Source organism: Variovorax sp. Root318D1 (assembly GCF_001424835.1).
Lineage (GTDB): Bacteria > Pseudomonadota > Gammaproteobacteria > Burkholderiales > Burkholderiaceae_C > Variovorax.
In genome coordinates this window covers 113207-169292 of sequence record NZ_LMCQ01000021.1, presented here as the reverse complement: position 1 = coordinate 169292, position 56086 = coordinate 113207, and the positions used below count along the sequence as shown (strand labels likewise).

General features: G+C 61.4%; 55 protein-coding genes, 1 tRNA gene, 1 pseudogene and 1 riboswitch (2 of these 58 cut by a window edge). Of the genes and pseudogenes, 36 read left to right on the top strand and 21 right to left on the bottom strand.

From position 1 onward, the window contains the following. From arsC to ASC78_RS19200, 11 genes are all read right to left on the bottom strand, one after another. Positions 1 to 216, bottom strand: partial view of an arsenate reductase (glutaredoxin) gene (gene arsC, locus ASC78_RS19250; protein WP_055804749.1) — the 5' portion only. 171 nt of this gene lie to the left of the window's left edge; only the first 216 of its 387 coding nucleotides appear in the window; the start codon lies at positions 214 to 216; the stop codon falls past the left edge of the window. After that, positions 213 to 887: a glutathione S-transferase family protein gene (locus ASC78_RS19245; protein WP_055804747.1), complete on the bottom strand. Its 675-nt coding sequence runs from the start codon at positions 885 to 887 to the stop codon at positions 213 to 215. Before ASC78_RS19245 ends, arsC begins: the two co-directional genes overlap by 4 nt. A 32-nt stretch (positions 888 to 919) precedes the next feature. After that, positions 920 to 1435 carry a 6,7-dimethyl-8-ribityllumazine synthase gene (locus ASC78_RS19240; protein ID WP_055804744.1) on the bottom strand — a complete coding sequence of 172 codons (516 nt, stop codon included), beginning with the start codon at positions 1433 to 1435 and terminating at the stop codon, positions 920 to 922. A 101-nt stretch (positions 1436 to 1536) separates the two neighbouring features. Beyond that, a riboswitch (FMN riboswitch) is annotated at positions 1537 to 1706 on the bottom strand. Between the two features lie 106 nt (positions 1707 to 1812). Then, on the bottom strand, positions 1813 to 2907 hold the full coding sequence (locus ASC78_RS19235) for a DNA glycosylase AlkZ-like family protein (RefSeq protein ID WP_055804741.1): 1095 nt from the start codon (positions 2905 to 2907) through the stop codon (positions 1813 to 1815). Between the two features lie 277 nt (positions 2908 to 3184). Next, the gene (locus ASC78_RS19230; protein ID WP_055804739.1) at positions 3185 to 4063 is read right to left on the bottom strand and encodes a sugar phosphate isomerase/epimerase family protein; all 879 of its coding nucleotides are present in this window, start codon (positions 4061 to 4063) and stop codon (positions 3185 to 3187) included. Positions 4064 to 4073: 10 nt separating this feature from the next. Next, a complete protein-coding gene (locus tag ASC78_RS19225) occupies positions 4074 to 5261 on the bottom strand; it encodes a dihydrodipicolinate synthase family protein (protein ID WP_055804736.1) in 1188 nt (395 codons plus the stop codon). Between the two features lie 10 nt (positions 5262 to 5271). Beyond that, positions 5272 to 6435, bottom strand: a complete 1164-nt coding sequence (locus ASC78_RS19220; RefSeq protein WP_055804734.1) for a Gfo/Idh/MocA family protein — start codon at positions 6433 to 6435, stop codon at positions 5272 to 5274. A 54-nt stretch (positions 6436 to 6489) separates the two neighbouring features. Further along, complete coding sequence (locus ASC78_RS19215) at positions 6490 to 7473, bottom strand: tripartite tricarboxylate transporter substrate binding protein (RefSeq protein WP_055804731.1); 984 nt, start codon at positions 7471 to 7473, stop codon at positions 6490 to 6492. Between the two features lie 144 nt (positions 7474 to 7617). Further along, positions 7618 to 8274 (bottom strand): TetR/AcrR family transcriptional regulator, encoded by a 657-nt coding sequence (locus ASC78_RS19210; protein WP_055804727.1) that lies wholly within the window; start codon positions 8272 to 8274, stop codon positions 7618 to 7620. A 206-nt stretch (positions 8275 to 8480) separates the two neighbouring features. Beyond that, positions 8481 to 8933 carry an SWIB/MDM2 domain-containing protein gene (locus tag ASC78_RS19205; protein ID WP_055804724.1) on the bottom strand — a complete coding sequence of 151 codons (453 nt, stop codon included), beginning with the start codon at positions 8931 to 8933 and terminating at the stop codon, positions 8481 to 8483. 155 nt (positions 8934 to 9088) lie between these two features. Further along, complete coding sequence (locus ASC78_RS19200) at positions 9089 to 10015, bottom strand: DMT family transporter (protein ID WP_055804723.1); 927 nt, start codon at positions 10013 to 10015, stop codon at positions 9089 to 9091. Positions 10016 to 10053: 38 nt separating this feature from the next. On the opposite strand from ASC78_RS19200, the gene ASC78_RS19195 reads away from it, so the two are divergent. The 29 genes and pseudogenes from ASC78_RS19195 (at position 10054) to ASC78_RS19075 (ending at position 40886) form a co-directional block, all read left to right on the top strand. Continuing rightward, positions 10054 to 10479 carry a gamma-glutamylcyclotransferase family protein gene (locus tag ASC78_RS19195; RefSeq protein WP_055805068.1) on the top strand — a complete coding sequence of 142 codons (426 nt, stop codon included), beginning with the start codon at positions 10054 to 10056 and terminating at the stop codon, positions 10477 to 10479. Positions 10480 to 10724: 245 nt separating this feature from the next. Continuing rightward, a complete protein-coding gene (gene aceA, locus ASC78_RS19190) occupies positions 10725 to 12044 on the top strand; it encodes an isocitrate lyase (protein WP_055804720.1) in 1320 nt (439 codons plus the stop codon). Positions 12045 to 12366: 322 nt separating this feature from the next. Further along, complete coding sequence (gene thrS, locus ASC78_RS19185; RefSeq protein WP_055804717.1) at positions 12367 to 14274, top strand: threonine--tRNA ligase; 1908 nt, start codon at positions 12367 to 12369, stop codon at positions 14272 to 14274. Between the two features lie 105 nt (positions 14275 to 14379). Beyond that, positions 14380 to 15000 carry a translation initiation factor IF-3 gene (gene infC, locus ASC78_RS19180; protein WP_082517596.1) on the top strand — a complete coding sequence of 207 codons (621 nt, stop codon included), beginning with the start codon at positions 14380 to 14382 and terminating at the stop codon, positions 14998 to 15000. A 169-nt stretch (positions 15001 to 15169) separates the two neighbouring features. After that, on the top strand, positions 15170 to 15373 hold the full coding sequence (gene rpmI, locus ASC78_RS19175) for a 50S ribosomal protein L35 (RefSeq protein WP_007832497.1): 204 nt from the start codon (positions 15170 to 15172) through the stop codon (positions 15371 to 15373). Positions 15374 to 15397: 24 nt separating this feature from the next. Continuing rightward, positions 15398 to 15757, top strand: a complete 360-nt coding sequence (rplT, locus tag ASC78_RS19170; RefSeq protein ID WP_055804712.1) for a 50S ribosomal protein L20 — start codon at positions 15398 to 15400, stop codon at positions 15755 to 15757. A gap of 117 nt (positions 15758 to 15874) precedes the next feature. Then, on the top strand, positions 15875 to 16951 hold the full coding sequence (gene pheS / locus ASC78_RS19165; protein ID WP_055804708.1) for a phenylalanine--tRNA ligase subunit alpha: 1077 nt from the start codon (positions 15875 to 15877) through the stop codon (positions 16949 to 16951). Positions 16952 to 16992: 41 nt separating this feature from the next. After that, a complete protein-coding gene (pheT, locus tag ASC78_RS19160; protein ID WP_055804705.1) occupies positions 16993 to 19434 on the top strand; it encodes a phenylalanine--tRNA ligase subunit beta in 2442 nt (813 codons plus the stop codon). A gap of 5 nt (positions 19435 to 19439) precedes the next feature. Beyond that, complete coding sequence (locus tag ASC78_RS19155; protein WP_055804702.1) at positions 19440 to 19811, top strand: integration host factor subunit alpha; 372 nt, start codon at positions 19440 to 19442, stop codon at positions 19809 to 19811. Between the two features lie 65 nt (positions 19812 to 19876). Further along, entirely contained in the window at positions 19877 to 20353 is a 477-nt protein-coding gene (locus tag ASC78_RS19150; protein WP_055804699.1) for a MerR family transcriptional regulator, read from the top strand. 26 nt (positions 20354 to 20379) lie between these two features. Beyond that, a tRNA-Pro gene (locus ASC78_RS19145) sits at positions 20380 to 20456 on the top strand. Between the two features lie 737 nt (positions 20457 to 21193). Then, positions 21194 to 22267 carry a polysaccharide biosynthesis/export family protein gene (locus ASC78_RS19140; RefSeq protein WP_200934336.1) on the top strand — a complete coding sequence of 358 codons (1074 nt, stop codon included), beginning with the start codon at positions 21194 to 21196 and terminating at the stop codon, positions 22265 to 22267. 161 nt (positions 22268 to 22428) lie between these two features. Further along, entirely contained in the window at positions 22429 to 23727 is a 1299-nt protein-coding gene (locus tag ASC78_RS19135; protein WP_055804696.1) for a nucleotide sugar dehydrogenase, read from the top strand. Between the two features lie 17 nt (positions 23728 to 23744). Further along, on the top strand, positions 23745 to 24692 hold the full coding sequence (locus tag ASC78_RS19130) for a Gfo/Idh/MocA family oxidoreductase (RefSeq protein ID WP_055804694.1): 948 nt from the start codon (positions 23745 to 23747) through the stop codon (positions 24690 to 24692). A 21-nt stretch (positions 24693 to 24713) separates the two neighbouring features. After that, a complete protein-coding gene (locus ASC78_RS19125; protein WP_055804689.1) occupies positions 24714 to 25304 on the top strand; it encodes an N-acetyltransferase in 591 nt (196 codons plus the stop codon). Next, positions 25301 to 26389 carry a DegT/DnrJ/EryC1/StrS family aminotransferase gene (locus tag ASC78_RS19120; RefSeq protein ID WP_055804687.1) on the top strand — a complete coding sequence of 363 codons (1089 nt, stop codon included), beginning with the start codon at positions 25301 to 25303 and terminating at the stop codon, positions 26387 to 26389. Before ASC78_RS19125 ends, ASC78_RS19120 begins: the two co-directional genes overlap by 4 nt. Beyond that, entirely contained in the window at positions 26390 to 27745 is a 1356-nt protein-coding gene (locus ASC78_RS27185; protein ID WP_082517595.1) for a lipopolysaccharide biosynthesis protein, read from the top strand. It begins immediately after the preceding gene. 21 nt (positions 27746 to 27766) lie between these two features. Further along, the gene (locus ASC78_RS27180; RefSeq protein WP_082517594.1) at positions 27767 to 29137 is read left to right on the top strand and encodes a right-handed parallel beta-helix repeat-containing protein; all 1371 of its coding nucleotides are present in this window, start codon (positions 27767 to 27769) and stop codon (positions 29135 to 29137) included. A 44-nt stretch (positions 29138 to 29181) separates the two neighbouring features. After that, positions 29182 to 30096, top strand: coding sequence for a glycosyltransferase family 2 protein (locus ASC78_RS27175; protein ID WP_157634492.1), 915 nt, complete (start codon positions 29182 to 29184; stop codon positions 30094 to 30096). Beyond that, positions 30096 to 31397: an oligosaccharide repeat unit polymerase gene (locus ASC78_RS27170; protein ID WP_082517592.1), complete on the top strand. Its 1302-nt coding sequence runs from the start codon at positions 30096 to 30098 to the stop codon at positions 31395 to 31397. Before ASC78_RS27175 ends, ASC78_RS27170 begins: the two co-directional genes overlap by 1 nt. A gap of 32 nt (positions 31398 to 31429) precedes the next feature. Next, positions 31430 to 32473, top strand: a complete 1044-nt coding sequence (locus ASC78_RS19110) for a polysaccharide biosynthesis protein (protein WP_055804679.1) — start codon at positions 31430 to 31432, stop codon at positions 32471 to 32473. Between the two features lie 4 nt (positions 32474 to 32477). Further along, a complete protein-coding gene (gene wbjC / locus ASC78_RS19105; protein WP_055804676.1) occupies positions 32478 to 33605 on the top strand; it encodes a UDP-2-acetamido-2,6-beta-L-arabino-hexul-4-ose reductase in 1128 nt (375 codons plus the stop codon). A gap of 23 nt (positions 33606 to 33628) precedes the next feature. Next, complete coding sequence (wecB, locus tag ASC78_RS19100) at positions 33629 to 34765, top strand: non-hydrolyzing UDP-N-acetylglucosamine 2-epimerase (protein WP_055804673.1); 1137 nt, start codon at positions 33629 to 33631, stop codon at positions 34763 to 34765. Between the two features lie 4 nt (positions 34766 to 34769). Then, positions 34770 to 35858 (top strand): annotated as a pseudogene (locus ASC78_RS28075) (glycosyltransferase family 4 protein); the annotation flags it as partial. A 144-nt stretch (positions 35859 to 36002) separates the two neighbouring features. Next, entirely contained in the window at positions 36003 to 36617 is a 615-nt protein-coding gene (locus ASC78_RS28070; RefSeq protein ID WP_235505148.1) for a sugar transferase, read from the top strand. After that, positions 36614 to 37276: an acetyltransferase gene (locus ASC78_RS19090; RefSeq protein WP_082517591.1), complete on the top strand. Its 663-nt coding sequence runs from the start codon at positions 36614 to 36616 to the stop codon at positions 37274 to 37276. Before ASC78_RS28070 ends, ASC78_RS19090 begins: the two co-directional genes overlap by 4 nt. 2 nt (positions 37277 to 37278) lie before the next feature. Next, the gene (locus tag ASC78_RS19085) at positions 37279 to 38457 is read left to right on the top strand and encodes a DegT/DnrJ/EryC1/StrS family aminotransferase (RefSeq protein WP_055804667.1); all 1179 of its coding nucleotides are present in this window, start codon (positions 37279 to 37281) and stop codon (positions 38455 to 38457) included. Beyond that, positions 38454 to 38843: a VanZ family protein gene (locus ASC78_RS19080; protein ID WP_157634491.1), complete on the top strand. Its 390-nt coding sequence runs from the start codon at positions 38454 to 38456 to the stop codon at positions 38841 to 38843. The genes ASC78_RS19085 and ASC78_RS19080 overlap by 4 nt, the downstream gene beginning before the upstream one ends. Positions 38844 to 38891: 48 nt before the next feature. Beyond that, positions 38892 to 40886, top strand: a complete 1995-nt coding sequence (locus tag ASC78_RS19075; protein WP_055804663.1) for a polysaccharide biosynthesis protein — start codon at positions 38892 to 38894, stop codon at positions 40884 to 40886. A gap of 60 nt (positions 40887 to 40946) precedes the next feature. Here ASC78_RS19075 and ASC78_RS19070 read toward each other — a convergent pair whose 3' ends face one another. From ASC78_RS19070 to ASC78_RS19055, 4 genes are all read right to left on the bottom strand, one after another. Then, on the bottom strand, positions 40947 to 43211 hold the full coding sequence (locus tag ASC78_RS19070) for a polysaccharide biosynthesis tyrosine autokinase (protein ID WP_082517590.1): 2265 nt from the start codon (positions 43209 to 43211) through the stop codon (positions 40947 to 40949). Beyond that, complete coding sequence (locus ASC78_RS19065) at positions 43208 to 43642, bottom strand: low molecular weight protein-tyrosine-phosphatase (RefSeq protein WP_055804661.1); 435 nt, start codon at positions 43640 to 43642, stop codon at positions 43208 to 43210. The genes ASC78_RS19070 and ASC78_RS19065 overlap by 4 nt, the downstream gene beginning before the upstream one ends. Further along, positions 43639 to 46614, bottom strand: coding sequence for a YjbH domain-containing protein (locus ASC78_RS19060; RefSeq protein ID WP_055804658.1), 2976 nt, complete (start codon positions 46612 to 46614; stop codon positions 43639 to 43641). Before ASC78_RS19060 ends, ASC78_RS19065 begins: the two co-directional genes overlap by 4 nt. 391 nt (positions 46615 to 47005) lie before the next feature. After that, on the bottom strand, positions 47006 to 47293 hold the full coding sequence (locus ASC78_RS19055) for a hypothetical protein (RefSeq protein ID WP_055804654.1): 288 nt from the start codon (positions 47291 to 47293) through the stop codon (positions 47006 to 47008). Positions 47294 to 47838: 545 nt separating this feature from the next. Here ASC78_RS19055 and ASC78_RS19050 point away from each other — a divergent pair. The 4 genes from ASC78_RS19050 (at position 47839) to ASC78_RS19035 (ending at position 51125) form a co-directional block, all read left to right on the top strand. Beyond that, positions 47839 to 48780, top strand: coding sequence for an AraC family transcriptional regulator (locus ASC78_RS19050; RefSeq protein WP_235505137.1), 942 nt, complete (start codon positions 47839 to 47841; stop codon positions 48778 to 48780). A 158-nt stretch (positions 48781 to 48938) separates the two neighbouring features. Continuing rightward, complete coding sequence (locus tag ASC78_RS19045) at positions 48939 to 49643, top strand: Crp/Fnr family transcriptional regulator (protein ID WP_055804648.1); 705 nt, start codon at positions 48939 to 48941, stop codon at positions 49641 to 49643. A gap of 124 nt (positions 49644 to 49767) precedes the next feature. Continuing rightward, complete coding sequence (locus tag ASC78_RS19040; RefSeq protein ID WP_443082735.1) at positions 49768 to 50442, top strand: Crp/Fnr family transcriptional regulator; 675 nt, start codon at positions 49768 to 49770, stop codon at positions 50440 to 50442. A 179-nt stretch (positions 50443 to 50621) separates the two neighbouring features. After that, the gene (locus ASC78_RS19035; RefSeq protein ID WP_055804643.1) at positions 50622 to 51125 is read left to right on the top strand and encodes a helix-turn-helix transcriptional regulator; all 504 of its coding nucleotides are present in this window, start codon (positions 50622 to 50624) and stop codon (positions 51123 to 51125) included. 24 nt (positions 51126 to 51149) lie between these two features. On the opposite strand, the gene ASC78_RS28065 is transcribed toward ASC78_RS19035, so the two are convergent. From ASC78_RS28065 to ASC78_RS19020, 3 genes are all read right to left on the bottom strand, one after another. Next, positions 51150 to 51437, bottom strand: a complete 288-nt coding sequence (locus ASC78_RS28065) for a hypothetical protein (RefSeq protein ID WP_235505136.1) — start codon at positions 51435 to 51437, stop codon at positions 51150 to 51152. A 136-nt stretch (positions 51438 to 51573) separates the two neighbouring features. Beyond that, positions 51574 to 51834: a hypothetical protein gene (locus tag ASC78_RS19025; protein ID WP_055804640.1), complete on the bottom strand. Its 261-nt coding sequence runs from the start codon at positions 51832 to 51834 to the stop codon at positions 51574 to 51576. 17 nt (positions 51835 to 51851) lie between these two features. Next, positions 51852 to 52718 carry a ZIP family metal transporter gene (locus ASC78_RS19020; protein ID WP_157634495.1) on the bottom strand — a complete coding sequence of 289 codons (867 nt, stop codon included), beginning with the start codon at positions 52716 to 52718 and terminating at the stop codon, positions 51852 to 51854. A gap of 307 nt (positions 52719 to 53025) precedes the next feature. Here ASC78_RS19020 and ASC78_RS19015 point away from each other — a divergent pair, with 307 nt between their 5' ends. After that, the gene (locus tag ASC78_RS19015) at positions 53026 to 53310 is read left to right on the top strand and encodes a hypothetical protein (protein ID WP_055804637.1); all 285 of its coding nucleotides are present in this window, start codon (positions 53026 to 53028) and stop codon (positions 53308 to 53310) included. 34 nt (positions 53311 to 53344) lie between these two features. Here ASC78_RS19015 and ASC78_RS19010 read toward each other — a convergent pair whose 3' ends face one another. The 3 genes from ASC78_RS19010 to rpoN are packed head-to-tail and all read right to left on the bottom strand — an operon-like array spanning position 53345 to position 55361. Further along, the gene (locus ASC78_RS19010; RefSeq protein WP_157634490.1) at positions 53345 to 53650 is read right to left on the bottom strand and encodes a hypothetical protein; all 306 of its coding nucleotides are present in this window, start codon (positions 53648 to 53650) and stop codon (positions 53345 to 53347) included. Then, on the bottom strand, positions 53647 to 53910 hold the full coding sequence (locus ASC78_RS19005) for a hypothetical protein (protein WP_055804633.1): 264 nt from the start codon (positions 53908 to 53910) through the stop codon (positions 53647 to 53649). The genes ASC78_RS19010 and ASC78_RS19005 overlap by 4 nt, the downstream gene beginning before the upstream one ends. A 14-nt stretch (positions 53911 to 53924) precedes the next feature. Further along, positions 53925 to 55361, bottom strand: coding sequence for an RNA polymerase factor sigma-54 (gene rpoN, locus ASC78_RS19000; RefSeq protein WP_055804629.1), 1437 nt, complete (start codon positions 55359 to 55361; stop codon positions 53925 to 53927). 201 nt (positions 55362 to 55562) lie between these two features. Here rpoN and ASC78_RS18995 point away from each other — a divergent pair, with 201 nt between their 5' ends. Together ASC78_RS18995 and ASC78_RS18990 are read left to right on the top strand one after the other, a co-directional pair. Then, positions 55563 to 55928: a histidine kinase dimerization/phospho-acceptor domain-containing protein gene (locus ASC78_RS18995; RefSeq protein ID WP_157634489.1), complete on the top strand. Its 366-nt coding sequence runs from the start codon at positions 55563 to 55565 to the stop codon at positions 55926 to 55928. A 123-nt stretch (positions 55929 to 56051) separates the two neighbouring features. Continuing rightward, a protein-coding gene (locus ASC78_RS18990) for a sigma-54-dependent transcriptional regulator (RefSeq protein WP_055804624.1) crosses the window boundary here: on the top strand, positions 56052 to 56086 show its start. 1411 nt of this gene lie beyond the right edge of the window; the window shows 35 of its 1446 coding nt (coding positions 1-35); it begins with the start codon at positions 56052 to 56054; its stop codon lies off the right edge, out of view.

The following is a 56086-nucleotide window of genomic DNA, read 5'->3' as shown; positions in this document are numbered from 1 at the left end:
CTCCTTCGTTCGCAGCAGGTCGCGCGCGCCCATGCCCATGGCCTTTGCCAACTCGCGCAGCTTCTTCTTCGACGGCGGCGTCTCCAGGTAAAGAACGATCTCCGGCTCCACGCCGCTTTCGCGGATCAAGCCCAGCACATTGCGCGAGGTGCTGCAGTTGGGCTTGTGGAAGATGGTCATCGGGTAGGTGGTGGTCGGCGTGCGTGCGGTGGTCATGTCTCCGGGTCCATCGAGAAGGGATAGCGCGCCGCCCAGAACTCGGCCAGGCGTGGATCGGCATCGACGCGCCGCACCACACGGGCCATGCGGGGTGCTTCGCGATAGAAGCGTTTGCGATGCGGCGTCCAGCGCGACAGCACGGTGACGTACAGGTCGAGCATGCTCAGCTTTTCTCCGAGCAGATAGGGCGCGGGTTCGTCGATCTGCGTGTCCATCAGGTGCCAGCAGTGCGCAATGCGCTCGGCCGTGCGTTCCAGCATCACAGCTTGCGCCGCCGGATCGGGCGTGAGGCGCGTGGGTTCGTCGCGCACCCAGTACATCCAGTAGATCGCCGCCGGCAAGTAGACCATCCATCGCAGGTAGCGCGAGCGCAGCGGATCGTCCGGCGCGGGGCAAAGCCCCGCTTCCGGATAGCGATCGCCGAGCCAGATCAGGATGGCCGCGCTCTCGGTCATCACTTCGCCGGAAGGCAGCACGAGCGCGGGCACCTGACGCATCGGGTTGATGCTCGACACGCGCTCGCGCTCTGATTCCCCCTCCCACGGAGAGACGTCGACAACGTCGACCTGCGCGCCGATCAGCGTCAGCGCCGCATGAACGGGCGTGGCACCCGAACCGGGTGCGCCGTAGAGGGTGTAGCGGTCGTTCGAAGCGGATGAAGAAGCCATCCGCGCAGATTACTGCAGCCTCGTGCCGCTTGTCACGCGATGGCCAGGGCCGCGTCGACCTTCTTCAAGCCTTCGAGCGTCTTCACGCAGGCTTCGGCCACTTCGGTGCCCTTGACGGCAAAGTGCCGGTGGAAGTATTTGCGGTGCTCCACGTGCTCGTGGAAATGGTGCGGCGTGAGCACGGCCGAGAAAATCGGCACGTCGGTTTCGAGCTGCAGCGACATCAGCGTGCTGACCACGGTGCTGGCCACGAACTCGTGGCGGTAGATGCCGCCATCCACCACCAGCGCACAGCCCACGATGGCCGCGTACTTGCCCGAGTTGGCAAGCCGTTTGGCATGCAGCGGGATCTCGAAGGCACCGGGCACATCGAACACGTCGATGAGGTCGCGCGGCACGCCGAGCCGTTCCATTTCGGCAAGGAAGGCGTCGCGCGCCTGGTGGACGATGTCGGAATGCCACTGCGCCTCGACGAATGCGATGCGCTCGCCGCGCGGTTTGCCCGACGCGTCGATGGCGGAAAGGGGAAGGTCGTTGATCTGACTCATGGTGTGCCTCTTGCTTGAAAGCAGGTTTCCTGAATCAGGGCGCACGAAACCGCAAGCCAGACCGCGCGCTTCAATGGAAAGCGCGCGGACCGGCCCGCATTTCGCGCTCTCTTTCATCCGGACTGTGACCGTCGGCTTCGGAATTGCACCGAAATCTGCTGACCCCGCAGCCCATTGCAGGCCGCGGGCGCTCGCGGGCTCGTGCGGCCCCTCTCTCGAAGAAGCCGCCATTACCGCCGGTGGGGAATTTCGCCCCGCCCTGAGAACGCTTGCCATCCGGCATGCCGGACGACGGGCCGATTCTAGAAGCCAGCGGCGGCGCAGGTTGTCGCCCGTGCGCCAGACCTTCAGCGGCGCGGGGATTCTGCCGGGGTGGCTCAGCGGCCGGCGAGGAACTGCGTCATGCGGTGCAGCTCCTCGTCGAGCGCTTCGCGAAACGCCGCGTCGCGCGGCTTCTTGTCGACGTAGCCAAAGGCCGGCTGCAATCGGCCCTCCGGTGCGCTCACGTTGGCCCAGCCGATCACGCGGTCGTGCCAAAGCAGCGGCAGCGCGTAGTAGCCGAACTGCCGCTTCGGCGCCGGCGTGTAGGCCTCGAACTTGTATGTCCAGCCCCACAGCAGCTCGAAGCGGCGACGGTCCCACACCACGGGGTCGAAGGGGGCGAGCAGGCGCACAGCGTCGTCGGGCGCGTGGCGCTTCGAGGCCGGGTTCTCGCCGGCGGGCCAGTACCAGGTGGTGCCGTCGATCTTGCAACTGGCGAGTTGTTCTTCGCGCGCCAGGCGCAGCGCGGCCTGCGTTTGCGCCGCGAGATGCGGCGCACCGTAGCCGAGCAGCCGCACGAGGTAGGTCAGGCTTGCAGCGGGCAGCGGAGCGTACTTGCGCACCACCAGCTCGATGAGCGCGGCGGCGCGTTGCGCACGGCCAGCGGGGCTCTCGTCGGCGGGCAGATGGGTCACGGCCTCGTAGACGCGCGTGCCGCTGTCGCGGCGCACCACGCGCAGCATGCCGCGGTAGTGCAGGCCGTCGAGCAGGCGCGTGGTGGCGTTGCTCGAACCGCCCCAGTAGTTCTTCACGCGGCCATGCGCGAAGTGCTGTTCAACTTCGCGCGGATGCACCGGTCCGCGTTCGCGCACGAAGGCCAACACGTCGGCAGCCTTGCGGTGAGTGTCGGCATCCCAGGGCTGCTTGGCTTCACGCGGATGCATCAGCGCCAGGTGTTCGCGCGGCAGAAAGCCATAGTTGACGAGGCAGTCTTCCTCGATGGCAAGCCGCGTGTAGCGGCTTTCGAGATCGCCCGCGCGGTAGTCTTTCACGCGGTGGCGCAGCGTCAGGTCTTGGGCGCGCGCGGGTGCGCGGATCGGGTCGGCCTGAACGAAGCCGAGTTGGCGGATCGCTGACGGCAGCGTGGTCGGCTTGAAGAGGGTGCGCGCTACTGCATAGCGGCGCAGGTCGTTGAGGGTCGGGGTAGCCATGTGGCGGATTGCAGCACAGGTGGCGCGATTCTGCGTGCTGCTGTTCGTGGTGCGCGTCCCGCCGACGGGGTACCTTGCTCCGCGAATGTCCTCCGGCCTGCGGCCTCCCCCTTTATTTCGCTGCGCAAGGCACCCCATCGACGGGATCGTTTCTCAGAGAGGGCGCCGGGTGCTCCCCGCAGCGAAATAAAGGAGGAGCCGAAGGCGGGGGACATTCGCGGAGGGGAGTACCCGGTGGCCTGTGCACGCGCCCTGAATGCTCCTCCGCCAACCGAACCTAGACGGCCTGTTTGTGCCGCTCGATACACACGTCGAGCGTTTCGCTCCCGGCACGCTGCCACCAGTCGAGGTTGGAAAAAATCTCGACCTCGCAGAACCCCGTGAACCCCGCGTCCTCAACCCAGCCGCGGATCTTCTTCAACTCGACCACGCCATCGCCCATCATCCCGCGGTCGGACAGCAAGTCGCGCGTCGGCGTGAGCCAGTCGCAGACGTGGTACGCCAAGAGGCGTTCGCGGCCGGCGCGGGCGATCTGCTGCTGCAGCTTCGGGTCCCACCAGACGTGATAGATGTCCAGCGCCACGCCGAGCATGCCGCTCTTGTCCGCGTCGAGCTCGTCGCAAATGTCGAGCGCATGTTCGAGCGTGTTGATGCAGGCGCGGTCGGCGGCTTGCATGGGATGCAGCGGCTCGATGGCCAGCGGCATGCCGACTTCGCGGGCGTATTCGAGCGAGGCGGCGATGCCGTCGCGCACCTCGTTGCGCGCACGGGCGATGTCCTTGTAGGCCGCTTTGCCTTCGAGTGCGCCGGGGAGGGCGCCGACGACCAGCACGAGGCAGGGCGCATCGAGCGTCTTCGCTTCGTCGATGGCGCGGCGGTTGTCGTCCAGTGCAGCCTTGAGGCCTGTTGCATCGGCCGCTGGGAAGAAGCCGCCGCGGCAGTAGCCCGAAAGACCGATGCCATGTTCCTTCAACTGCTTTGCAATCTTGTCGAGCCCGACGGCGGCCACCTGGTCGCGCCAGGGGCTGATGGCGCGAATGCCGCGCTCGGCGCACTGGTCGATGATGCGGTCCAGCGGCACCTCGGCGCCGAGTTGTTTGCGGACGGTCGCGGTGTTGATCGACAGCCAGTCGTGGTTCTGCGAGAAGTCGCGCATAGCTTTTCGATCAGCCTTCCACGCCGTGTACTGCAAGCAGCGTCTTCATGCGTTGAACCGCCAGCTCCGGATGCTCCAGCAGGTTCGCCGCATCGGCCAGCCGGAACAACTCGGCAAAGTGCTGCAGCGACCGCGTGCTCTGCTGGCCGCCGACCATCGTGAAGTGCTTCTGATGGCCGTTGAGCCAGGCCATGAACACCACGCCGGTCTTGTAGAAGCGCGTCGGCGCCGCAAAGATGTGGCGCGACAGCGGCACCGTCGGGCCGAGGATCGCGTGGAATTTTTCGGTGTTGCCCTGCGCCAGCGCGCCCAGTGCGGCGCTGGCCGCCGGGGCAATGGCGTCGAAGATGCCCAGCAGCGCATCGCTCTGGCCGTGCGTCGGCTCGCTGCCGAAGCCGTCGCCGGCGATCAGCTCGGCGTAGTTGAAGTCGTCGCCGGTGTACATGCGAACGCCTGCCGGGAGGCGGCGCCGCATCGCGATTTCCTTGTCCTTGTCGAGCAGCGAAATCTTGATGCCGTCCACCTTGTGCGGATGCGCGGCAATGACCGCGAGCGCCGTGTCCATTGCCGCATCGGTGTCCTTGCTGCCCCAGTAGCCCGCAAGGGCCGGATCGAACATGTCCCCCAGCCAATGCAGCACCACCGGCTGCTTCGACTGACTCAGGATGCGGTCGTACACGCGCTCGTAGTCGGCGGGGCTCTTTGCCACCCGGGCCAATGCACGGCTCGCCATCACGATCAGCTTGCCGCCCAGCGCCTCGATGGCGGCCATCTGCTCTTCGTAGCCACGAATCACGTCGTCGACGCTCTTCACCTCGTCGATGTTCAGGTGGTCGGTGCCGCACCCCGAGGCGACCAACGCGCCCGGCACGTCCTTGGCCGCATCGAGCGAGCGGCGGATCAGTTCGAGCGAGGTCGGCCAGTCCAGGCCCATGCCGCGCTGAGCCGTGTCCATGGCCTCGGCCACGCCCAGACCCAGCGAGAACAGATGGCGTCGGTAGGCGATGGTGGCGTCCCAGTCGACCGCCGATTGCAGCCACGGGTCGATAGCAGCCAGTGGATCGGCCACAACGTGCGCCGCCGAGTAGGCGATGCGATTGAACTTGACGCCCGCATCGGGCTTCACCGGCGCGGTGCCGCGCAGGGCGTAGGGTGCGAGCGTGCCGCTCGCGGTGGGGAGGTTCAGGGTGAGTGCCATGCTTGCCGCCTCAGATCTTCAGTTGCGGCACATCGATCCAGCGGCGGTCCTTCCACGACTCGAGTGCGGCCTCGACCAGCTGCACGCCCTTGGCGCCTTCGGGCAGCGTCCACTTGTAGGGCTCGTTCTCGACCACGTGGCGAATGAAGTGCTCCCACTGGATCTTGAAGCCGTTGTCATACGCCTGCGAATCCGGAATCTCCTGCCACTGGTCGAAGAAATTCATCATTTGCTTCTCGTCGGGGTTCCACACTGGGCGCGGCGTGGCCACGCGCGACTGGGCGCGGCAGCTCGAAAGGCCGGCCACGGCCGAGCCGTCGGTACCGTCCACGTGGAAGGTCACGAGGTCGTCGCGGCGCACGCGCGTGACCCAGCTCATGTTGATCTGCGCGATCACCGGCTCGCCGTTGTGGCCGGTGAGTTCGCAGGTGGCGTACGCGGCGTCGTCGGCGGTGGCTTCATACGGCTTGCCGGCTTCGTCCCAGCGCTTGGGAATGTGGGTGGCCCCGATGCACGACACCGACTTCACCTCGCCGAACAGGTTGTCCAGCACATAGCGCCAGTGGCACATCATGTCCAGGATCATGCCGCCGCCATCTTCCTTGCGGTAGTTCCAGCTCGGGCGCTGAATGGGCTGCAGGTCGCCCTCGAACACCCAGTAGCCGAATTCGAGGCGCACGCTGAGCATGCGGCCGAAGAAGCCCGCGCGGCGCAGCATGTCGAGCTTGCGCAGGCCCGGCAAGAAGAGCTTGTCCTGCACGGCACCGTGCTTCAGGCCCGAGCCTTCGGCCAGCCGCGCGATCTCGACAGCCTCGTTCAGGTTGGTGGCAATCGGCTTCTCGCAGTACACGTGCTTGCCGGCGCGGATGGCCTTGGCCAGCAGTGTGGGGCGCATCTGCGTGGTGCCGGCGTCGAAGAAGATCGTGTCTTCCTTGTTCTCGAGCGCCTTGTCGAGGTCGGTGCCCCAGCGCGCGATGTTGTGCGTCTTGGCGAGCGCTTCCATCTTCTCGGCGTTGCGGCCGATGAGGATGGGGTCGGGCATGACCTTGTCGCCGTTCGACAGTGTGACGCCGCCTTGTGCGCGGATCGCGCAGATCGAGCGGATCAGGTGCTGGTTCATGCCCATGCGGCCCGTGACGCCGTGCATGATGATTCCGAGTCGTTGTGTAGCCATGTCTTCAGCCGAGAAAAAGTTGGAGGGAAAGGGGGAGAACAGCAGAGCGGCGGATCACTGCGTCGGCGTCAGGCCGGCGGCCTTGACCAACGTCGCGTTGGTCTTGATTTCGTCCTTGATGTACGCGTCGAACTGCTCCGGCTTGAGCGTCCATGCATCGGCGCCGAGCTTCAGGAAGCGTTCCTTGACCTCGGGCGAAGCCAAGGCCTTGGCCACTTCGTCGTGCAGCCGGTTGACGATGTCGCGCGGCGTCTTTGCCGGCGCCATCATTCCGATCCAGAAGTTGAACTCGGAGCCCGGCACACCGGCTTCAGCCGTGGTCGGCACGTCGGGCAGGGCCGCAGCGCGCTTGGGCGAGCCGACCGCCAGTGCCAGCAATTGCCCATCCTTGATCTGGCCGATGACCGGCGCGATGGGCGAGAAGTAGTAGTCGACGCGTCCCGACAGCACTTCAGTCACGGCCTCTGCCGAGCCCTTGAACGGGATGTTGGTGGCGTCGATCTTCGCGGCCAGCTTGAACTTCTCGGCGTTGAGGTGGGTGGCGCTGCCCTGGCCCGCAGAGGCGAAGTTGATGGTGCCGGGCTTGGCCTTGGCCGCCGCAACCAGCTCCTGCAGCGTCTTGATGTTCTTCGAAGGCGAGATCACCAGCGCATTGGGCAGCGACGAAATGGGCGTGACACCGGCGAAGTCGTTCACCGTGTCGAACGGCAGCTTTGCGAACGTCGAAGGGCTCACCGTGTGCGACGACGAGTGAATCATGATCGTGTAGCCGTCCGGCGCGGCCGTGGCCACGGCCTGCTGGCCGATGGTGCCGCTGGCGCCGCCGCGGTTGTCCACGACCAGCGTCTGGCCCATGCTCTGGCCCATCTTGTCGGCAATGGCTCGCGCAATGATGTCGGTGGTGCTGCCGGCTGCGAAGGGCACGATCACCCGAATGGGCTTGTTGGGATATCCGCCCTGTGCCGAGGCTAGCCCCGGCATCAAGGCGGCGAGGCAGGTGAGCGTGGCGAGTGCAGTGGTGCGTACAAGTTGCTTCATGGGTTGTCTCCGTGCGGTCGGGCCGCCTTGTCTTGCCGATTAATTCACCAGTGAGTGAATTGGCAATTCTAAAAAGGCTGCCGCCGCAGCGCAACCGCTGCGGATTGGTACATACCCGGAGATGCAGGAAGGCGCCCGGAGGGCTCAGTGCAGCACGTAGCCCAGCACGAGGTCGGTCATGTGCGAGAGGCGCTGCGCCATGGCCTTGGGCGCGCGCAAGTCACGGCCGAAGACGGCCGAAAGCGTGTGGTTGTTCGACAGGTAGAAGTAGCAGAGCGAAGCGATCGAGATGTACAGCTGCACCGGGTCGACGCCGGCGCGGAACAGCTTGTCGCGCTTGCCGCGCTCAAGCACCGTATCGAGCAGCTGCACCAGCGGCGAGTTCATTTCCTGGATGCGCTCGGACCGCTTGAGATGCTCGGCGCAATGCAGGTTCTCGCTGTTCAGCAGCGTGATGAACTCGGGGTGCTCCAGGTAGTAGTGCCAGGTGAAAGAGACTAGCTGGCGAATGGCCTCGACCGGGTCCATTTCATCCAGGTGCAGCTGCTGTTCGGCCTGGCGGATGTCGGCATAGGTGCGCTCGAGCACAGCCAGGAACAGGTCGTCCTTGCTGCCGAAGTAATAGTAGATGAGTCGCTTGTTCAGGCCTGCGCGCGCCGCGATGCTGTCCATGCGCGCGCCGGCCAGGCCTCGTTCGGAAAACTCGTCGCGCGCCGACGCAAGAATCGCGAGTTGCGAGCGATCGGCGTCGCGCGAGCGCGGTTCGGCGATTTCGGGTGGGAGATCCTTGGGGGCTTTCATGGCGCGAATTTAACCAGTTGGTGAATTAACGCAAGGCGTTGAGAGCGGACGCACAGAATTGCCGGAGACATTTGCAGCTGAGGTTCGACTTCTCGTGAGTACATCACAACCGGTCTGCTGCAACGCAGGCGGGTCCGGGCAAAAAAAAGCCGGCATGTGCCGGCTTTTTGATTCGGGAGCGCGATGAACGCGCAGTGCCCGAGCGCTTACTTGACGTGCTTGCCGATCAGCGCAGCCAGTTCGAACATCGAGACTTGCGGCTTGCCGAAGATTTCCTTCAGCTTGGCGTCGGCGTTGATGTTGCGCTTGTTGGCCTTGTCTTGAAGGTTGTTCTTCTTGATGTAGTCCCACAGCTTGCTCACGACGGCGGTGCGCGGCAGAGGCGTCGAACCGACCACAGCGGCGAGTGCCGGGCTGGGGGTCAGGGCCTTCATGAACGCGGCGTTGGGCGTGCGCTTCTTGGCGGGAGCGGCCTTCTTTGCAGGAGCAGCCTTCTTTGCCGGAGCAGCAGCCTTCTTCGCAGGAGCGGCAGCCTTCTTTGCGGGAGCAGCAGCCTTCTTGGCCGGTGCAGCCTTCTTCGCAGGAGCCGCAGCCTTCTTAGCGGGAGCGGCTTTCTTTGCCGGAGCTTTCTTGGCCGGAGCCTTCTTTGCAGTTGCCATGGTTGATTTCCTTTTTTGGTTGAACGTTCACCAATGAAAAACTTGCGTCTCCAGTGGCATTGCGGATGCTAAAGGAGAAAAAACGCGTTTCCAAGGGAAAAAGTGGTTTTTTCATTGGGAGCTGTTGTTTTTTCAGAGGGGAGAACCCGAGGTTTTCAGCTTCGGCGTTCGGGCCACGTCGCCAGCACCACACCAGTGAGCGCAAGAGCGAATGCAATGAGCTGTGCCCAAGAGAGGCTCTCGCCAAGCACCAGCACGCCAACCAGCGCTGCGCTCACGGGCAGCATCACCGCGAAAACTCCCGCTTGCGCAGCGGGCACGTGGCGTAGGCCCGTCATCCAGAGCCACACCGTCCAGATGCTTGCGGCAAGCGCGTAGACCACGAGCAAGGCCCAAGTGCCGATGCGCACGGCAGAGAAGTCGAACTGCAATGCGAACCAGATGCCGAAGGGCATCGACAGCACGAAGCCCCACAGGTTGATGAGCGACGAGATCCGTTTGGGCCCGAGCCGGCCGGTGAGCGACTTGCCGATCACCGCATAAGCTGTCTCGCACAGCACCGCGCAGAACACCAGCAGATTGCCGAGCCAGGGCATGGACGAGCGCGAAGAGCCTTCAGCGTTGGCTTGGACGTGCGCAGGCGCAAGTGCGAGCAGCCCGATGCCGATCGCCGCGCAGCCGATTGCCAGGCCGATGCGCACCGTGATGCGCTCGCGCAGGAAGAGCCAACTCGCAACCGCCACGGCCGCCGGCATGGACGCCATGATCACGCCGGCCGACACCGCGCTCGTGAGGCTCACGCCGAACAGCATGCAGATCGAGAACAGAAAGTTGCCGAGAAACGATTCGAGAAAGACCAGGCCGCGCGTGCGACCGCTCATGGGCGGTTCGCCCGGCGGGCGCTGCAGCCAGTGCGGCATGGCGAGCGCGGCAATGCCGAAGCGAAGCCATGCGAGCAGCAGCACCGGGAAGACGGCGACCAGTGGTTTGGAGAGGGCGACATAACCGCCGACGAGCGACATGCTCAAGGCCAGGCAGCCGTAGGCGACGAGGCGGCTGGAGGCGGGGACGGCGGTGTTCAATAGACTCGATGCTTTGTTGTGGGACGATGGATTCAATGATGCCGCAATCGCCGAAATCCGTTGGCCTGCCGGGCGCACACACCGTGCGTCACGTGTTCGTCTACGGCACGCTGCGACGCGGCGGGCGCAACGACATCGCGCGCTTCCGTCCCGAACCCTTTTTCGTGACCGATGCCGTCATTGCGGGCACGCTGTACGACCTGGGCGCCTATCCCGGCGTGGTGCTGGGCGGCAAGCGGCGCGTGGTGGGCGAGATCTACCGCATCGAGCCCGAGGTGGAAGTGGCACTCGACGTGCTCGAAGAAGTTGCCGACGACGCCGGCGAATACATCAGGCGCACTGTGATGGTGGAAGCTGGCGCGCAGCAGTTCGAATGCCTGGTCTACGAGATCCATCTGTCACGCATTGCAGGGCGTGCCGTTATCCGGAGCGGCGACTGGATCGCGCACGCGGCTGCAAGGTAAGACCAATTCCAGGCCTCGTTTTCACGCCTGAAATCCTCATTGCATATCGTGAAATGAGCGACTGCTGCGCCGCAATATTTTTTCTCGATATGAGAAAAATAATTTTGCATTGAGAAATACATCCGTAAGCCGTTGATTTTCATGGGATAAAAATATGTCTTCTATAAGACATAAGAGTCCAAGATCGGTTTACAGTGACTCCACGGCCGCAGCGCCCATCTTTCAATCAACCTCACGGAGTGACCATGCCCCAGACCCTCACCGAACAACTGAGCCGCGAACAGCAAATTGCCGCCCTCGAGAAAGAATGGGCCACCAATCCCCGCTGGAAGGGCATCAAGCGCGGCTACAGCGCCGCCGACGTGGTGCGCCTTCGCGGCTCGTTCCCCATCGAGCACACGCTGGCCCGCCGCGGTGCAGAGAAGCTCTGGGAGCTGGTGAACAACGAGCCCTACGTCAATTGCCTCGGCGCGCTCACGGGCGGCCAGGCCATGCAGCAGGTGAAGGCCGGCGTGAAGGCCATCTACCTGTCGGGCTGGCAGGTTGCCGCGGACGCCAACACCTATTCGGCCATGTACCCGGACCAATCGCTGTACCCGGTGGACTCGGTGCCGACCGTGGTCGAGCGCATCAACAACACCTTCCGCCGCGCGGACGAAATCCAGTGGTCCAAGAACGTGAACCCCGGCGACAAGGGCTATGTCGACTACTTCGCGCCCATCGTTGCAGACGCTGAAGCCGGTTTTGGCGGCGTGCTGAACGGTTTCGAACTGATGAAGGCCATGATCAAGGCCGGCGCCGGCGGCGTGCACTTCGAAGACCAGCTCGCCTCGGTCAAGAAGTGCGGCCACATGGGCGGCAAGGTGCTCGTGCCGACGACCGAAGCGGTGCAAAAGCTCGTCGCCGCACGCATGGCGGCCGACGTCTGCGGCACGCCGACGCTCGTGATTGCCCGCACCGACGCCGAAGCAGCCGACCTCATCACCAGCGACTACGACGAGAACGACAAGCCGTTCCTCACCGGTGAGCGCACCGCCGAAGGCTTCTACAAGACGAAGAAGGGCATGGACCAGGCCATCAGCCGCGCCGTCGCCTATGCGTACTACGCCGACCTGGTGTGGTGCGAAACCGGCACGCCCGACCTCGAGTTCGCCCGCAAGTTCGCCGAAGCCGTGCACAAGGTGCACCCCGGCAAGATGCTGGCCTACAACTGCTCGCCCTCGTTCAACTGGAAGAAGAACCTCGACGACGCCACCATTGCCAAGTTCCAGAAGGAACTGGGCGCCATGGGCTACAAGTACCAGTTCATCACGCTGGCCGGCATCCACTCGATGTGGTTCAACATGTTCGACCTCGCACAAGATTACGTGCAGCGCGGCATGTCGGCCTACGTCGAAAAGGTGCAAGAGCCCGAGTTCGCAGCGCGCGACCGCGGCTACACCTTCGTCTCGCACCAGCAGGAAGTGGGCACCGGTTACTTCGACGAGGTGACCACCGTCATCCAGGGCGGCAAGTCCAGCGTCACGGCGCTGACCGGTTCGACCGAGGAAGAACAGTTCCACTGACCCGCTGATCGCCTGAACAGACGATTCGCTGTCACCATCCAGCCCGGCCTAGTGCCGGGCTTTTTTTGTGGGGCGTCGCAAAACCCGGCAGCCGATGGCCTGAGCGGCCACCGGATAGAATTGCGGCTCTCTGCACCCAACAAGAGCGAGAAAGGCACCTTGGTTATGACACCGCGAACTACTCCGCAAGGATTCAGCGGCTTTTTCTTCGTCTCCGAAGGAAAGGGCCGGTAGCCCGCGCTCGCTGGTTTCTGCCAGCTCCCAAACCAAGCAAAGCGCGGCCAGTCACCGCGCTTTTTGTTTTTCTGCCCCGAGGTTTTTCATGATCCAGATCACGCTTCCCGACAACTCGCGCCGCGAGTTCCCAGGCCCGGTTTCGGTGGCCCAAGTTGCCCAGTCCATCGGACCCGGGCTCGCCAAGATGACGGTGGCCGGCAAGGTCGACGGCAAGCTCGTCGATGCCAGCGACGTCATCGACCGCGACGCCAAACTCCAGATCATCACGCCCAAGGACGACGAGGGCCTGGAGATCATCCGCCACTCGACGGCCCACCTGGTCGGCCACGCCGTGAAGCAGCTCTACCCGACGGCCAAGATGGTCATCGGGCCGGTGATCGAGGAGGGCTTTTATTACGACATCTCGTACGAGCGCCCCTTCACGCCCGAAGACATGGCCGCCATCGAGGCGCGCATGAAGGAGCTGATTGCGCAGGACTACGACGTGGTCAAGAAGATGACGCCGCGTGCCGAAGTCATCGAGGTCTTCAAGTCGCGCGGCGAAGACTACAAGCTGCGCCTGGTCGAAGACATGCCCGACGAGCAGGCCATGGGCCTCTACTACCACCAGGAATACGTCGACATGTGCCGCGGCCCGCACGTGCCGAACACGCGCTTCCTGAAGGTCTTCAAGCTCACGAAGCTGGCCGGCGCCTACTGGCGCGGAGACGCCAAGAACGAGCAGCTGCAGCGCGTTTACGGCACGGCCTGGGCCGACAAGAAGCAGCTCGACCAGTACATCCAGCGCATCGAAGAAGCCGAGAAGCGCGACCACCGCAAGCTGGGCAAGGAACTCGACCTGTTCCACATCGACGAAGTGGCGCCGGGCGTGGTGTTCTGGCACCCCAAGGGCTGGGCCGTGTGGCAGGCCGTGGAGCAGTACATGCGCGGCATCTACCGCGACACGGGCTACTGGGAAGTGAAGGGCCCGCAGATCCTCGACAAGAGCCTGTGGGAGAAAACGGGCCACTGGCAGAACTACCGCGACAACATGTTCACGACGGAGTCGGAAAAGCGCGAATACGCGCTCAAGCCGATGAACTGCCCCGGCCACGTGCTCATCTTCAAGAGCGACCTGCGCAGCTACCGCGACCTGCCGCTGCGCTACGGCGAGTTTGGCCAGTGCCACCGCAACGAACCCAGCGGCGCGCTGCACGGCATCATGCGTGTGCGCGGCTTCACGCAGGACGACGGCCACATCTTCTGCACCGAAGACCAGATCCTCGATGAATGCATCGCCTACACGGAGCAGCTGCAGAAGGTCTACGCCGACTTCGGCTTCACGGACATCCTCTACAAGGTGGCCACGCGGCCCGACAACCGCGTCGGCTCTGACGAGCTGTGGGACAAGGCCGAGCATGCTGTCATGGAGGCGCTGCGCCGTTCAGGCGTCGACTTCATCATCTCGCCCGGCGACGGCGCCTTCTACGGCCCCAAGATCGAATACACGCTGAAGGACGCGCTGGGCCGCCAGTGGCAGTGCGGCACGATGCAGGTCGACTTCAACACGGCAGAGCGCCTGGGCGGCGAATACGTCACGGAGTCGAGCGGCCGCGCACACCCCGTCATGCTGCACCGCGCCATCGTGGGCAGCCTGGAGCGCTTCATCGGCATGCTGATCGAACACCACGCTGGCGCACTGCCCGCATGGCTCGCTCCGGTGCAGGTGGCGGTGCTCAATATCAGCGAAGGGCAGGCCGACTACGCTGCTTCAGTGGCTAAAACGCTGCAGAATCAAGGGCTTAGGGTTCAGCTGGATCTGCACAACGAGAAGATAACGTATAAAATACGCAAGCATTCGTTGCAAAAGCTTCCCTATATCCTCGTCGTAGGCGACAAAGAGAAGGAAGCTGGTGCCGTCGCAGTGCGCGCCCGGGGCAATCAAGACCTCGGTGCAATGTCCCTCGAATCGTTCAAGCAGCGGCTCGACCAGGATGTTGCTGACAAGCGTTGATTAGTCCCTGAAGCACCCCAACTTGTGTTTCTCGACCAAATCATGCCGCTTGTCCGCGAGGACTGACCCGGCTTCCGCTACAGATTTTGTAGCATCTTTTGAAGGATTCTGACCATCGCTACTGCATTTCGCGACCGCCGCCACCGCGAGGAACGCCAACACCGCCTGAACCGGGAAATCATGGCCCCGGAAGTCCGCCTTGTAGGCCCGGAAAACGAGCCAATGGGTGTTATGAGTCTCTCCGAGGCCTTGCGCCTTGCCGGTGAGGCTGACGTGGATCTGGTAGAGGTCGTTGCCGCGGCCAATCCGCCAGTGTGCCGCCTGATCGAGTACGGCAAGTTCAAGTACCACGAGCAGAAGAAAGCGGCCGAGGCGAAGTCGAAGCAGAAGGTCATCGAGGTCAAGGAAATCAAGTTCCGCCCCGGTACCGACGATGGCGACTACAACATCAAGATGCGCAACATCAAGCGCTTTCTTGAAGAGGGCGACAAATGCAAGATCACGCTGCGCTTCCGCGGCCGCGAGATCACGCACCAGGAGCTCGGTCTGGCCTTGCTGCAGCGCATTCGCGATGAGCTGGCCGACCTGATCGTCGTCGAGCAGTTCCCCAAGCTCGAAGGCCGGCAGATGATCATGATGATCGCTCCGGGCCGCAAGAAGCCGGGTGGCGGTGGTGCCGCCAAGCCCGCGTCGACGGAAACGTCGTCGGCGCCCGCGGCAGCCTGAAAAGGCTGGCCGGGCTAGAGAGAGTCAGTTAGCAGGGTTTAAAGAATTTCGCCGTTGCCGGCGCTTCGCAAGAAGGGCAGGCAGGGGCGAGATAAAGAAGTGTCTCGGGGCCAACAAGTCCGTGGAGTATCCGCGGCGCCTCACGAGCACAAACTAAAGGAGCATTCATATGCCCAAAATGAAGACCAAGAGCAGCGCGAAAAAACGTTTCCGCGTTCGTCCCGGTGGCACCGTCAAGCGCGGTCAAGCCTTCAAGCGTCACATCTTGACGAAGAAGACCACCAAGAACAAGCGTCACCTCCGTGGTGCAGTCGCAGTGCATGAAACCAACATGGTTTCTGTCGCCGCCATGCTGCCCGGCCGTGGCATTTAACTCAGACGAACAAGGAGTACACACATGCCTCGCGTCAAACGTGGTGTAACGGCTCGCGCCCGCCACAAGAAAGTTCTCGCACTCGCCAAGGGTTTCCGTGGTCGCCGCGGTAATGTCTTCCGCATCGCCAAACAGGCGGTAATGAAGGCTGGGCAATATGCCTACCGTGACCGCCGCAACAAGAAGCGCGTTTTCCGTCAACTGTGGATCGCGCGTATCAACGCCGCCTCGCGTGAACTGGGCCTGACCTACAGCCAGTTCGCAAACGGCATCCGCAAGGCCGGAATCGAGATCGACCGCAAGATGCTTGCGGACATCGCAGTGCACGACAAGGCCGCTTTTGCCGGCATCGTGGAGCAGGTCAAGGCCAAGCTGGCTGCTTGATCCTGTAAAGCAAGGGCGGCCGCCTTCATTGGCGGCCTCCTGCGCCCACGACACAAGGGCTGGCGCTTGAAAAGGCTCCAGCTCTTTTTTTATTTCCCCCGCCTATTTTCTGTTGCTATGAACGAGTTGGACTCCCTGGTAGCCACCGCACGCGCCGCCTTCGCCGAAGCGAAAACGCCCGCTGAGCTCGAGAACGCCAAGGCGCAGTTCCTCGGCAAGTCGGGCCGCATCACCGAGCTGATGAAGGGCATGGCCGCACTCAGCGTCGACGAGAAAAAGTCGCGCGGCGCCGCAATCAACGTGGCCAAGCAGGCCATCGAGTCCTCGCTGACCGAACGCCGCCAGCAGCTGGCCGACGAAGAGCTTTCGCTGCAACTGCGCGCTGAAGCCCTCGACGTGAGCCTGCCCGGCCGCCGCCGCATTCCGGGCGGATTGCACCCCGTGAGCCGCACCCTGGAGCGCATCGAAGAGATCTTCTCCAGCATGGGTTTCGACGTGGCCGACGGCCCCGAGATCGAGAGCGACTGGCACAGCTTCACCTCGCTCAACAACCCGCCAAACCATCCTGCGCGTTCGATGCAGGACACCTTCTATGTCGACCTGAACGGCGACGACGGCATTCCGTACAACCTGCGTCCGCACACCAGCCCAATGCAGGTGCGCTACGCGCATCAGCACATCAAGAAATACGCGGCCGAGTTCGAGGCTGCTGCGGCCGACACCACCGGTGCCGTCAAGGCGCCCGAGATCCGCGTCATTGCACCCGGCCGCACTTACCGTGTCGACAGCGACGCCACGCACTCGCCCATGTTCCACCAGTGCGAAGGCCTGTGGCTCGGCGAAAACGTGAGCTTCAAGGACCTGAAGGTCATCTTCACCGACTTCTGCCGCACCTTCTTCGAAAGCGACGACCTCGTGCTGCGCTTTCGCCCGAGCTTCTTTCCGTTCACCGAGCCCAGCGCCGAAATCGACATCCAGTTTGCGAGCGGCCCCTTGGCCGGCCGTTGGCTCGAAGTCGCGGGCTCGGGCCAGGTGCACCCGAACGTGGTGCGCAACATGGGCCTCGACCCCGAGCGCTACATCGGCTTTGCCTTTGGCATGGGGCCCGACCGGCTCACGATGCTGCGCTACGGCGTGAACGACTTGCGGCTGTTCTTCGACGGCGACTTGCGCTTTCTCTCGCAGTTCCAGTAAGCACCCATCCATAGAAAAAAACCGAATACGAGATCGAAGAGATGCAATTCCCGGAATCCTGGCTGCGCGAGTTCTGCAATCCGCCCCTTGGCAGCGCCGAGCTGGCCGAAACGCTCACCATGGGCGGCTTCGAGGTCGAAGAGCGCCGCCCCGTCGCGCCGCCCTTCAGCCGCATCGTGGTTGGCGAGATCAAGGAAGCCGTGCAACACCCCAACGCCGATCGCCTGCGCGTGTGCCAGGTCGACGTGGGGCAGGGCGCCTTGCTCAACATCGTGTGCGGCGCACCCAATGCGCGCGTTGGCATCAAGGTGCCCTGCGCGCTGGTCGGTGCCGAACTGCCGCCCGGTGAAGACGGCAAGCCTTTTCTCATCAAGCTTGGCAAGCTGCGCGGTGTCGAAAGCCAGGGCATGCTGTGCTCGGCCCGCGAGCTCCAGCTGAGTGAAGACCACGGCGGCCTGCTCGAGCTCGACGCCGACGCGCCCATTGGCGCCGACGTGCGCGACGTGCTCAAGCTCGACGACGCACTGCTCACCCTCAAGCTCACGCCCAATCTCGCCCATGGCCTGAGCGTGTACGGCATTGCACGCGAACTTGCAGCCCTTACCGGCGCGCCGCTCAAGACCCCCGCCATTGCGCCCGTTGCGCCATCGTTTGCCGACGTGCTGCCGGTGAAGGTCGAAGCGCCCGAGCTCTGCGGCCGCTTTTCGGGCCGCATTGTGCGCGGCGTGAACACCAAGGTGGCCACGCCGGCGTGGATGGTCGATCGCCTTGCGCGCTGCGGCCAGCGCAGCGTGACGCCGCTGGTCGACATTTCGAACTACGTCATGTTCGAGTACGGCCAGCCCAGCCACATTTTCGACCTCGACAAGATCCACGGTGGCCTCACCGTGCGCTGGGGCAAGGCGGGCGAACAGCTCAAGCTGCTGAACGGCGCCACCATCAGCGTCGACGACAAGGTTGGCGTGATTGCCGACGACGAGGCCGTCGAATCGCTCGCCGGCATCATGGGCGGCGATGCCACCTCGGTGTCCGACGACACGCGCAACATCTACGTCGAGGCCGCCTTCTGGTGGCCCGAAGCCGTGCAGGGCCGCTCGCGCCGCTTCAACTTCTCGACCGATGCCGGGCATCGCTACGAGCGCGGCGTCGATCCGAGCCGCACGGTGCAGATCATCGAGCGCATCACGCAACTCATCATCGAGATCTGCGGCGGCCAGGCCGGCGCCATGGACGACAAGATCTTGAACGTGCCCGAGGCCATGCCCGTCACGCTGCGCGTGGCGCGTGCTGCGCGCGTCATCGGCATGCCTTTGACGCAGGCGCAATGCGCCGACGCACTGCGCCGCCTCGGTTTCGCCCTTGGCGAAGGCGAGGGCACATTGACCGTCACGCCGCCGCCGCACCGCTTCGATCTGCTCATCGAAGAAGACCTCATCGAAGAAGTCGCGCGCCTCATCGGCTTCAACAACCTGCCGACCACCGCGCCGCTCGCGCCCATCACCGCCCGCGTGCGGCCCGAGGCCCAGCGCAGCCGCTTCGCAGTGCGCCGCAGCCTGGCCGCGCTCGGCTACCAGGAAACCATCAACTTCAGCTTTGTTGAAGCGCACTGGGAACAAGACCTTGCCGGCAATGCCAACCCCGTCAAGCTGCTGAACCCCATCGCCAGCCAGATGAGCGTGATGCGCTCGTCGCTGATCGGCTCGCTGCTGCAGGTGCTCAAGTTCAACCTCGACCGCAAAGCCCCGCGCGTGCGCGTGTTCGAAGCCGGCCGCGTGTTCATGCGCGACGACAGCGTGGCCACCACCGACAGCACCGTGCGCGGCGTTCACCAGCCCATGCGCGTGGCCGGCCTTGCCTGGGGCGACGCCGAAGACGCGCGCTGGGACGGCAAGCCGCACCGCGTCGATTTTTACGACGCCAAGGGCGACGTCGAAGCGCTGCTCGCACCTCTGGTGCCAAGCTTCGAGCCCGCCGAGCACCCGGCCCTGCACCCCGGCCGCTCCGCCCGCGTGCTGATCGACGGCAAGGCCATCGGCTTTGTCGGCGAGCTGCATCCGCGCTGGCGCCAGAAGTGGGACTTTGCCCTGGCCCCCGTGGTTTTTGAACTCGATCTCGACGCCGTCACCGCGCGGCCCGTGCCCGTGGCCAAGCCGGTACCCAAGCATCAGGCCGTGGAGCGCGACATTGCCGTGGTGGTGGCCGAATCCGTCACGCACAATGCGTTGATGCAGGCCATTCAATCGGCGGCCGCCGCGCAAGGGCTGCTGCGCGACGTCACGCTGTTCGACATCTATCGTCCGCAACCTGCGCGCGACGGCACCGTGTCTGCATCGGGCGGCCTGGCGCCAGGCGAGAAGAGCATGGCGGTTCGCCTCAGCTTTCAGGACGACAACGCCACGCTGACCGACGAACAGGTGGAACCTGCCGTGCGCGCCATCGTCGAACAACTGAGCGCCACACTCGGCGCCCGCCTGAGAGGTTGATGAGAATGAACGCTGCGGAATTCACGCTCGAGGCCCTCGAAACGCCCGCACTCACCAAGGCGCACCTGGCTGATTTGCTGTTCGAGCAAATCGGCCTCAACAAGCGCGAATCCAAGGACATGGTCGAAGCCTTTTTCGACCTCATTGCCAACAGCCTGATCGAGGGCACCGACGTCAAGATTTCGGGCTTCGGCAACTTCCAGATCCGTGTGAAGGCACCGCGGCCGGGCCGCAATCCGCGCACCGGCGAGGCCATTCCCATCGGCGAGCGGCGCGTGGCCACCTTTCACGCCAGCGCCAAGCTCAAGGAACAAATCCACGGAAGCATCGAGCCCAGCGGCACTTCAGAGGTCGAGTGGAGCCTGGGCGCCGAATAAGGGCTTGGCGCTGCGCGGCTGCGTAGAGTAATCTCTAAGGTTTCCTGCGCACGGTCTTGATTTCAATGGAGAAAACGCTCCCGCCCATTCCCGTCAAACGCTACTTCACCATTGGTGAGGTGGGCGAACTGTGCGGCGTCAAGCCGCACGTGCTGCGCTATTGGGAGCAGGAGTTCACGCAACTGCGCCCCATGAAGCGGCGCGGCAACCGGCGCTACTACCAGCACCATGAGGTGCTCATGATTCGCCGCATCCGCGACTTGCTCTACGACCAAGGCTTTACCATCAGCGGCGCGCGCAACAAGCTGCAAGAGCTCGTGCAGGGCGAGCGCGAGCGCCGCAAGGCCGGCATCGTCCCGCTCGAGGGCATGGAAGCCATCGAAATCGACCAGGAAGAGTTCGACGCGGCCATGCACCAGGACGACGAAGACTCCCCCAGCCCAGAGCCCCAGCATGACGCTCGCACCGTCGATCCATCGCAGCTGATGCACTTGCGCCGCGAGCTTTTTGAAATTCGTGAGCTCCTGACCGTCGGACGGTGATTTCCGCCGGCTATAATTGAGGGCTTCGGTGTGTGGCGCAGCCTGGTAGCGCACTTGCATGGGGTGCAAGGGGTCGAAGGTTCGAATCCTTTCACACCGACCAATATCGTCAGATAGAAAAGCGGGTCAGAGCCACAAGCTCTGACCCGCTTTTTTTTTGTTCTTGGACGACGCCATCAGTCGCAGCGCGCGCCTTCAAGAGCAGCCAATGCTCAAAAAAAGCCGATAAATTCGCGAACTGCAAAGATTGCAATTGCGATTACAAAAGTACGCGTTGCCAAAAAACGGGGTGCGCCCCGTTTGCTTTTGATGTATTAAAGCTCTAATACTTTGAGCGGCTATTATTTGTAAATCTAGTGCTTGCGCCCCAAAAATTAGTTGTCGAAATACGACAAATTTTGGGTGGACTTTGCCCCCAACTGCCTGCCAAACGCCGGCTAGGAACGGTGCGTAATAACCACCGAGCGCAGCGATGGTCAGGGGGACACGCATCGTCCACCGGCTTTTTTCCCTCTGGCCATGGGGGCGCCACGTCTCCAGGCGCCCCTCAATCCTCCTACCTTGATCGCTAACCACATTTTCGTAAAATTGTGGGTTACAAAAACGTAAGTAATGTTGTCTATTCTGGCGCGGTAATTGCGTTCCCTTTTCCCTTGGGAAACCTTTTGGCAACAATAGCTAAGATGCCCTCAATAAGAGGAGGCAATAAGAACAGCTAATCCTCAGCAAGATGTTCGCCGGAAGGCGCAATAAAAAGCGGAGGTCGTTTTTGTGAGATATGCATCTGTCGCTGCTCTGTTGGTGGGTTCCCTGCTTCAAGCCTGCGCCATCGTGCCTGGCATGGGCACCGTAGAGCCCTACCAGAGCGCCGAGGATCTGCCGCCCAAGTTCCAGTACCTGCCCGACGCAGCGCCCGAAGACCGGATCACCCCCATCACCCCGGCCCTTGTGCGCACACTGGCCAAAATGACGCCCAAGAGCGTACCGCCAGAGGTGGGGGCTCTATTCGGCAAGCCGCAGCGCTACACCATCGGCCCCGGAGACGTGGTGGGCGTCATCGTTTACGACCACCCCGAGCTGCTGCCGAATGCCGGGGCGGTGATCTCGCAACAGGCCGATCCCACGGGCGTTAGCGTGGCGCCCGGGTTCATTGTTGATTCGTCGGGCGAAATCGCCTTTCCGTACGTTGGTCGCGTCAGGGTTGCGGGGCTCACCGAGGCCGAGGCCGGCGAACTCATCTCCAAATTGATCGTCACCCAGGTGCGCGAGCCCCAAGTGACGGTGCGCATCCAGTCGTTCAGAAGCCGCCGCGCCTACGTAGAAGGCGAAGTGCGCGCACCGGGCTCGCAGATCTTCACCGACTTGCCCATGACGCTGGCCGAAGCGATCAACCGGGCCGGTGGCATCACCGCAAACGGAAACTTTGCGAACGTGACTTTGGTTCGCGATGGCAGGTCCGTCGACATCAACCTGACACGCCTGCGCGAAGCCGGCCGCGATGGCAACGACATTCCCTTGATGAGCGGCGACACCATTCGCGTGGGCCACCGCGAAGACGCCAAGGTGTATGTGATGGGCGAAATCTTGCGCCCATCGGCACTCACGGTGCGGAGCAACGGTCGCCTCAACCTGAACGAAGCGCTGGGCGAAGCGGGCGGGCCGGTGCTCACCACCTCCAATCCCGGCCAGATCTACGTGATTCGCCAGGGTGCCACGGGCTTGCCCGCGATCTTCCATCTGGACGCCAAGAACCCCGCCGCCATGGTGCTGGCCAGGCAGTTCAGTCTGGAGGCGCAAGACGTGGTCTACATCGACCCCGTGCCACTCGTGAAGTGGAACCGCGTGATCAGCTTGATATTGCCCGCGGCCCAGGTGGTGAATCTGGGTAGCGAATCGGCGGATCGGTTCCGCTGATAGCGGGCCGGGGTAGCTGTCGTGAACATGTCTTGCTGTGCCTCGCCGGCCAATTTTGTTTGTTGCTCGCCAAGTTTTCTCAAGTCGAACTTGGAGGCCCTTGCCGATTGCCGCTCTGCCCACTGGCGGTCAGAACGCCTTATCTCCGGGACTAGACCCGAATGAACTCGAACAATTTAAAAATTGCCGTGATTGGCTTGGGCTACGTTGGCCTGCCTCTGGCCGTCGAATTCGGAAAGAAGCGCGATGTCATTGGGTTTGACATCAACCCCAAGCGCATTGCCGAACTCAGGCAGGGGCGTGATCACACGCTTGAAATCACATCGGAAGAGCTGAAGACCGCAAGGCAGTTGGTCTTCACCTCCGAGACGGCTGACTTGCGCGATTGCGGAGTTTTCATTGTCACGGTGCCCACCCCTATCGACAGCGCCAATCGACCCGACTTGACTCCGCTGATCAAGGCTAGCGAAACCGTGGGCAAAGTCATGCCGCCCGGCGCGATCGTCATTTACGAATCCACGGTCTATCCCGGTGCCACCGAAGAGGTGTGTGTGCCTGTGCTGGAAAGGTTCAGCAATGGAAAGAAATTCAACATCGATTTCTTTTGCGGCTATAGCCCCGAGCGGATCAACCCTGGCGACAAGGTCAACACGCTGACCAAGATCAAGAAGATCACCAGCGGCTCCACCCCCAAAGTTGCGCAGATCGTCGACGAGCTCTACGCCGAGATCATCACGGCTGGCACCTATCGGGCTTCGAGCATCAAAGTGGCAGAGGCGGCCAAGGTCATCGAGAACACGCAGCGCGACCTGAACATCGCGCTTGTGAACGAACTGTCGGTCATCTTCGATCGGCTGGGCATCGATACGCTGGATGTTCTGGAGGCTGCGGGCAGCAAATGGAACTTTCTGCCCTTCCGGCCCGGGCTGGTCGGTGGGCATTGCATTGGTGTCGACCCCTACTACCTTACGCACAAGGCCGAGGAAGTCGGCTATCACCCCCAGGTGATTTTGGCGGGCCGGCGCATCAACGACAACATGGCCCGGTACGTCGCGCGCAACACCATCAAGCACATGCTGCGCAATGGCATGGACGTGCCGCGCTGCCGCGTTGGCGTGCTGGGCATCACCTTCAAGGAAAACTGCCCAGACATTCGCAACAGCAAGGTCGTTGACATGGTGCGCGAATTTGAAACCTGGGGTGTTCAGGTCGTGGTTGCCGATCCCTGGGCTGATGCCGAAGAGGTGGCACACGAATACGGCCTGCAACTGGGCGTCGTGGATGCCGAGCATCCGGTAGATGCACTTGTGGCGGCGGTTGGCCATAACGAATACCGGCAAACCAATCCTGGTGCTTTGCGCAGCATGTGCCGCGGCGCTAAGCCTGTGCTGGCAGACGTCAAAAGCCTGTTTAACCGGCACCACGCCGCCGAAGTCGGTTTTACCGTCTTCCGCCTCTGAAATTTGAAGAAGACCCAATGAAGAACTTTGCCCTCATCGGTGCAGCCGGCTACATCGCACCGCGCCATATGCGCGCCATCAGGGACACGGGAAACCATCTCGCCGTGGCCTATGACATCAATGATTCGGTCGGGATCATCGACAGCATTTCTCCGCAGAGCGAATTCTTTACCGAGTTCGAACGCTTTCAGGAGCACGCTCAGCAACTCAAGCGCAACCCAGCAAGTGCCCTCGATTACGTTGCTGTCTGCAGCCCCAACTATTTGCATCACTCCCATATCGCGGCCGGGCTGCGCTTGGGCGCCGACGTGATTTGCGAAAAGCCCTTGGTCCCGACGCCGGAGCTAGTCGATGAACTGGCGCTGGTCGAAAAGGAAACAGGCCAGCGTGTTTACAACATTCTTCAACTGCGCCATCACGAAGCCATCTTGAAGCTGCGCGACAAGGTGGCCAAGGCGCCTTCGGACACGAAGTTTGATGTGGAGCTCACCTACATCACGTCTCGCGGCAAGTGGTATGCCGAAAGCTGGAAGGGCGACAACCGGAAGTCCTTTGGGGTGGCGACGAATATTGGTGTGCACTTCTACGACATGCTGCACTTCATCTTCGGCAAACTGCAGCGAAACGTGGTGCACCACAGCGGCGTTGCCAAGGCCGCGGGCTACCTGGAATACGAGCGCGCCCGTGTGCGCTGGTTTCTGTCGATCGATGCCAATGATCTCCCGGAAGAAGTCAAAGGCAAGAAGCCGACCTACCGCAACATCGACGTCAGCGGTGAGCAACTCGAATTTTCCGAAGGCTTTACCGACCTTCACACCACGAGCTACAGAGAGATTTTGGCGGGGCGCGGATACGGATTAGCCGACGCAAGGCATTGCATCGAGACCGTAAATGTCATCCGTAGCGCCACGCTCACCAAAGGCGAGCAGGGCGAAACACATCCCTACGTTCGTCAATTGGCCTGACGCGTTGCACTCGAGAGGCTCATGAGCTACACCGCACATCCCAGCGCCATCATTGATTCAGGGGCCGAAATTGGCGACGGCACCCGCATTTGGCATTGGGTTCACGTCAGTGGCAAGGCGCAGATCGGCGAGGGCTGCTCGCTCGGCCAGAACGTCTACGTTGGCAACGACGTGCGCATTGGCAACAACGTGAAGATCCAGAACAACGTGAGTGTCTACGACGCGGTCACGCTGGAAGACGACGTTTTTTGCGGCCCCAGCATGGTGTTTACCAACGTCTACAACCCGCGAGCAGCCGTCACCCGCAAGAACGAATACCGGCGCACGCTGGTCCGCAGGGGCGCCACGCTCGGCGCCAATTGCACCATCGTCTGCGGCAACACCGTGGGCGAATACGCATTCATCGGCGCCGGCGCCGTCGTCAACAGGAACGTGCGGGCCTATGCGCTCGTGGTCGGAGTGCCAGCCCAACAGATCGGCTGGATGAGCGAGTTTGGCGAGCAGCTTGCATTGCCACTGCAGGGTTCAGCAGAAGCCATCTGCCAACACACGGGAGCGCGCTACGTACTTGACGGCAACGCGGTAACCAAGCGGGAAGGCAAGACGCCATGATCGAATTCATCGACCTCAAGGCCCAGCAAGCCCGCATCAAGGACCAGATTGACGCTGCCATTCAGCGCGTGCTGGCGCACGGTCAATACATCCTCGGCCCTGAAGTCGCAGAGTTGGAAGAAAAGCTTTCCGCCTATACGGGCGCCAAGCACTGCATCACTGTCGCGAACGGCACGGATGCATTGCAGATCGCCCAAATGGCGCTCGGCATCGGCCCGGGCGATGAAGTCATTACGCCTGGCTTTACCTACATTGCCACCGCCGAAACCGTAGCGCTTCTGGGCGCCAAGCCGGTGTACGTGGACATCGACCCGCGCACCTACAACCTGGATCCGACACTGCTGGAGGCTGCGATCACTCTGCGTACCAAGGCCATCGTTCCCGTGAGCCTGTATGGCCAGTGCGCTGACTTCGACGCCATCAACGCCATTGCCGCAAGGCACGGCATTCCGGTGATCGAGGATGCGGCGCAGAGTTTTGGCGCTACGTACAAGGGCCGCAAGAGCTGCAGTCTCAGCACCATTGCGTGTGCCAGTTTCTTCCCTAGCAAGCCCTTGGGTTGCTACGGCGATGGCGGAGCCCTCTTCACCAGCGATGGCGAACTGGCCAAGGTCATGCGTCAGATCGCGCGGCATGGGCAGGACCGGCGGTATCACCATGTGCGAGTGGGAGTGAACAGTCGCTTGGACACAATGCAGGCGGGCGTACTTCTCGCCAAATTGCAAGTCCTCGACAGCGAATTGAAGAGTAGGCAGGACGTTGCCGCTCGATATAACCGGTTGCTTAACGGAATCGACGGGATTGTCGTTCCATATATCGACCCCCGCAATATGAGTGCATTTGCACAGTACACCATATCTGTTTCAAACCGGGATTTGATTGCCGCCAAACTAAAAAAGAGCGGTATCCCGACGGCGGTGCATTACCCAGAACCCCTCAATAAACAGCCGGCAGTTGTTGATGCTCAGGCTCAACTCCCATTTGGTGACCGTGCTGCGCAAATGGTGCTAAGCCTGCCGATGCATCCATATTTGATTGAAAAAGATCAAATTATTGTCGCAGAAAATCTTATTTCGTCGAGTTAAATGAACGCTCGAGTCAAACGGGAAGGCTTGGCCAAAGCTGCGACCATCCTTGCAAGTGGGACGGTCATTTCGCAAGGATTACTGATTCTTGCGTTGCCGCTGTTGACGAGAATCTATTCTCCTAATGACTTCAGTGTCTTGGCAACGTATGCCTCCATTTTAGCGGTGGTCTCGGGCATCGCTTGTTTAAGATTTGAACTTGCGATCCTTCAACCCGAGAAAGAAGAAGAAGCGCTTTCCCTACTGAGGCTCTCGCTACTTGCCCCCATTGTCTTGTCTTTAATCGCATGTATTCTTGTTTGGCTGATGCAAGCCGGAATGTTTGCTGGGCATAGGCTCCCTTTAATAGGTGGATATGCGTGGTTGTTGCCCGTAGGGCTGCTCGCAATCGGTTGGTATACGGCTGTCAGCTACTGGTTTTTGCGATCAAAAAAATATGCTGATGTTTCAATAAATAAAGTTTGGCAGAACATCGCGAGCCTTGTTGTGCAATTGGGATTGGGACTTGCTTCGATAGGGCCACTGGGACTCATTCTCGGGCACGTGACAATCAGCGGTGCAGGGGTGTCTGGCCTGCTCTTCAAGCTCAGAAGCGGCTCGGCCAGAATTTTTTCCTCAATCAGCATGCAGACTTTGAAGTCTGCCTTCTTCAAATTCCGGAACTTTCCTAAATACGCGGTTCCTGAATCGCTCGCCAACAACTCCAATATACAAATTCCCATTATTCTGATTGCGGCTTGGAGCGTAGGCCCTGAGGTTGGGTATCTAGCCCTTGCAAGTCGAGTTATCCAAGCTCCTGTCGCTTTAATAGGGGGAGCACTTTCCCAAGTCTACTCATCGAGAGCCCCGGAAGAACATCGAGCCGGCGAGCTCGCTCCGTTTACTGCAAAGATCCTCGAAGGCTTGATAAGAGTAGGTGTTGGACCTCTGATTTTTGTCGGAATGATCTCTGCACGGATATTCCCAATTTTATTTGGCGCCGAATGGAGCAGAGCCGGAGAGATAGTTTTGTGGATGACTCCATGGATAGTCATGCAATTTCTGGCTTCGCCAATTTCGCTCGCATTGCATATTATCGGCAACCAAAAAACTGCGCTGCTAGTTCAGTTGACGGGTTTGGTGCTAAGGGTTGGCGCCGTGTTCGCGGCGGCTGTTCTTGCAAGAGGTAATCTGGTCGAGGTTTATGCTCTTTCGGGCTTTTGCTTTTATTTGATATATCTCGCTGTGGTTGTGGCCTCGGTAGGTGTCGATTTTCGCTCGCTAGCGAAAATGGCTCTAAGAAATTGGTGGATTATTGCCGGGTGGCTAGGTGCCGCTCTACTGGTTAGAGGCTTCTTGGTGCTCGGCTCTTTTTAAAGCGCTTGGAAGGAATGGCAGATGAAGCGTCGCAAGTGGCTAATAAATTTCATTCCGCTGCTGACCGGCGCGACATTTTCCTGCATAACCAGCCGAGCTGAGGTGGGAAACCGGGTCCCGCTGGAAGAAAAAGAACAAGAAGGAAGCGGCGGTTTTGTCTTGTACTCAAGTCTAGATAAAGGCAAAGAGCCTGTTGCGAGGCTGACCGAGGGCCTGAGACTTTCAGTTTTAAAAGGTAAGGCGTTAAAAATCGATGAGGACATAAAAATCTCTGGGACGATTCAAGTTCCAGCGACGGCGAGAGTTTTGGGTGGAAATAATTGGATATTTCAAGATAAAAACTTGACGCCGCTATTTATGTGTGATGGACCTGGCGCTCGAAGATTTGAAAACATCAATTGCAGGGGTGTCGGCTCAGACTACGTAAATAGCAGCGCCGTTTATTCTGCAGCGGGCGTTGTTGCTCGGAGCGGGGCAAGCGTGGACATTGAAAAATGCCAGCTTATTAATTTCGCTGGAGCAGGAGTGCGATTGATGGCGGGAGCCGTCAACTGTAAAGTTATTGGCAGTCGAATTACAGGCGCAGGGCGAGATTACATCGCGTCAAAAACTAGCAATTATGGCGCGTGCGTTGTAGTAGAAGACGGCGTTCAAAAGTGGACGATCGATGGATGCGATTTGTCTCTGTCCGCTCAGGGAATAGTTACGGGCGATGATCTCGCTGACATTCAGATAACGAGAAATCAGATTCATGATATTGCAGGACAGCATGGCGCTTATATTGAATCCGTCAAGAATATCGTGGTTTCCAAAAATGTGTTTTTCGATATCCCCCTGCAGGCAATCAAAATTCAAATAGGGTCGGTTCGCGCGACCGATGCGGATCGAATACTGATTGAGGAGAATGTGATCTCGCGGGTTGGCAGTCATGCGATCTTGTTGACAAATCCTGTTGGAAATGGTGCGCGCTTGAAAAATTTCACCATTAGAAAAAATACATTCAATAGCGTAGGGGAAAGCGCGATATCGCTAAATAATTGCAGCGATGGATTGATTGAGTCGAACGAGATTCAATCGGTAGGTCGAGGCTTGTATGTCGACTCTTGTGGGATGTTAAGCGTGGTGAAGAATTCCATCCAAGATGCTACCAAGGAGAGCTCCCTTAGCGTAAATATGAGGAATTCTTCCTTCCGCGAGAACTATTTCTATACGAAAGCAACAGACAGGGCTGAAGGAGGAGGAGGTATCAGTTTCACTGGGGCGTCGACGGAAGGAATTGAACTTAAGCTGAATAAAATGGAAGGGGCGATTCCCAGGAAAATTCTAATGGGGAAAATTAACGCTTCACGATTTCATTTTGAAGGAAATAATTTTACTATTCCGGACAGATGAAGATTTGGCTTGTGCTTCCATAATTGCTGCTTGAGAGATAAAAAGTGGTTCGCGTTGCTATATTGATGCCTGTTTTTAATGAAGAGAAATATATAGTCGAGGCTATTGCTTCTGTTCTTGATTTTTCATACCCTGCTGATTTTTCAGTCGAATTAATTGTTGTTGATGATTTTTCCTCCGATCAGACATTTTCTTTGGTGGAAGAGCTTCGGGAAAAGTACAAATCTGCATTGAATCTAAAGAAAAACAAATCCAAAGGGAAAAATAATGCGTTTAATGAGGCAATTGCCGGAGCTGAGTGTGACTACGTTTGTCTCATGGGCGGGGACGACAAATTGATTCCGGCAACCTTGCTGGCGCGAGTTCGATTACTTCAGAAAAAAGTAATCGCTAACATGGAGATTCCAAGATACGCAATCTCCGTTTGTAAGATACGCACGTTTTCCGAGCAGAAGCGTTTCGACGGCATTCTGATTCCAAAAAAACCGGGCATCGGCGCTATTTCGGGGGGATCGGTTCTGATGCCTTCCGGCCTTGCTCGAAGTATTTTTCCCCTGCCTGTGGACGTTCCCAACGAGGATACGTGGTTGTCATTGCATCTGAGGTATCGAGATATAGAAGTTCTTCACATTGGTGAGGTCGGGCTTCTATATCGGATTCATGATCAAAATTCCCATAAAAGGGGAGGGAGCTTCGCAGAATTTCAGAACTCGATGTGGGCTAGAGGGCGAGTCATTCTTTCGTACTATGTTGAGCACTCGAACGAAATGTCGAAAGAGAAAGAGCGTCAGTTGTTGACGGAGCTCGTCGTGGAATGCCTTAAATCGCTCGGGTCTGTCTGGTCGATAACTTTTCTTGCACGAGTGGGATTTAAGGAGAAGGTGAAAGTGCTCACCTATGCGTCACCAACTGCTTACCATCTAAAGCAGAAATTTTATAAGTATTTAGTAGGGCGGTAATGATCTTCACGCTCGCTTTTTCTTTGATCTTTCTAGTCATCGGCTGGGCGACCTATGCCGGGCTGAAAGGTGTTCCGTGGTTTCTTCCCGTAAAGCTGTTCATATTCTTCAACGGCGTCATGGGGTTGGGAATTTTGTTTGCGCTTGATTTCAATGATCCCGCCGACATAGCTCATGGCGCCATCGTGCTTGTGTCGGCGTTGGTATATGGATTGTCTAGCATTTATTTTTCCAGCCGATTTTCTTTGTCGCGTAATTGGCATCGTTTTTTTTCTGAAGTAGATATTGGCCAGCGGAAAGGCGATTTTTACCTTTCAATCGCGTTGTATGCAATTTCTGGTGTAGCCGTTTGTTTGTACTTTTACTTGGTTGGGTATAACGTAATTTTAACCTCTTTGACTAGCAGTCTATCTGCTTCAGACGTCAAGGATTTGAGGTTGGCTTCATATGCTGGCGATGATTACTATGCTCCTGGATATTTCAATCAATTTAAGAATATCCTATTTCCTATTGCCTTCTTGGCGCTTTCTTTTAATTTAAAGAAGAGGATTAAATCACGGAAGATTTTTGTTCCAGTGGTGATCGTCTTGATGGCTCCGGTAATTTTGGGGCTGATGGGGACCGGCCAGCGCGCATTTTTGGTCGGGTTTGTAATCGTTTCAATGGTGTTTTTGGCCATCGCGAGTTCGCGTCGTTTTGTTATTAAAAGGGCGGCGCTGGTTGCAATTGCGCTTGTTTTTGTCTTTCTCTTTTCAATTTCTAGCTATCTTCTTGGCCGTTCAGAGGACTTTTCTATTGGGTCTTCGCTTGAAGCGCTAGCTGTGCGCCTGTTTAGCGACAATCAAATTTCAGCATTGGTTGGGTTTCGCTATATTTACGAACAAGCCGTGCAATTCGGGGGGGAGTGGTTGACGGATATTTTGGGGATACTTCCTGGGGAATACAAGGGCAGTGATTTAGCCAATCGTGTTCATGCGCTCCTCTATGGAAGTGATAGAGGAACTTCGCCAGTGTCTCTTTGGGGATCCGTTTACTACAATTGGGGATGGTTTGGAATTTTTTTGTTTCCGCCCGTGTTGTCATTTGCGTATTGCATAATTTCAAAGAGATTTTTAAAGAGGACGAACCACACGTCGCTTGAAATTGCTGGCTATGCATTCTTGTTCTATATTCTTGGCGCCTGGATTGCCTCGGGGCCGATGCAACTCGTTAATAACGGACTTGTTGCTTGTGTTCTCCTAATCTTTGGACTTCGTTTTCAGCGAGGTTGGCGTGGCCGCGGATTCGTAGAAAGAAATTGATTTGTTTGAGTTTGCGCTTGAGGAAGTTAAGCATGTTTAAAGAAAAGGTTCTTTTGATTACTGGCGGGACTGGGTCATTCGGAGGCGCGGTTCTTCATCGATTCCTTGAGAGCGATATTTCTCAGATTCGAGTGTTTAGTCGTGACGAAAAGAAGCAAGACGACATGCGGAAGCGCTTTAATCATTCGAAACTGAAGTTTTATCTCGGCGATGTACGCGATATCCGAAGCGTTGCTCAAGCTATGCGAGGAGTTGATTTTGTCTTTCATGCCGCGGCTCTAAAGCAAGTACCGTCTTGCGAATTCCACCCGATGCAGGCGGTACGCACGAATGTGCTTGGCACCGAAAACGTTTTGGAGGCGGCAATCGCCGCAGGCGTCAAACGTGTCGTGTGCCTGAGCACGGACAAGGCCGTCTATCCCATCAACGCGATGGGCATCAGCAAAGCCATGATGGAAAAGGTCATGGTCGCCGCCAGCCGAAATCTGGAAAGCACAAACACCGTTATTTGCGGCACCCGCTACGGCAACGTCATGGCGTCCCGCGGCTCGGTCATTCCGCTGTTCGTGGAGCAGGTTCTGGCAGGTAGGCCCATCACTGTGACGGACCCGACCATGACGCGCTTCATGATGACCCTGGAAGACGCGGTCGAACTGGTGCTGCATGCCTTCAACCACGGCAGCAACGGCGACATCTTTGTGCAGAAGGCGCCGGCAGCCACTGTGCAGGTACTGACGCGAGCCATCCTGGAGGTGATGCGCAAGCCTGGTCACGAAGTGCGCGAGATCGGCACACGCCATGGCGAGAAGCTCTATGAAGCGCTGTTGAGCCGAGAGGAAATGGCCTGCGCCGAAGACCAAGGCGACTACTACCGCGTGCCGCCTGACGGCCGTGACCTGAACTACGCCAAGTACGTGGAAGTGGGCGAGCAGCGCATTACCCGCAGCACGCACGGTGAAGACTACAACTCGCACAACACCACCCGGCTCGATGTGGATGGCATGAAGACACTGCTGCTCAAGCTCGACTTCATGCGACGCATTGCCCGCGGTGAACCCGCCATGGGGCAGGAATAAGACCATGAAGGTATTGATTACCGGCGCCCGCGGCTTCGTGGGCAAGAACCTGCAGTTGCACTTGGCCGAGCGCAAGGACGTGCAGGTGGTTTTCTTCACTCGCGACGACGGCGTGGAGCAATTGCCCGCGCTGCTGAAGGGGGTGGACTTCGTGTTTCACCTGGCGGGCGTCAATCGTCCGCAAGACCCGCATGAGTTTGCTACTGGCAATGCAGAACTTACACAGAGCCTGTGTCGTGCCGTTTGCGCCGTGGCCGAATCGACTGGAAAGAAGGTTCCCGTCGTCTACACCTCGTCCACCCAGGCAGGCTTCGACAACCCTTACGGCCGCAGCAAGCGCGAAGCAGAAGAGACGCTGCAGGCCGCCGCCCGCAGCCACGGCATCCCGGTGCATATCTTTCGGCTCCCCAACGTGTTTGGCAAATGGTGCCGGCCCAACTACAACTCGGCCGTCGCCACGTTTTGCCACAACATCTCGCGCGAGCTCCCCATTCAGATCAACAATCCGTCCGCGGCCGTCACGCTGGTGTACGTGGACGATGTCATCGAACGATTCGTTCAGTTGATGGACGGTGCAGATGCACAGTTGAACGCGGACGGTTTTGCCACGGTCGCGCCGCAATACACCACCACGGTGGGTGAACTGGCTCGGCAGATTCAGTCGTTCAAGGACAGCCGCAACACGCTGACTATCGATCGCGTGGGAACGGGGTTGGTGCGGGCGCTCTATTCAACCTATGTGAGCTATCTGCCGCCTGAGTCGTTTGCGTATGCGGTGCCGCAGTACGGAGACGCGCGCGGCGTATTCGTCGAGATGCTCAAGACGCCGGATGCCGGCCAGTTTTCGTTCTTCACCGCCCACCCGGGCATTACGCGAGGTGGCCATTACCACCACAGCAAGACCGAGAAGTTCCTGGTCATCAAGGGACGGGCGCGTTTCAAGTTCCGGCACATGCAGACCGGCGAAGCACATGAGCTGCTCACCGCGGGCGAGAAGCCTGAGATTGTCGAGACCGTGCCCGGCTGGACGCACGACATCACCAACATCGGCGCTGAAGAAATGGTCGTCATGCTCTGGGCCAACGAGGTGTTCGACCGCGCGCGGCCCGACACCTTTGCCTGCCCGCTGTAGACCTTCGATTACTGATTGTTCCCATGAAAAAACTCAAGGTCATGACAGTGGTGGGCACGCGCCCCGAGATCATTCGCCTGTCGCGAGTGCTGGCGCGCCTCGACGAGCATTGCGACCACGTGCTGGTGCATACCGGCCAAAACTACGATTTCGAACTCAACCAGGTTTTCTTCAACGACCTCGGCGTTCGCAAGCCCGACCACTTTTTGAACAGTGCGGCAGATTCGACGGGTGCCGCGCACACCATCGGCAACCTCATCATTGCGGTAGACAAGGTACTTGGGCAGGAGCAGCCCGAGGCAATGCTGGTGCTGGGGGACACCAACAGTTGCCTGTCAGTCATCCCAGCCAAACGGCGCAAGATTCCGATCTTTCACATGGAAGCCGGCAACCGCTGCTTCGACCAGCGCGTGCCGGAAGAGACCAACCGGCGCATCGTGGACCACACGGCCGATGTGAATCTCACCTACAGCACCATCGCCCGCGACTACTTGCTGCGAGAGGGGCTGCCGCCAGACCTGGTCATCAAGACTGGCAGTCCGATGTTCGAGGTGTTGTCGCACTACCGCTCGAGCATTGAGGCATCCGATGTGCTCACGCGACTGAGCCTTGAGGGAGGCCAGTACTTTGTGGTGAGCGCCCACCGCGAGGAGAACATCGAGTCTCTCCAGTCCTTCGCCAAGCTGGTCGATGTGCTCAATGCAGTGGCTGAAGATCATGGATTACCGGTCATTGTCTCTACGCACCCGCGTACCCAAAAGCGCATCGATGCCACGGGGGCTCGCTTTCATGCCAATGTCCGCTTGCTGAAGCCCCTTGGCTTTCATGACTACGTCAAGCTCCAGATGTCCGCCCGCGCGGTTCTTTCCGACAGCGGAACCATCAATGAAGAGTCGTCCATCCTGAACTTTCCGGCACTCAACCTGCGCGAGGCGCACGAGCGGCCAGAAGGAATGGAAGAGGGCGCGGTAATGATGGTGGGGCTTGAGGTTGCTCGTGTGCGCCAAGGCTTGGCCATCCTCAACACCCAGCCTCGCGGAGAGCTGCGTGGGCTGCGCCAGGTCGCCGACTACAGCGTTCCGAATGTCTCGGACAAGGTGCTGCGCATCATTCACAGCTACACCGACTACGTGAATCGGGTCGTGTGGAAGAAGTACTAAGGCCATGGCTGTTCGCATATTGCTGCTGACGCAATGGTTCGATCCCGAACCGACCTTCAAGGGCATTGTGTTCGCGCGCGAGCTCGTGCGGCAGGGCTTCGATGTGGAGGTTGTGACAGGCTTTCCAAACTACCCTGGTGGAAAGGTGTACCCCGGCTACCGCATCAAGTGGCTGCAGCGAGAAGTGATAGACGGCGTGCAGGTCACGCGATTGCCGCTATACCCCGATCATGGTCAGTCCGCCATCAAGCGTGTGCTGAACTACGCGAGCTTCGCGGCGTCCGCGTTCGTCTACGGCTTGTTTTTTGCCACGCGCCCAGCGGTGATGTATGCCTACCACCCGCCGCTGACGGTAGGCGTGGCGGCTGGGTTGATCCGCCTTCTCCGCCGGATTCCGGTCGTCTATGACATCCAGGACATGTGGCCGGACACCTTGCGGGCAACCGGCATGCTCAACAACGAACGAGCCCTGGGCATCGTGGCATCGGTCTGCCAATGGGTCTACAAGCGTGTGGATCACATAGCTGTGCTTTCGCCCGGCTTCAAGAAGTTGCTGATGCAGCGCGGTGTTCCTGAAGCAAAGATTGATGTGATCTACAACTGGGCCGATGAGGCTTCGCTGAAGGCACCTAGCGGTCAATTGCCGGCAGCGTTTCCAACTGCCGAGAAGTTCCGCATCGTGTTTGCAGGGAATATGGGCAAGGCGCAGGCGCTCGATGCTGTTCTGGACGCGGCTTTGCTGCTGCAACAACGTGGGTCGCGTGTTTGCTTTGTGTTGCTGGGCGGCGGTGTGGAGGTGAGTCGCCTTGTCGAGCGGGCTGCGGACCTGCAGCTGGGCAATGTGGCGTTCTTGCCGCCAGTGCCAATGGCTGAAGTCGGCACTTTGCTGAACGCGGCAGATGCATTGCTGGTGCATCTGCGCAAAGACCCGCTGTTTGAAATCACCATTCCGTCCAAGACGCAGGCTTACATGGCTGCCGGCAAGCCTTTGCTCATGGCGGTCGATGGCGATGCTGCCAATCTGGTGAGAGAGTCCGGTGCCGGGGTCATTGCTGCGTCTGAAGATCCGCAGTTGTTAGCGACTTCCGCCGAAGCATTGGCGGCCATGGCCCCTGAGGCGCTGGCAGGAATGGGAGCGAAGGCCCAGCGTCACTATCGCGAGCACCTGTCGCTGCGGATCGGCGTCGAGCGGTTCGGCGCTCTTTTCAGGCAGCTAGGCGCGAGAAGAACATTCGATATGAAGCGAGTGATTGATGTGTTCTTGGCCGCGGTGGCATTGTTGCTGCTCGCCATCCCTCTCGCATTCTTGACGTGGCAGGTGAGTCGCAAGCTTGGCAAGCCGGTTTTCTTCCGTCAGGTTCGGCCGGGGCTCAGAGGGCGGCCGTTCGAGATGGTCAAGTTCCGCACCATGACCGACGCGCGTGACGTCAGCGGGCAGTTGTTGCCTGATGCCGAGCGGCTCACGCCATTCGGCCGCTTCATGCGTTCGAGCAGCCTCGACGAACTCCCCGAACTCTGGAACGTCCTCAAAGGCGAGATGAGCCTGGTGGGACCTCGGCCGTTGTTGACTGAGTACATGCCGCTGTACTCGGCGGAGCAAGCGCGGCGTCACAACGTACGCCCCGGCATCACCGGTTGGGCGCAGGTCAATGGCCGCAACACGCTGAGCTGGGAAGAAAAATTCAAGCTCGACGTCTGGTACGTCGACAACCGCACGCTGTGGCTCGACATCAAGATCCTGTGGCTCACGGTGCGCAAGGTGCTGGTGCGCGATGGAATCTCCGCGGCGGGCGAGGCGACCATGCCGCGCTTCACCGGCTCTGCTGCCGCCTCGCACGGAGGTGAGTCGTGACGCACCCCTTGTTTGCCGTCTACGGCGCCAGCGGCTGCGGCCGGGGCGTGATGCCGCTGGCGCGCGCGCAGCTGGCGCGGCAGGGTATCGCCGAAGCGCGGCTTGTTTTCATAGACGACGCACCCGCAGCAGGAGTGGTCAACGGCCAGCGGGTGCTGCGCTATTCGGAATTTCTGCAGGAAGAGGCGAGCGAGCGTTACGTCGTTCTGGCCATTGCCAACAGCAAGATGCGCGAGCAGTTGGCCTTTCTTTGCAAGGCGGATGGCGTGCGCCCCTGGACGGTGAGCGCAGACAACGTAGTGCGCATGGATGACGTGACGCTGGGCGAAGGCGCGGCTCTCAGCCCCTTCGTCACCATCACTTCCAACATTCGCATTGGCCGGCATTTCCACGCCAACCTCTACAGCTATGTCGAGCACGACTGCGTGATCGGCGATTTCGTCACCTTTGCGCCGGGCGCCAAGTGCAACGGCAATGTGGTCATCGAAGACCACGCCTATATCGGCTCGGGTGCTGTCATCAAGCAGGGCCAGCCCGGAAAGCCGCTTGTCATCGGGCGCGGTGCCGTGGTCGGCATGGGCGCCGTGGTCACGCGCGATGTGCCGGCCGGCGCCACGGTGGTGGGCAATCCGGCTCGCCTGTTTTCTCCCAAAGGTTGATTGTGCTGAATACCTCGTTCTCTCCCTGGCCCAGCTTCACCGCCGAAGAGGCTGAATCCGTGCAGCGCGTGCTGCTCTCCAACAAGGTCAACTACTGGACCGGGCAGGAATGCCGCGAGTTCGAAAAAGAGTTCGCCTTGTGGTCGGGCACCGCCCATGCGGTGGCACTGGCCAATGGCACGCTGGCGCTCGATGTGGCGCTGAAGGCGCTGGGCATTGGCCCGGGCGACGAAGTGGTGGTGACGCCGCGCACTTTCATGGCCAGCGTGTCGTGCGTGGTCAATGCGGGTGCCACGCCGGTGTTTGCCGATGTCGACGCCGACAGCGGCAACCTCTCGGCGCGAACCATTGCACAGGTGCTCACGCCACGCACGCGTGCGGTCATCTGCGTGCACCTGGCCGGTTGGCCTTGCGACATGGATCCGATCATGGCGCTGGCCGAACAGCATGGCCTCAAGGTCATCGAAGACTGCGCCCAGGCGCATGGCGCGTACTACAACGGGCGGCCGGTCGGCTCCATTGGGCATGTGGGTGCCTGGTCTTTCTGCCAGGACAAGATCATGACCACGGGTGGCGAGGGCGGCATGGTCACCACCAATGACGAATCGCTATGGCGCGCCATGTGGGAATACAAGGACCACGGCAAAAGCCACGAGGCGGTGTTCAACCGCGAGCACCCACTGGGCTTCCGCTGGTTGCACGAAAGCTTTGGCACCAACTGGCGCATGCTCGAGATGCAGGCGGTGATCGGCCGCATTCAGTTGCGCCGCATGACCGACTGGACGGTGCGGCGCACCGGCCATGCAGAAGCGCTGAGGGCGGCCTGCCGGCCCTATGCGGCAGTGCGCGTGCCAGAGCTGCCCGAGGACAGCGTGCATGCGCACTACAAGTGCTATGTCTATGTGCAGCCCGAGCGGCTGGCACCCGGATGGAACCGCGACCACATCGTGAACGCCATTCAGGCCCAGGGCGTTCCTTGCTACCAAGGCTCATGCTCGGAGGTCTACCTTGAGAAGGCTTTCGACGGCACCGGCTGGCGGCCGGCCGACCGCCTGCCGGTGGCGCGTGCCCTGGGCGAAACCAGCCTCATGTTCCTGGTGCATCCCACGCTGACGGCCGCTGAAATGGAGGCCAGCTGTGTGGCCATCAAGCGGGTATTGAAAGAAGCGAGCGCCGCATGAGCTTGCACACTGCGCGAAGCTGGTTACCTAAGCCAGGAGCCGCGGTCTGGAGCTGGCTGCTGGCGCTGGCCATGCTCGTGCTGCTGGTGTTGAGCCTGGCGCCGTCCTCGCTAGCCTTGCCCACCACCGGCTGGGACAAGGCCAACCATGCCTTGGGTTTTGCGGTGCTGGGGCTGCTGGGCCAATGGGCCTGGCCGGGGCGCACGGCCGTCGTCCTGACCGCGCTGCTGGCCTACGGGGGGCTCATCGAACTGCTGCAATCCTTCACGCCCGATCGCAGTACCGAGGCTGTCGATCTGCTGGCCGATTGGGTGGGGTTGCTGTTTGGCGCCGGCATGGCGTTCTTGCTGGACCGCCTGCGTCCCACGGGGCAGGAGGCGCAATGATGGATTCACAGCATGCCGGGTTGGTAAAAACTTCTTCAGGGGGTTCGCATGATCGATCGTATGGCTCAGCCTATGTTGGCGCTGCCGCGCCCCGTAAAGCGGGTGTTGGCCTTGTTGGTCGATGCCGGACTGTGCGTGCTGTGCGTGTGGCTGGCATTCAGCTTGCGCTACGAGCGGTGGATAGAACTGACGGGCGTGCATTGGCTGGCGGTTGCCGGTGCAATCATGCTGGCGCTGCCGCTTTTCGTGGTCTCGGGCTTGTACCGTGCAATCTTCCGCTATGCCGGCAGCGCGGCGCTGATGGCTGTCGTGCACGCCTGCTCTCTGTTCAGCGTCGGCTATGTCCTCATATTCACCGCATTCGGCGTCGAGGGAATTCCGCGTACGGTGGGGCTCCTGGTGCCTGCGCTGCTGTTGTTCACGGTGGGCGCTTCCCGCCTCCTGGCGCGCTATTGGTTGGGCGGTTTGTACACGCAGGTGCTGCACGGCAAGGCGCTGCCGCAGGTGGTGATCTACGGTGCCGGCAACGCCGGCCGGCAGTTGGCCGCAGCACTCGCGCACAGCCCGGAGATGGTGGTGCGGAGATTCGTCGACGATTCGGTGCAGCTGCAGGGCAGTACGCTCAACGAACTGCCCATTGATCCGCCGTCCTGGCTCGAGGCCCATGCTGCCGCTGAAGGCATTACCGACGTGCTGTTGGCGCTGCCGTCGGTTTCGTATGGCCGCAGGGCGCAAATTCTGAACGACCTCTTGTCGCTGCACCTGCGCGTGCGCACGCTCCCTGGCATGGCCGATCTGGCGCAGGGCCGGGTGCAGGTCAAGGACCTGATGGAAGTCGACATCGAAGACTTGTTGGGCCGCGACCCGGTAGCGCCGGTCGACGATCTTCTGAATCGCCATGTGCGCGGCAAGGTTGTGCTGGTCACCGGTGCGGGCGGTTCCATTGGCAGCGAGTTGTGCCGCCAGATTGCGCAGTTAAGGCCCTCGGTGCTGTTGCTGGTGGAATGGAGCGAGTACGCGCTCTATGCCATTCACCGCGAGCTGGAGCAAGAAGCCCCCGCGCTGAGCGTGGTGCCGCTGCTGGCATCGGTGTGCGATGCCGCGCGCATGCGCCAGATCATGAGCGTGTGGCGGCCCAATACCGTCTACCACGCCGCGGCCTACAAGCACGTGCCACTGGTGGAGCACAACCCCGTAGAGGGCCTGATCAACAACACGCTGGGCACGCTCACGGCGGCATTGGCAGCGCGGGACAACGGCGTTGGCCAGTTTGTGCTGGTCAGCACCGACAAAGCGGTACGGCCGACCAACATCATGGGCGCAAGCAAGCGCCTGGCCGAAATGACGCTGCAGGGCCTCGCCCAGCAAAAGCCGCGTACCTGCTTTTCCATGGTGCGATTCGGCAATGTGCTGGGTTCCAGTGGCTCGGTGGTGCCGCTCTTTCGCCAGCAGATCGAAGCTGGCGGACCCATCACGCTCACGCACGAAGACATCACGCGTTATTTCATGACCATTCCCGAGGCGGCCCAACTGGTGATCCAGGCCGGCGCCATGGCCGAGGGCGGCGATGTGTTTGTGCTGGAGATGGGGTCGCCGGTACGCATCATCGACCTGGCGCGCCGCTTGGTGGAACTGTCGGGGCGCACGGTGCGCGATGCGCGGAACCCGGAAGGCGACATTGAGCTGTCAATCACCGGCTTGCGTCCCGGCGAAAAGCTGTATGAAGAACTGCTGATCGGCGACAACGCCATGCCTACCGTGCATCCGCGCGTGATGAAGGCCCATGAAGCGTGCCCGCCGTGGCGAGAGCTGGCGACAGAGATCGATGAACTTCGCACGCTGCTCGCGCGCAACGACGTGCCTGCAATCAAACGCCAGCTGCAGCAGCTTCTGGGCGGCTATCGACCGCATGCCGATGTGGTGGACTGGGTATATCTAGAGCGTGAACGTCAGAGTGGGGCTCTCCCGACGCCGGTATCAGTCACGCCTGACGGCGTGGCCTCTGGTGCTTCGGTTTCCCCTTCCGCGCTCGTTCCAGTCTGATCTCTTGTTGGAGTTCCGGCAAATGTCCCCGCATCAAAAACCGGGCTCTGACCTGCAGCTCTACTCGTTGTACTTGTACTTCGTGTACCTGTAGCCGCCGTAACGGTAGCCCTGGCTGCCATAGTGACGCCGCGTCAGGTCAATGCCGTTGAAGATCACGCCGCTGACGGCTTTGCCGCCGTGCGAAAGGCGCTTGGCGCTTTCGTTGAGTTCGCCAAGCTGGGTCTGATCCGCGCGCGCCACCAGCAGCACCGCGCCCATGTACGGCGCTACGGCGGCCGTGTCGGCGGCCACCAGCACCGGCGGCGTGTCGATCACTACCAGTTCGTATTGCGCGGACATCATGTCAAGCAGGCGCACAAAGCTTTCCGACATCAACATGTCGGCAGGGTTGGACGGCAGCTTGCCGGTGGTCAGTATGTCGAGGTTGGGCAGCACCTGTGAGCGGATCGCCTGCTGCGCCGAAAGCTCGCCAGCCAGCAGTTCCGAAAGGCCGCTCTCTCGCGGGAGGCCAAACTGCTTGTTCAGGTGGCCCTTGCGCATGTCCGCGTCGATCAGCAGCACCCGCTTGCCGGCGTGGGCCATGATGGCGGCGAAGTTGCCTGAAACAAAGCTCTTGCCAATGTCCGGCGTCGCACCGGTAATTAGCACGCGGTTATTGCCAGCTTCCAGTGTGGCAAATTGCAGCGCAATGCGCAGACTGCGCAGCGCCTCGATGGATGGGCTGTCTGGATGCGTCACCGCCAGCAACTGGATGCCCTTGACACCGGCGGCAATGCTTTGGTCGAGGGCCACCTGCTCAGGCGTAAAGGGCACCACCGAATAGACCGATAGGCCCGTGTGGGCTTCGATCTCCTGCGGATCCTGAATGCCCCTGAAAAACCAACTGCGCATCAGGGCCAGCGCCGTGCCGGCCAAGAGGCCCAGCACCAGCGACAGCGCCACGATGAGCAGCTTCTGCGGCTTGACCGGCTTCTTGGGCTTCACGGCCTTGTCGAGCAGGCGGACGTTGCCGGTCTTGCCTTCCTTCACCAGTCGCAGTTGCAGCGCGTTGTTCTGCAGCGACTGATAAAGCCCGCTGTTCACCCGCACGTCGCGCTCGAGGCGCAGCGCATCTTGCTGCAGTGTGGGCATGCGGCTCACGCGCGCGTTCAGGCCGCCAATCTCCTTTTCAATGGCAGCAATCTGACCATCAATGGTCCTTACGCGCAAGTTGGCATCGGTAAAGTGCGCTGCGAGTTCGCGGCGCTTTTGCTGGGACTCGAGCAACCTGGTCTGCAGCTCGATAGTCTGGGCCAGCACGCCTTTGGCTTCTTCGTCGAAGGCCACGGTGCCGTTCTTGTTGCGGAAATGCGTGTAGGCGTCTTCAGAGGCTTCGAGCTGACGCTTGAATTCAGGCAACTGCTCGTCCAGGAAAGCCAGTGTTTTCTGTGCTTCGGCCGCCTTGCGTTCGACGTTCTGCTGTACGTACTGTTCGCCAATGGCATTGAGGATACGGGAGAGCCACTCACGATCGCTGTCTTCCAGCGCCACGTTGATCACGTTCGATTGCTTGCCCTGTTCAGCGAGTTGCAAGCGCTTTTGCAGGTCTTCGATGGTGCGCAGCTGTGAAGCGCGCGAGACGACAAATTGCGCCCCGGGCTTGCCTTCGAGATTGTCGATGAGCAGGTCGATGGCGCCGTCTTCGAGCACCTGATGCAGTGGCTGGCCGACAGTGCCGGTTAGTGGCCGAGTTAGTGCCTCGTGCGTCAGCGTATATTTGCCTTCGCCTTGGGCGGTAATCATGAAGGGCTCGTCATCTTCAAGCTGTGCAGGCACGTCAAAACGGGCGACGCCAATGCTTTCGCTGCCATTCACATATCCACCAATGCCAAAAAAGCCAGGATCCGAAAGCCCATTAGCCCGCCGTGCCAGCCAGGTGCCGAGCACCGGCAGGTAGCGCGGCTTGGCGTCGATATAGGCGTGCGTCTTGTCGACCGCCGCGCCCAGCACCATGCGCGAGCGAATGACCTGAATCTCGCCGCTGGCGGGGGTCTTCACGTCGAAAAGGTTGGAGGCTTCGCCGAGGAAGCCTTTGGCATCGGGCGCAGCGTCCTCGACCTGGACCAGTAGATTGGATTGATAGATGGGAGTGGACATCAACGCGTAGGCCACGCCGAGCACCAGCACCAGCGCGGTGACGATAGCCACCAGCCACTTGCGATCGATCAGGATGTCGATCCACTCCGCGATGTTGATCTCGTCATCGTCCGCCGCTGCAGTTGAAATTGCAGCAGGCTGGCCGGTGCGCGCGCCGCTGGAAGTGGTGACAGCAGTAGTGTTCATTTGAATTGCCGAATGCGTTCGGCCCAGGTCTTGACGCCAGCGTCGATGAGTTGGAGCGCGTGCTCGAAGGCTTCCTGTCCCATGCGGTAGGGGTCGGGAATATTCAGCTTGGCGGTTTCGGCAAGGCGAAAGACCCTGCCGCGCGTCAGCGGATAGTTGTTTTCGATGTGGCGGCGCTGACCTTCGTCCATGGTGAGGATCAGGTCGGCCTCAACGCACATGGCTTGGGTGACCTGGCGCGCGCGGTGGTAGCCAAGGTCGAGCCCTCGTTCGGCCATCAACGCCTGGGCAATAGGGTCCGCAGGGTGGCCGATCAACGCGCCCGTGCCGGCCGAAGACACGGTCATCTGCGGGAGGCTCTTGGCGAGCAAGGCTTCCGCCATCGGGCTTCGGCAGATGTTGCCGATGCAAACGACTAGAACGGTATTCATGGGCTGCGATCGAAGTTCAAGAGGTTGTCTCCGGCACGAGGCTTTTTATCTTCAGAGGCCGCAAAGTTGAAGGCGCCTTTGTCGCGCACGGAGGTAAGTTCGTAAAGGGTGTTGCTGCGGCCCAGGCGGGCCCCGCCATCGCGCGTGAGCGGTGACCATCCAAAGCTCAGCGCAAACTTGGTCGACCGCGGCAGCAGTGCGTCGAGTGGAATCGAAAGATAAATGCCCTTGTCGAAATCGCCTTCGCCAAAGCGCGCGGCAGAAACGTTGGTCTTGGTTGCATAGGCGCCAAGCACAAAGCCGTTGTCAAAGCGGCGAATCACTTCAAGCGTCACGCCGCGGTCTCCCGCCAGATATTGGCCCGCGCTGATCTTTGCCATGACGCCGTTCCAGCCGGTGTCCCAATACAGGGTGGCGTGGCCGGTGGTCACCTTGTAGTCGCGCAGGCCAAAGTCCTGGTTGAAGTCGCGCTGCCGCACGCGGTTGATGTCCACGCCAAAGGCTACGGGTGAACGTGCCGGCCGGTACAGCCATTCGGCGCCCACGCCGGCAAACATGGATTCGAGCAGGCCGCCATACATGCTGTAGTAGTGGTTGCTCGACATCTGCCCCACGTGCGTGAGCTGCAGCGACGGAATAGTGAAGCGCTTAGAGGTAACGTACTCGCGCTGGAAGGTGCGCACGCGCGGCAGGTCGCTGGGCGCGGTGTAGGTGAACTTGTCGTAGTTGTCGGCCAGCCGCAGGTTGACCGCGCCGCTGAGCCAGGTGCGCGGGGTAAAGCGGTATTCGGCCGTGGCCTGGATGCCAAGCTGGTACAAAAGAAATGCGTCGGGCCCGCCAACGATCTGGCCATAGCTCGGCGCAATTCCAAAGGTGAACTTGTCGCGGGGGCGCACCCAAGGGGCCTGCGGCGCGGCGGCTGCGGCCTGGGTGGCAACGCTGCTTTCCGCGGTGTTGCTCTTGTCGTCGGGCCTGGGCAGTTCGGGTTCGTAGTCGCGCTTGGACACGGCGCGCGCCGCATGCGGCGGCAGGGCCTGAATGCGCACGGCCACCCACTCGGCCCTGTCGATTGCCTGTGCATGCACCGCTAGCCCTCGCTCCGAGTAATGAAAGACAAAGCTCTTGACGGTGTTCGGCGCATCGTGGTGGAGCACCGCAATGGCTTTTTCCACGCGCGCCGTGCGGTAGACGGTGTTGCTGTCGGTCACCCATACGTGCAGCACGTCGTCCTTGGGCGCAATGCGCTCGACGGTCCACTCGGTCAGGGCTTCGATCTCTGCCGCCGTTGCCGCCCAACCGGGCGAGCGCTCGGCCGCCTGGGCCCTGAATTCCGGCAGAGGCCGATCGGCTGGCTTGGGCGACTGCGACGCCGCCATGTTGGTTGCCAGCGTAAGGCCAATCATGAACTTGTCGCCCCGCTCAAAGCCGGCGGACAGCGTGACCTTGGGCGACACGCGATAAGAAAGGCCGATGTTGAACGGCGAGCGCTGGCGCTGGTTGTTGGCCTGCGGCTCGCTTTGATAGTCGTTGCCGTCGTACTCGAGCTTGAGCGTGAGCGGGTCCCAAGGCGTGCGCCACTGCACACCGCCAAAAAGGGCGGCGGGGCCACGAAAGTAGGAGCCGAACCTGGCTTGGTTGCTGCTCGATCCGGAGCGGGTGTCGAAGCGGCTGCTCAGCAGCTTGAAGGGGTTGCTGATGTTGCCGCTCGCGCCCAGGTAGCCCCAGCCAATGCCAAGGCTGAAATCGAAGTCGTGCCAGCGCTTGCTGGCCACCAGGTACTCGCCAGAGAAAAGGCCGGTACCGCCAAGGTCGCGAAAGCCCAGCGCAAGCTCGGGCACGCGGGCGGTTTCCTTGAGCAGCCGCACCTTGATGTCGATGCTCTTGTCCTTGTTCGACTGGCCGGTGGTGCTGGCTGTATACGCGCGGTTAGAAATCGACGTGTAGCGAAAGCCCGCTTCCAGCCAGTCCAGCGGCTGGAACATGAAGTTCAGCCGCGTGTAGGGCCAGATGGACGTGAACGACGTGCGCACGTCGCCGGCCAGTCCCATGCGGGCCGATGGCGTTTGCAGCAGGCCGATTTCGCCCCAGTCGTTGCCGCTGATGTCGAGCGGGCGCGGCTGCGGGGCCACGGCCTCGGGGAGGGTGCCGGTGACGGTGGCGGTGGCGGTCGCAGTGGGTGCGGCGAACACCGGCGCGTTGGCGGCCGGGGGAGCCTTGAATTCCTGCGGCGACGGGCCTTGCACCGCCAGGAACTTGATCATGCCTTCCGACAGGCCCGCCAGGTCGGGCATGCGGCTTGGTGGCGCCCAGATCCATGCGCCGGGCGAGGGTTCATCGGCAGGCTCGGCGTTCCAGCCCGCAACTCCGGCGCGCTCGGTGCGCCCGTCGGGCTGCGCAATCCAGGCCCAGTCGGCCTGGCCGCCGAGTCCGCACGCGCTGAGATAGTCGAGCACCGAGCGCCCGCTTTCGTGCGGCACCTGGCAAAAGCTGCCGTCCGGCTGCACCACGGTCACCGACCGCAGCGGGGCCGGCGGAACGGCGAGGCGCTGGCCTTCGCTGAGCACCGGGTCTTCTCTCGGGTTGGCCTGCAGCCAGCGCGCGTCGACGATGCCCAGCGCCACGCGGCCGGTGGCCGGCAGGCTGTTCAGCATGGCATGGAGCCGCTCGCGCGCCGCTCCTTCCTCAGGCGAGGTGGCCGATCGAATGGCCGCTTCGACGCGCACCATCAGCGTGTCCTTCAGGTACTGCTGAGCCAGCACTTCCTGCGGCACCTGCCATGCAAGGCCGGGGCCGGCTGCTTGCTCGGGCTGGCGCAGCAGCCAGTCGCTGAGCCGCTCGCCCGGGCGCACTTGCGCGGCGTCCGCAGGGGCGCTGGTAGCGGCATGGGCGGGGGACATCATCAGCACGCTCGCTGCGGCCAGCAGGGTGAGGTGAAGTGGGTGGGTGACCGGGCCGGGCGGGGGCAAGGTCATGAACCAGCGCTTGACGAAGCAACGTTGGCCGGCACAGACGGATTCCACCGTTCGAAGCTCAAGCACAGATCACGGGAAAGGCACTGCTCGGAATAGACCACCTCGAGCTTGTCGCCAAGCCAGTCGATCGCGAGGCCGGCCATCCCCGCAAGGCGTCCCCGGCCGTCGAAAGTGGCGCCCAAATAGCTGAATTCCGGACGAAACGTCGTGTGGGAGTCCGAGGGCGAGGCCTTGTAGAGGTGCCGAGCCGTGGCAATTATTGCCGTGCAGCCCGAAGAGCATCCGCCCAAAAAAAAGGATGATGCGAGTACGCAGCATCCTTTCTTTCGCACCGCGCCAGCGGTGCGTTGGACTCTCGCTAGGAACCCCCCCTTGCGGAGGGCTCCGTTCATTACCTGGTGCCGGTGCTGCCGGTGGTGCCTGTTCCGGTCCCGGTCCCGCCTGGGCCGGGAAGGAGGAAACCGCCGCCACCGCCGCCACCGCCGCCGCCAGCGGCTGCCGCCAGCAACACTCCGCTGCCAGCAATGATCCCGACCTGTTGTCCAGTGAGGCTGCCGCCACCTGCTGCGCGCACGGCAGCAGCCGCGTCGACCGGCGGCGTGGGCAGTTGTTGGGCCAGTGCAGGCGCGGTCGCAAAGGCTGCGACGGCCAAGGCTGCGATCAGGTGACTGTGTTTCATGGATATTTCCCGTTCGGACGAAGCTTGGAAGGCTACGGTGGCTCGTAAGCTGCGATTCGCATTGTTACCTGTGAGCGTGCAAATGTTAACACTTCGTGTGGAACATCAATAGGCAGAAATGGGTAACAGCGGGTCGTGGCGTTGCGCCAAAACGGCACTACTCGGGCTCAAGCGAATTGAAAACTTGAGGCTGACAATTAGATTAAAAATTAGAACTTCGGAGTTCTTTTGAGGGCAAATTTTTAAAGATTGCGGCGTAGTTAAAGTAGGGGCTTCGCTGCTGCTGAAATTATTGGTTTCAATTAATGAATGAAGCTGCTTGGAATGGCCGTTTCGGGGCCTTGGGCGCTTTGTTTTTACTCGGGCCGTTGCGCTCGCGGGCTTTTATTGGGAAAATCCGAGCCAGTTAACAGTTATTAACACTTTGGTTGTATTTGAGGTCGGCCAGTGCCGCGCCTGGGAGTGTTTTGTCGATGAACCGCCGCGTTCCGTTGCCGGGAGTGCATTCAACCCTGCACAACGGCATTGCCCACAGCCGTTTCAGCGTGGCGGCGGAAGCGCCGCAGCGGCGGCTGGGCGCCTGGCGGGAGCGGGTAGGGCATGTGATCGATGTGCTGCCTTCGTGGTCCGACCTCGAGAAGCCTTTCAACGCCTCGATCGACCGGTTCGAACTGGACGGCCTGGCCTTCACCGATTGCCGCTCGGACGCCATGTCGCTGGAGCGATCTCTGGCCCGCATCTCGCGCGACAGCGTGCGCAATTTCGCATTGCATGTGTTCGTCGAGGGTGAAATGCGGGACGTCTCGGTGCGTTCGCTCTCGCGGACCGCAACGCCCTCTGCCGCCAAGGTGCTCGCGCTCGACATGGGCCAGCCCGTGCGCATGCGGCGCACCGACTGCCGGGTGCTCACCCTGTTTGTGCCGGCCGCTGTGGTGCAGGAGGTGTTTCCCGATCCGGAAGCCATCCACGGGCTTGCGATTCAGGAGCTGGCAACGCCGATCGCCAGGCTGGCCGTCGAATATGTTGCCGCGCTTAGCAGCCGCGTGGGGCGGCTGAGCGCCGCTGCTGTACAAGCCGATGCGCGTACGGGCGCGCAGCTTCTTGTCGCGGCCCTGAGCAAGCAGGTGGGCATGGGCGACAGTGCACGCGCAGCCGCGCGCGCCGCCGTCTTCGGCCAGGCTCGACGCTACATACAGGCCCATCTGCATCGTGCGGACCTCTCGCCTGACGGCGTGGTCGCGGCGTTGCGGCTTTCACGCCCGACCGTGTACCGGCTGTTCCAGCATGAAGGTGGCCTGGCTTCCTACATACGGAACCTGAGGCTGCGCCACGCGGCCGACGAACTGGCGAAGCACCCGAGCGCAATGGTGGCGGACATCGCCTATGGCGCCGGCTTCAAGAGTGCGTCGGACTTCACCCGCGCCTTTCGTCGCGCCTTCGACATGGCGCCCCAGGATTTCCGGGCCGCGGCAAGAAAGTCTGGCTGAGCGGGGAGGGCCCTGGCTTTCCTGACTGCGACGAAGGAATCGTGGCAAATTGTGAAAAAAGTCCGTTTATCCCCGGCTTTTGTGCAGGATTGAGACGCACGGTCAAGCCTTTGGGCCAATAACGAGCAATCTCGTGCCCAAAGACAAACGCCGCCGCCATGTACCTGCATCCTCTTTTCGCCAATGTGCCGCCGGCCGAGCGCGCGGCATTGGTCAAGTCCAGCGAACTCCGCTCCTACCGCCGCAGCGAAACGGTGATGGCGGCGCAGGAGTGGTCGGACTGCATCTACTGCGTGACGAGCGGGCTGCTGCGCGTGGTCGAACATGGCAGCGACCCCAGCGGCGACGTGACGACCGACTTCATTCGCCGCAACGATTTCTTCCTGGGCCCGTCGCTCAGCGAAGACCGCTACATGGCCAGGCAGACACTGGTCGCGGCGCTGCCTTCTTCGGCCTACCTCATTCCGATTCCGGTGGCTCGCAAGCTCTGCAAAGCCTACCCAGAGGTCGCAATGGGTTTGTTCGAGTTCGCGGCATCGCGCATCAGGGCGCTTCGCAGCCAGCTTCGCAAGATATCGGCGCTGTCGTCCGAAGACCTGGTGAGCCGGGTGCTGCACCAGTTGACGCAACTCGCGCCGGCCAGCACCGGCGGCTTCGACAAGCGCATCACCCAGGCGGTGATCGCGTCCTATACGGGGCTCTCGCGCGAAGTGGTGAACAAGATCATGCGCGACTTGGAGAGCCGCGGCCTGGTGTGGCGCGACGGGCAAAGCGTCCACGTTTCGACCGAATTTTCTTCCACCGACATCGGCGGGCTGGAGCCAACGGAACCACCTTTGAATAGGCGCGAGGCGAATTTGTAACCGCGCCGCTGGCGCTTGGGAGTGGCATCGGTACGACATCCCCCATTTATGGGTATGTGGCGACGGCAACGTCCCGCATCATGGTGGCATGTATTTGAATGCTTTGGTTTCCGGGTTGCCGGCCTTGGAACGTGCAGCGCTGGTCCAGGCCAGCGAACTTCGCTCCTACCGGCGCAACGAAACCGTTCTTGCCGTGGACGAATGGACGGACCGCTTCTACTGCGTGGCCAACGGCCTTTTGCGCGTCGTGGCGCATGGGCGCGGTGGCAGCGGCGACGTCACCACGGAATTCATCCGGCGTGACGATTTCTTTCTCGGATCCTCTTTCACCGAAGACCGGCACCAGGCCACCCAGACACTGATTGCTGCGCTGCCCTCGTCGGTGTACCTGATCCCCATTGCCGCCATGCGCAAGCTGTGCGAGCGGCATCCACAAATGGCCTTGGCGCTGCTCGACATCGCCATGAAACGTGTAAGCGTGATGCGGGGGCAGCTTCGCAGGATATCGGCGCTGTCGTCGGAAGATCTGGTGAGCCGGGTGCTTCATCAACTGACGCAACTGGCGCCGGCAACCACTGGCGGCTACGACAAGCGCATCACGCAATCGGTGATCGCGTCCTATTCGGGCCTGTCGCGAGAGGTGGTCAACAAGACCATGCGCGACCTGGAGAGCCGTGGGCTGGTTCGCCGCGACGATTACGGCGTGCACGTGCCCGCCGATTTCGCGGCAACCGATTTCGATCTGCCCTTTCCCGAACTGGACTCGGACAAGCCGACGACATCGTTGCCGAAGCCGTGATTCGAGATAACTTTAGTTCACGTTTGTGAGCTGCGCCACATCCGCTGCGTGAAAGCCAATGCCACAGATCGACGTTGTTCGTAGCATCGAATCAGTTTCATACATGTTCTCCTGGGCTTGCAACGCGATGGTGTTCAGGTCCCAGTCTTGCGGAACGCCAGAGCCGGCGAGCTTTTGAAATGTCCAACGCAAACACCGAATCGACGATCACGTGGTATCCGTCCTTGAAACAGGCGGATCGGTTTCCGATCGGCATGCTCCCGGGCTCTGCCGCAAACGACCATTGGCGCGTGAATTCCGCCGCGGCCGCGGGTGTTGTGCGCGATCTCTTCGCAAAGGCAAACGCCACGGATCTTGCTTCGCTGATGCGCTCGATCGAACTCGGCAACTCTCCGGCAGCCTCGCAAATTGCTCGGCGCATCCTGGGCTCGTTCGCCACGTCCGCCGCGCCGAAGCCCGTCGGGGAACCGAAGGGTCTTTTGTCGCCCCGCGAGCTGAAGGTGGTGCGGTTCATCTCAGAGGGGCAGAGCAACCGGCAGATCGCCGAACAAACCCATCGTTCGATCAACACGATCGAAGCGCAACTCAAGAGCATCTACCGCAAGCTGAACGTCCAGTCGCGCACCCAGGCGGTTCGGGTGGCCACCCAGAGGGGCCTCCTGAACTGGGAAGAATCCTGCTGAGCCGCAGCGGCTCGGCGAGCCGGGTTACTTGCCCTGGGTGTTTGCAGGTGCAGGCGGGGTTTGCGGCGCGGTGGTCGAAGGCACCGTCTGCGGTGCCGTGCTCGAAGGAGCGCTCTGCGGCGCTGTGCCGGAAGGAGCGACCAGGGGCGCGCTCTGGGTCGGCGTCGACGGCTTGACAGGTCCTTCTTCCCGCGTCTGGATCAGGAAGTTATAGGCCAGTGCCAGCAGGAAGATGATGAGTGCCGCGCCAATGCCCCATCGGAAGACGCGCTGGTTGTCCCTCTCGTCGCTATTGGCTTGTTGAGGAGTCATTTTCTCGACCACCATTCAGTGCAGTTCTTGAACGCTGCACCGGCACGCGGCCACGAGGTGTCGGACGGCGTGCCGGGTCGCTGTCGCGAAAAACCCGGCGTCAGCCATTGCACGCCGCTGCCGCTGCGGCGCCTGATCAGGCCGTGGCTTTCGCGTGCTCGATGATTTCATGCACCGTGTACGAAAGGCTGGAGAGATAGCGCGCATCCGCCGCAAACGAACGACTCATGGCCCTGATCAGCTGGCTGAAGTCCTCGTCTTCGGGGCCGTCGCCGGCATCGCTGCACCCGTGCGACAGCAGGTCGTTGATGCGGGTCTGCACGCGCATGTAGTCGACGCGCAGCAGCACGCTGCGGGCGAGCAATACATCCAGGTTCAAAAGGTCCAATGCGGTCATGGGATGTTCCTTTCGCTTCAGCCCAGCGCGGTATCGAGCACCATCATCACCACGAAGCCGAGCATCAGGCCGCCCGTTGCGAAGGCTTCATGTCCTTGCCGGTGCGATTCGGGAATGATCTCGTGGCTGATGACGAACAGCATCGCGCCCGCGGCCAGCGCCAGGCCCCAGGGCAGCAGGCTGGTCATCAGCGTGACCACGGTCGCTCCCAGCACGGCCATCGCAGGCTCCACCAGGCCCGAGGCCACGCCCAGGCCCATCGACAGGAGCCGCCCGTAGCCGACACCGCGCAGCGCGAGCGCCACCACCATGCCTTCAGGCACGTCCTGGATGGAGATGCCGGTGGCAAGCGCGGCAGCCGCCACCGGGTCTTGGCCCGCAAAGGCGACGCCGATGGCCAGGCCTTCGGGCAGGTTGTGCAGCGCAATGGCCAGCACGAAGAGCCAGACCCGTTTCATTTTCAGGGCCTTCGGACCTTCGAGCCCTTTCACGAAGTGCTCGTGCGGCACCAACCGATCGATGGCCAGCAGCAGTGCGGCGCCCAGCAGCACGCCCGCGCCCACGATGCCGCCTGAAACCCAGGAGCCGGCGCTCTGCGAACGGGCCGCCTCCAGTGCCGGAATCACCAGCGAGAACGACGTGGCCGCCAGCATCACGCCTGCGCCAAAGCCCAGCATGGTGTCGAAGGCGCGCTGCGAGAGCTGCCGCGACAGCAGCACCGGAATCGTTCCCAGCGCGGTGGCCAGCGCCGCCATGCTGCCGCCGAGCAGTGCGCCGCGCACGCGCGGGTCGCCGGCCGCAATCGCTTCCACCGCCTCGAACATCAGCAGGGCCAAGCCGGCCGCGACGATGGCAAAGCCAAATACCCGCCGCAACGGTCGCATCCTGGGGCCGCGTGCACACAGCAGATCAAGAGTCGTCATCGTCGATCAGGGCGAGAGGTATGGCCCGCAAAAAAAGCGGCGGCCACCACGGCCGCCGCCTAACTCGCACCTGCATGATCAAGGTTGTCGAGCCGGTGTCGTCACCTGTCCGCAGATTCGGGTGGCGGCGGAATGCGCCGCGTAGGAACCTTTCTCGTGTGAGTCGGCTGCGCAGACTACACGTGCACGCCCAAGCCGATGCGGGCATGCCGTTTGCCGCTCTCGCGGCGTCCTTCCTCTTCTTCTTCAACGCCTTGGATGTGCCGCCATGAAAAGATCGCAATCGCGCGTGGGCCATGCCAGCGAGTGCTATGAGCTGCTCGAATTCCTGTCCCGCCGGCAGATGCCCGTGGTGTGTTCCGAGCCCGACGACATTCACAAGATCCTCGCGTTGCGCAGCGCGTTGCTGCTGCAGGCAATGACCGAGCCGACGGTCGTCCTGCGCACGGGCGAGCGGCGGATCGCGCGTGCCATCGTGACCGGCATTACGGCGGAAGGCCGCGCCGCTTGCATGCTGCGCAACGCGACGGCACTGCCCGCCGGTCGGCGGTGAGGAAGCAAGGCAGCGCGCTGCGGGCGCGCGTGTTTCAGAACTGCCCCTGGCCGTCGCCCGTGCGGTCGTGCACCCAGCGCATGGCTTGCTGCTGCGCATGCCGAAGCGCCTCCGCTTCGGTGGCGTAGGCGATCTCGTCGGTGTCGTCGGGCAGCATGGTTTCCTGTGCGTCCGGTCCCTGGCCAAGGCAGACCACCACGGGGCGGTACACGCCCGTGCGCATGCGCGGGGCGCTGTAGGCGAAGCGCCAGCCGCGGTAAACGAAGATGTGGCGCTGCTGCGAGTCTCCGGCTGCCGACACCGGGCCTGGCGCCATTCCGGGCGAGTCCTGCTCAGTCATTGGGCTTGCTCCATCGCCAATGGCATCGCGGCTTCCGCCTGGTGGGGAGGATGCCCGCCGGCCAGATCGAGCGCGCTGCGGCCGTCGGGCGTCAGCGCGAGGAACCGGGCCACCTCGCACCCTCCGGCAACAGGCCTTAGCGTCATGGCCACCACGAGGCCGGCCGCGCGCAGTACCAGCAATTTGTTGATGTCCTCGGGATCGGTGAGCGTAAGAGGCGCGCGGCACTTGGCGAGCGTGCGCAAGAAATCGATGGACATGGTTTTCCTTGTGTTTATAGGGCCGGCGACATGCGGCGGCGCTCGAAGGGGTCGATGTTCATGCTCTGGCGGTACTTGGTGACGGTGCGGCGCGCAATGCGAAAGCCCTGCTGCGCCAGCTGGCGCGCCAGCGCGGCGTCGCTCAGTGGTGCCACGGGCTTCTCGACTGCGATCAATTCGCGAATCAGGCCCTGCAATGCCACCGGTGCGCTGGCGCCGCCGGCCGCGTGGTTGAGCCCGCGCGAGAAGAAGTGCTGCAGTTCGAAGATGCCTGCCGGCGTGGCCAGGTACTTGTTGTGCACGGTGCGCGACACGGTGGACGGATGTACGCCCACTTCGTCGGCGATCTCGCGCAGGCCGAGCGGCTTCATGGCGAGCGGGCCGTGCTCCAGGAACATCTTCTGCCGCGCGACGATGGCGCGCGCCACGTTCAGGATGGTGGCTGCGCGCTGCGACACGCCGCCCACCATCCACCTCGCCTGTTCGAGGCACTCCTTCATGGCGGGGCACTGGCTTCCGCCATGCTTTTCGAACAGTTGGGCATAGGCCGAGTTCAGCCTCACGCGCGGCAGTGCGCTGGCATTGAGCGAAGTCTTCCAGATGCCGCGCACCTTCTTCACGGTCACGTCCGGTATCACGATGCGCGCCGCGGTCTCGCCGAACTGCCAGCCCGGATGCGGGTTCAGCCGACGGATGCAATCGATGGCCGACTGCACGTGCTGCACCGATGCGTCGAGTGCCTTGGCGAGCTTGCCGATGTCGTGCGCCGCGAGCAGGCCAATGTGCTCTTCGAGCATCCGGCGCGCGAGCCGGCGAATGCCTTCGTTCGCAGCATCATCGGAGGCCGCTGCCAGCTGCAGGCACAGGCATTCGGCCACGCTGCGGGCCGCCACGCCCGCCGGGTCGAGCGCCTGCACGCGCCGCAGGGCTGTGCGCAGCTCGCGTTCGGCCTCCGCGCCGGTTTCACCGAGTGCAGCGCCGATGTCTCCGGGCGAAATGCGCAGGTAGCCGTCGTCGTCGAGCGCCTCGACCACGGCGCGGGCAAACGCCATCTCGCGCGCAGACAGGCGCAGCACGCCGAGCTGTCCGTGCAAGTGGGCGCGCAGGGAGTCCGGCAACGGCACGCGTTGCATCACGTCGAAGCTTTCGTCATGCGACAGATGCCTCTCGCTGGAGGCGGGCGCCCCGGTGACGCGGTCGAGCACAGCTGCCGCTTCGAGGTCGGCGGCGGCTTCGGTTTCAGCCTGGGCCTGGGCCGGCGCGGCCTCGGCGCCGCCGCCGTCCTGAGGCGGCGCATCGATTTCGAGAAAGGGGTTCAGCTCGGCCGCGTCGCGCAAGGCCTGCGCGTATTCCTGCGCCGACATCTGGAGCAGTCGCACGGCCTGCTGCAGCCGGGGCGAAAAGACCGGCGCCTGCACTTGGCGGGCTTGCAAAGCAATAGATGGTTTCATGGTTCTCCGTAGCGCCAGCAACCCCGTGGCGGGATTGCTGCGCAACGGTCGTGCCAGCCAATTTCGGTCCTGCATGGCCGAAAATCGATAGAAACCAGCTAAAAATGCGGCTGACTCATCAGCGTCGAGGAAGCCTTGCGGCAAATCTTGCAGCGCTGTGCGGACAGACAAGGAGGGCGGCTTTGCCGCAAACTTTGCGCTATGAAAAATTCATCGGTGGATGCCGGTGCGCCCTTGGCGGGCACGGTGATGTTGATCGGGGCGTGCACCGCCGCCCTGGTCGGGCTTGGCCTCTTGTGCCGGGAAAGAACCCGTTCCGCAAAGGCCGCCGCCGAGACGCTGGCGATGCATCAAGCGGGCCAGGCACGGCTCGCCCTGCGGGCGCAGCGCCTCGATCACGATCTGCGAAGCCCCATCGGCACCATGGCCGTGGCGCTGGAGCTGTTACGCACTTCCGATGACAGCGCCACGCAGCGCGAAGCCATGCAGGTGCTGGAGCGGCAGGTTGCACGTATGACGTCTCTGACAGAGCAACTGCACGAATTCGCACAGGGCTTGAACGATTGAGCCGTCCGGTGCGCGCGTGTTCGAAGTGCAGTATCTCCACAGGATCGAGACGAGGCGGACGCAAAGCAAGAAATCGCGGCGAAGCAGATACATCGCAGCACAGGCATCACGCCAGGAACGAAGTTGGGCCACGCACTCATTGTTGAAGACGACGAGGA

Excerpts from the sequence above, each read along its gene's own strand:
- ASC78_RS19245 (WP_055804747.1), bottom strand. The coding sequence starts at position 887 with ATGGCTTCTTCATCCGCTTCGAACGACCGCTACACCCTCTACGGCGCA.
- ASC78_RS19240 (WP_055804744.1), bottom strand. The coding sequence starts at position 1,435 with ATGAGTCAGATCAACGACCTTCCCCTTTCCGCCATCGACGCGTCGGGC.
- ASC78_RS19235 (WP_055804741.1), bottom strand. The coding sequence starts at position 2,907 with ATGGCTACCCCGACCCTCAACGACCTGCGCCGCTATGCAGTAGCGCGC.
- ASC78_RS19230 (WP_055804739.1), bottom strand. The coding sequence starts at position 4,063 with ATGCGCGACTTCTCGCAGAACCACGACTGGCTGTCGATCAACACCGCG.
- ASC78_RS19225 (WP_055804736.1), bottom strand. The coding sequence starts at position 5,261 with ATGGCACTCACCCTGAACCTCCCCACCGCGAGCGGCACGCTCGCACCC.
- ASC78_RS19220 (WP_055804734.1), bottom strand. The coding sequence starts at position 6,435 with ATGGCTACACAACGACTCGGAATCATCATGCACGGCGTCACGGGCCGC.
- ASC78_RS19215 (WP_055804731.1), bottom strand. The coding sequence starts at position 7,473 with ATGAAGCAACTTGTACGCACCACTGCACTCGCCACGCTCACCTGCCTC.
- ASC78_RS19210 (WP_055804727.1), bottom strand. The coding sequence starts at position 8,274 with ATGAAAGCCCCCAAGGATCTCCCACCCGAAATCGCCGAACCGCGCTCG.
- ASC78_RS19205 (WP_055804724.1), bottom strand. The coding sequence starts at position 8,933 with ATGGCAACTGCAAAGAAGGCTCCGGCCAAGAAAGCTCCGGCAAAGAAA.
- ASC78_RS19195 (WP_055805068.1), top strand. The coding sequence starts at position 10,054 with ATGCCGCAATCGCCGAAATCCGTTGGCCTGCCGGGCGCACACACCGTG.
- aceA (WP_055804720.1), top strand. The coding sequence starts at position 10,725 with ATGCCCCAGACCCTCACCGAACAACTGAGCCGCGAACAGCAAATTGCC.
- thrS (WP_055804717.1), top strand. The coding sequence starts at position 12,367 with ATGATCCAGATCACGCTTCCCGACAACTCGCGCCGCGAGTTCCCAGGC.
- rpmI (WP_007832497.1), top strand. The coding sequence starts at position 15,170 with ATGCCCAAAATGAAGACCAAGAGCAGCGCGAAAAAACGTTTCCGCGTT.
- rplT (WP_055804712.1), top strand. The coding sequence starts at position 15,398 with ATGCCTCGCGTCAAACGTGGTGTAACGGCTCGCGCCCGCCACAAGAAA.
- pheS (WP_055804708.1), top strand. The coding sequence starts at position 15,875 with ATGAACGAGTTGGACTCCCTGGTAGCCACCGCACGCGCCGCCTTCGCC.
- pheT (WP_055804705.1), top strand. The coding sequence starts at position 16,993 with ATGCAATTCCCGGAATCCTGGCTGCGCGAGTTCTGCAATCCGCCCCTT.
- ASC78_RS19155 (WP_055804702.1), top strand. The coding sequence starts at position 19,440 with ATGAACGCTGCGGAATTCACGCTCGAGGCCCTCGAAACGCCCGCACTC.
- ASC78_RS19150 (WP_055804699.1), top strand. The coding sequence starts at position 19,877 with ATGGAGAAAACGCTCCCGCCCATTCCCGTCAAACGCTACTTCACCATT.
- ASC78_RS19140 (WP_200934336.1), top strand. The coding sequence starts at position 21,194 with ATGGGCACCGTAGAGCCCTACCAGAGCGCCGAGGATCTGCCGCCCAAG.
- ASC78_RS19135 (WP_055804696.1), top strand. The coding sequence starts at position 22,429 with ATGAACTCGAACAATTTAAAAATTGCCGTGATTGGCTTGGGCTACGTT.
- ASC78_RS19130 (WP_055804694.1), top strand. The coding sequence starts at position 23,745 with ATGAAGAACTTTGCCCTCATCGGTGCAGCCGGCTACATCGCACCGCGC.
- ASC78_RS19125 (WP_055804689.1), top strand. The coding sequence starts at position 24,714 with ATGAGCTACACCGCACATCCCAGCGCCATCATTGATTCAGGGGCCGAA.
- ASC78_RS19120 (WP_055804687.1), top strand. The coding sequence starts at position 25,301 with ATGATCGAATTCATCGACCTCAAGGCCCAGCAAGCCCGCATCAAGGAC.
- ASC78_RS27185 (WP_082517595.1), top strand. The coding sequence starts at position 26,390 with ATGAACGCTCGAGTCAAACGGGAAGGCTTGGCCAAAGCTGCGACCATC.
- ASC78_RS27180 (WP_082517594.1), top strand. The coding sequence starts at position 27,767 with ATGAAGCGTCGCAAGTGGCTAATAAATTTCATTCCGCTGCTGACCGGC.
- ASC78_RS27170 (WP_082517592.1), top strand. The coding sequence starts at position 30,096 with ATGATCTTCACGCTCGCTTTTTCTTTGATCTTTCTAGTCATCGGCTGG.
- ASC78_RS19110 (WP_055804679.1), top strand. The coding sequence starts at position 31,430 with ATGTTTAAAGAAAAGGTTCTTTTGATTACTGGCGGGACTGGGTCATTC.
- wbjC (WP_055804676.1), top strand. The coding sequence starts at position 32,478 with ATGAAGGTATTGATTACCGGCGCCCGCGGCTTCGTGGGCAAGAACCTG.
- wecB (WP_055804673.1), top strand. The coding sequence starts at position 33,629 with ATGAAAAAACTCAAGGTCATGACAGTGGTGGGCACGCGCCCCGAGATC.
- ASC78_RS28070 (WP_235505148.1), top strand. The coding sequence starts at position 36,003 with ATGAAGCGAGTGATTGATGTGTTCTTGGCCGCGGTGGCATTGTTGCTG.
- ASC78_RS19080 (WP_157634491.1), top strand. The coding sequence starts at position 38,454 with ATGAGCTTGCACACTGCGCGAAGCTGGTTACCTAAGCCAGGAGCCGCG.
- ASC78_RS19075 (WP_055804663.1), top strand. The coding sequence starts at position 38,892 with ATGATCGATCGTATGGCTCAGCCTATGTTGGCGCTGCCGCGCCCCGTA.
- ASC78_RS19070 (WP_082517590.1), bottom strand. The coding sequence starts at position 43,211 with ATGAACACTACTGCTGTCACCACTTCCAGCGGCGCGCGCACCGGCCAG.
- ASC78_RS19065 (WP_055804661.1), bottom strand. The coding sequence starts at position 43,642 with ATGAATACCGTTCTAGTCGTTTGCATCGGCAACATCTGCCGAAGCCCG.
- ASC78_RS19060 (WP_055804658.1), bottom strand. The coding sequence starts at position 46,614 with ATGACCTTGCCCCCGCCCGGCCCGGTCACCCACCCACTTCACCTCACC.
- ASC78_RS19055 (WP_055804654.1), bottom strand. The coding sequence starts at position 47,293 with ATGAAACACAGTCACCTGATCGCAGCCTTGGCCGTCGCAGCCTTTGCG.
- ASC78_RS19045 (WP_055804648.1), top strand. The coding sequence starts at position 48,939 with ATGTACCTGCATCCTCTTTTCGCCAATGTGCCGCCGGCCGAGCGCGCG.
- ASC78_RS19035 (WP_055804643.1), top strand. The coding sequence starts at position 50,622 with ATGTCCAACGCAAACACCGAATCGACGATCACGTGGTATCCGTCCTTG.
- ASC78_RS28065 (WP_235505136.1), bottom strand. The coding sequence starts at position 51,437 with ATGACTCCTCAACAAGCCAATAGCGACGAGAGGGACAACCAGCGCGTC.
- ASC78_RS19025 (WP_055804640.1), bottom strand. The coding sequence starts at position 51,834 with ATGACCGCATTGGACCTTTTGAACCTGGATGTATTGCTCGCCCGCAGC.
- ASC78_RS19020 (WP_157634495.1), bottom strand. The coding sequence starts at position 52,718 with ATGCGACCGTTGCGGCGGGTATTTGGCTTTGCCATCGTCGCGGCCGGC.
- ASC78_RS19015 (WP_055804637.1), top strand. The coding sequence starts at position 53,026 with ATGAAAAGATCGCAATCGCGCGTGGGCCATGCCAGCGAGTGCTATGAG.
- ASC78_RS19010 (WP_157634490.1), bottom strand. The coding sequence starts at position 53,650 with ATGACTGAGCAGGACTCGCCCGGAATGGCGCCAGGCCCGGTGTCGGCA.
- ASC78_RS19005 (WP_055804633.1), bottom strand. The coding sequence starts at position 53,910 with ATGTCCATCGATTTCTTGCGCACGCTCGCCAAGTGCCGCGCGCCTCTT.
- rpoN (WP_055804629.1), bottom strand. The coding sequence starts at position 55,361 with ATGAAACCATCTATTGCTTTGCAAGCCCGCCAAGTGCAGGCGCCGGTC.
- ASC78_RS18995 (WP_157634489.1), top strand. The coding sequence starts at position 55,563 with ATGAAAAATTCATCGGTGGATGCCGGTGCGCCCTTGGCGGGCACGGTG.